This window comes from Streptomyces sp. NPDC006326 (assembly GCF_040612915.1).
Taxonomy (GTDB): domain Bacteria; phylum Actinomycetota; class Actinomycetes; order Streptomycetales; family Streptomycetaceae; genus Streptomyces.
On the sequence record NZ_JBEXRC010000026.1, the window covers coordinates 56,622 to 103,759 of the forward strand.

At 73.3% G+C, this 47,138-nt stretch carries 46 protein-coding genes and 1 other RNA gene (1 of these 47 only partly in view); 25 read left to right on the forward strand and 22 right to left on the reverse strand.

From position 1 onward, the window contains the following. Together ABZ128_RS20895 and ABZ128_RS20900 are read left to right on the forward strand one after the other, a co-directional pair. Positions 1–131, forward strand: partial view of a DUF4352 domain-containing protein gene (locus tag ABZ128_RS20895; protein ID WP_356850174.1) — the end only. 1,267 nt of this gene lie to the left of the window's left edge; the window shows 131 of its 1,398 coding nt (coding positions 1,268–1,398); the start codon falls outside the window, past its left edge; the stop codon is at positions 129–131. A gap of 85 nt (positions 132–216) precedes the next feature. After that, positions 217–1,971, forward strand: a complete 1,755-nt coding sequence (locus tag ABZ128_RS20900; RefSeq protein ID WP_356850176.1) for an NAD+ synthase — start codon at positions 217–219, stop codon at positions 1,969–1,971. Positions 1,972–2,037: 66 nt separating this feature from the next. Here ABZ128_RS20900 and ABZ128_RS20905 read toward each other — a convergent pair whose 3' ends face one another. Continuing rightward, a complete protein-coding gene (locus ABZ128_RS20905) occupies positions 2,038–3,060 on the reverse strand; it encodes an endonuclease/exonuclease/phosphatase family protein (protein WP_356850178.1) in 1,023 nt (340 codons plus the stop codon). 340 nt (positions 3,061–3,400) lie between these two features. Between ABZ128_RS20905 and panB the strand changes: the two genes are divergently transcribed. The 3 genes from panB (at position 3,401) to ABZ128_RS20920 (ending at position 6,334) form a co-directional block, all read left to right on the forward strand. After that, on the forward strand, positions 3,401–4,261 hold the full coding sequence (gene panB, locus ABZ128_RS20910) for a 3-methyl-2-oxobutanoate hydroxymethyltransferase (protein ID WP_356850179.1): 861 nt from the start codon (positions 3,401–3,403) through the stop codon (positions 4,259–4,261). Between the two features lie 208 nt (positions 4,262–4,469). After that, positions 4,470–5,483, forward strand: a complete 1,014-nt coding sequence (locus ABZ128_RS20915; protein ID WP_356850181.1) for an ATP-binding cassette domain-containing protein — start codon at positions 4,470–4,472, stop codon at positions 5,481–5,483. Next, positions 5,480–6,334: an ABC transporter permease gene (locus ABZ128_RS20920; RefSeq protein ID WP_356850183.1), complete on the forward strand. Its 855-nt coding sequence runs from the start codon at positions 5,480–5,482 to the stop codon at positions 6,332–6,334. Before ABZ128_RS20915 ends, ABZ128_RS20920 begins: the two co-directional genes overlap by 4 nt. A gap of 58 nt (positions 6,335–6,392) precedes the next feature. On the opposite strand, the gene ABZ128_RS20925 is transcribed toward ABZ128_RS20920, so the two are convergent. After that, positions 6,393–9,959: a BTAD domain-containing putative transcriptional regulator gene (locus ABZ128_RS20925; RefSeq protein WP_356850184.1), complete on the reverse strand. Its 3,567-nt coding sequence runs from the start codon at positions 9,957–9,959 to the stop codon at positions 6,393–6,395. On the opposite strand from ABZ128_RS20925, the gene ABZ128_RS20930 reads away from it, so the two are divergent. Continuing rightward, positions 9,958–10,758: a site-2 protease family protein gene (locus ABZ128_RS20930; RefSeq protein WP_356850186.1), complete on the forward strand. Its 801-nt coding sequence runs from the start codon at positions 9,958–9,960 to the stop codon at positions 10,756–10,758. The genes ABZ128_RS20925 and ABZ128_RS20930 overlap by 2 nt on opposite strands. 39 nt (positions 10,759–10,797) lie before the next feature. Then, on the forward strand, positions 10,798–11,346 hold the full coding sequence (locus tag ABZ128_RS20935; protein WP_356850188.1) for a YcxB family protein: 549 nt from the start codon (positions 10,798–10,800) through the stop codon (positions 11,344–11,346). Positions 11,347–11,355: 9 nt separating this feature from the next. On the opposite strand, the gene ABZ128_RS20940 is transcribed toward ABZ128_RS20935, so the two are convergent. Continuing rightward, positions 11,356–11,547: a hypothetical protein gene (locus tag ABZ128_RS20940; RefSeq protein ID WP_356850189.1), complete on the reverse strand. Its 192-nt coding sequence runs from the start codon at positions 11,545–11,547 to the stop codon at positions 11,356–11,358. Positions 11,548–11,797: 250 nt separating this feature from the next. Here ABZ128_RS20940 and ABZ128_RS20945 point away from each other — a divergent pair, with 250 nt between their 5' ends. Then, positions 11,798–13,834 (forward strand): TerD family protein, encoded by a 2,037-nt coding sequence (locus ABZ128_RS20945; RefSeq protein ID WP_356850190.1) that lies wholly within the window; start codon positions 11,798–11,800, stop codon positions 13,832–13,834. 52 nt (positions 13,835–13,886) lie between these two features. On the opposite strand, the gene npdG is transcribed toward ABZ128_RS20945, so the two are convergent. Further along, positions 13,887–14,591, reverse strand: coding sequence for an NADPH-dependent F420 reductase (gene npdG, locus ABZ128_RS20950; protein ID WP_356850191.1), 705 nt, complete (start codon positions 14,589–14,591; stop codon positions 13,887–13,889). A 107-nt stretch (positions 14,592–14,698) separates the two neighbouring features. Between npdG and ABZ128_RS20955 the strand changes: the two genes are divergently transcribed. Then, positions 14,699–15,304: a hypothetical protein gene (locus ABZ128_RS20955; RefSeq protein WP_356850193.1), complete on the forward strand. Its 606-nt coding sequence runs from the start codon at positions 14,699–14,701 to the stop codon at positions 15,302–15,304. A 13-nt stretch (positions 15,305–15,317) separates the two neighbouring features. Here the strand turns inward: ABZ128_RS20955 and ABZ128_RS20960 are convergent, their stop codons facing one another. Further along, complete coding sequence (locus tag ABZ128_RS20960; protein WP_356850194.1) at positions 15,318–15,557, reverse strand: hypothetical protein; 240 nt, start codon at positions 15,555–15,557, stop codon at positions 15,318–15,320. A gap of 81 nt (positions 15,558–15,638) precedes the next feature. On the opposite strand from ABZ128_RS20960, the gene map reads away from it, so the two are divergent. Both map and ABZ128_RS20970 read left to right on the forward strand, forming a co-directional pair. After that, the gene (gene map, locus ABZ128_RS20965; protein ID WP_356850195.1) at positions 15,639–16,496 is read left to right on the forward strand and encodes a type I methionyl aminopeptidase; all 858 of its coding nucleotides are present in this window, start codon (positions 15,639–15,641) and stop codon (positions 16,494–16,496) included. 102 nt (positions 16,497–16,598) lie between these two features. After that, entirely contained in the window at positions 16,599–17,246 is a 648-nt protein-coding gene (locus tag ABZ128_RS20970; RefSeq protein ID WP_356850197.1) for a biliverdin-producing heme oxygenase, read from the forward strand. A gap of 85 nt (positions 17,247–17,331) precedes the next feature. Here the strand turns inward: ABZ128_RS20970 and ABZ128_RS20975 are convergent, their stop codons facing one another. Further along, positions 17,332–18,042 (reverse strand): PhzF family phenazine biosynthesis protein, encoded by a 711-nt coding sequence (locus ABZ128_RS20975; RefSeq protein ID WP_356850198.1) that lies wholly within the window; start codon positions 18,040–18,042, stop codon positions 17,332–17,334. A 228-nt stretch (positions 18,043–18,270) separates the two neighbouring features. On the opposite strand from ABZ128_RS20975, the gene efeO reads away from it, so the two are divergent. Genes efeO through efeU form a run of 3 tightly spaced genes read left to right on the forward strand, consistent with a single transcriptional unit; the run spans position 18,271 to position 21,647 of the window. Then, entirely contained in the window at positions 18,271–19,419 is a 1,149-nt protein-coding gene (efeO, locus tag ABZ128_RS20980) for an iron uptake system protein EfeO (RefSeq protein WP_356850200.1), read from the forward strand. Positions 19,420–19,445: 26 nt separating this feature from the next. Beyond that, positions 19,446–20,756 carry an iron uptake transporter deferrochelatase/peroxidase subunit gene (gene efeB, locus ABZ128_RS20985; protein ID WP_356850202.1) on the forward strand — a complete coding sequence of 437 codons (1,311 nt, stop codon included), beginning with the start codon at positions 19,446–19,448 and terminating at the stop codon, positions 20,754–20,756. Between the two features lie 27 nt (positions 20,757–20,783). Beyond that, on the forward strand, positions 20,784–21,647 hold the full coding sequence (gene efeU / locus ABZ128_RS20990; RefSeq protein WP_356850203.1) for an iron uptake transporter permease EfeU: 864 nt from the start codon (positions 20,784–20,786) through the stop codon (positions 21,645–21,647). A gap of 127 nt (positions 21,648–21,774) precedes the next feature. Here efeU and ABZ128_RS20995 read toward each other — a convergent pair whose 3' ends face one another. The 3 genes from ABZ128_RS20995 to ABZ128_RS21005 all read right to left on the reverse strand — a co-directional run bounded on the left by ABZ128_RS20995 (position 21,775) and on the right by ABZ128_RS21005 (position 24,108). Continuing rightward, positions 21,775–22,320, reverse strand: coding sequence for a GNAT family N-acetyltransferase (locus ABZ128_RS20995; protein WP_356850205.1), 546 nt, complete (start codon positions 22,318–22,320; stop codon positions 21,775–21,777). Between the two features lie 29 nt (positions 22,321–22,349). Then, on the reverse strand, positions 22,350–23,237 hold the full coding sequence (locus ABZ128_RS21000; protein WP_356850207.1) for a PhzF family phenazine biosynthesis isomerase: 888 nt from the start codon (positions 23,235–23,237) through the stop codon (positions 22,350–22,352). Positions 23,238–23,346: 109 nt separating this feature from the next. Further along, the gene (locus ABZ128_RS21005; RefSeq protein WP_356850209.1) at positions 23,347–24,108 is read right to left on the reverse strand and encodes an SDR family oxidoreductase; all 762 of its coding nucleotides are present in this window, start codon (positions 24,106–24,108) and stop codon (positions 23,347–23,349) included. Between the two features lie 117 nt (positions 24,109–24,225). On the opposite strand from ABZ128_RS21005, the gene ABZ128_RS21010 reads away from it, so the two are divergent. Both ABZ128_RS21010 and ABZ128_RS21015 read left to right on the forward strand, forming a co-directional pair. Then, positions 24,226–25,575: a multidrug effflux MFS transporter gene (locus ABZ128_RS21010; RefSeq protein ID WP_356850211.1), complete on the forward strand. Its 1,350-nt coding sequence runs from the start codon at positions 24,226–24,228 to the stop codon at positions 25,573–25,575. A gap of 32 nt (positions 25,576–25,607) precedes the next feature. Next, a complete protein-coding gene (locus ABZ128_RS21015) occupies positions 25,608–26,627 on the forward strand; it encodes a small ribosomal subunit Rsm22 family protein (protein WP_356850213.1) in 1,020 nt (339 codons plus the stop codon). A gap of 13 nt (positions 26,628–26,640) precedes the next feature. On the opposite strand, the gene ddaH is transcribed toward ABZ128_RS21015, so the two are convergent. Further along, positions 26,641–27,450: a dimethylargininase gene (ddaH, locus tag ABZ128_RS21020; RefSeq protein ID WP_356850214.1), complete on the reverse strand. Its 810-nt coding sequence runs from the start codon at positions 27,448–27,450 to the stop codon at positions 26,641–26,643. 200 nt (positions 27,451–27,650) lie between these two features. Between ddaH and ABZ128_RS21025 the strand changes: the two genes are divergently transcribed. Continuing rightward, positions 27,651–28,268, forward strand: coding sequence for a TetR/AcrR family transcriptional regulator (locus tag ABZ128_RS21025; RefSeq protein WP_356850216.1), 618 nt, complete (start codon positions 27,651–27,653; stop codon positions 28,266–28,268). Positions 28,269–28,512: 244 nt separating this feature from the next. After that, on the forward strand, positions 28,513–29,262 hold the full coding sequence (locus ABZ128_RS21030; RefSeq protein WP_356850218.1) for a bifunctional DNA primase/polymerase: 750 nt from the start codon (positions 28,513–28,515) through the stop codon (positions 29,260–29,262). Positions 29,263–29,317: 55 nt separating this feature from the next. On the opposite strand, the gene yaaA is transcribed toward ABZ128_RS21030, so the two are convergent. After that, complete coding sequence (gene yaaA, locus ABZ128_RS21035) at positions 29,318–30,118, reverse strand: peroxide stress protein YaaA (protein WP_356850220.1); 801 nt, start codon at positions 30,116–30,118, stop codon at positions 29,318–29,320. A gap of 102 nt (positions 30,119–30,220) precedes the next feature. Here yaaA and ABZ128_RS21040 point away from each other — a divergent pair, with 102 nt between their 5' ends. Then, complete coding sequence (locus ABZ128_RS21040; protein WP_356850222.1) at positions 30,221–31,663, forward strand: RNB domain-containing ribonuclease; 1,443 nt, start codon at positions 30,221–30,223, stop codon at positions 31,661–31,663. A gap of 92 nt (positions 31,664–31,755) precedes the next feature. On the opposite strand, the gene ABZ128_RS21045 is transcribed toward ABZ128_RS21040, so the two are convergent. From ABZ128_RS21045 to ABZ128_RS21065, 5 genes are all read right to left on the reverse strand, one after another. Beyond that, positions 31,756–32,157, reverse strand: a complete 402-nt coding sequence (locus ABZ128_RS21045; RefSeq protein WP_356850223.1) for a hypothetical protein — start codon at positions 32,155–32,157, stop codon at positions 31,756–31,758. Positions 32,158–32,252: 95 nt separating this feature from the next. Then, complete coding sequence (locus ABZ128_RS21050; RefSeq protein WP_356850224.1) at positions 32,253–32,615, reverse strand: hypothetical protein; 363 nt, start codon at positions 32,613–32,615, stop codon at positions 32,253–32,255. 70 nt (positions 32,616–32,685) lie between these two features. Continuing rightward, positions 32,686–33,204 carry a hypothetical protein gene (locus ABZ128_RS21055; RefSeq protein WP_356850226.1) on the reverse strand — a complete coding sequence of 173 codons (519 nt, stop codon included), beginning with the start codon at positions 33,202–33,204 and terminating at the stop codon, positions 32,686–32,688. Between the two features lie 82 nt (positions 33,205–33,286). Continuing rightward, a complete protein-coding gene (locus tag ABZ128_RS21060; protein ID WP_356850227.1) occupies positions 33,287–34,033 on the reverse strand; it encodes a peptidoglycan-binding protein in 747 nt (248 codons plus the stop codon). Continuing rightward, entirely contained in the window at positions 34,033–34,362 is a 330-nt protein-coding gene (locus ABZ128_RS21065; protein ID WP_356850228.1) for a hypothetical protein, read from the reverse strand. Before ABZ128_RS21065 ends, ABZ128_RS21060 begins: the two co-directional genes overlap by 1 nt. A gap of 271 nt (positions 34,363–34,633) precedes the next feature. Here ABZ128_RS21065 and ABZ128_RS21070 point away from each other — a divergent pair, with 271 nt between their 5' ends. The 3 genes from ABZ128_RS21070 (at position 34,634) to rnpB (ending at position 37,313) form a co-directional block, all read left to right on the forward strand. Continuing rightward, positions 34,634–35,527, forward strand: a complete 894-nt coding sequence (locus ABZ128_RS21070; RefSeq protein WP_356850229.1) for a helix-turn-helix transcriptional regulator — start codon at positions 34,634–34,636, stop codon at positions 35,525–35,527. 216 nt (positions 35,528–35,743) lie between these two features. Beyond that, positions 35,744–36,763, forward strand: a complete 1,020-nt coding sequence (locus ABZ128_RS21075; RefSeq protein WP_356850231.1) for a LuxR C-terminal-related transcriptional regulator — start codon at positions 35,744–35,746, stop codon at positions 36,761–36,763. A gap of 140 nt (positions 36,764–36,903) precedes the next feature. Beyond that, positions 36,904–37,313: RNase P RNA component class A (gene rnpB, locus ABZ128_RS21080), an RNA gene on the forward strand. A gap of 105 nt (positions 37,314–37,418) precedes the next feature. On the opposite strand, the gene ABZ128_RS21085 is transcribed toward rnpB, so the two are convergent. The 3 genes from ABZ128_RS21085 to ABZ128_RS21095 are packed head-to-tail and all read right to left on the reverse strand — an operon-like array spanning position 37,419 to position 40,347. Continuing rightward, entirely contained in the window at positions 37,419–38,750 is a 1,332-nt protein-coding gene (locus tag ABZ128_RS21085) for a bifunctional RNase H/acid phosphatase (RefSeq protein ID WP_356850232.1), read from the reverse strand. Further along, the gene (locus tag ABZ128_RS21090) at positions 38,750–39,493 is read right to left on the reverse strand and encodes a C4-type zinc ribbon domain-containing protein (protein WP_356850243.1); all 744 of its coding nucleotides are present in this window, start codon (positions 39,491–39,493) and stop codon (positions 38,750–38,752) included. Before ABZ128_RS21090 ends, ABZ128_RS21085 begins: the two co-directional genes overlap by 1 nt. Beyond that, positions 39,490–40,347 (reverse strand): Nif3-like dinuclear metal center hexameric protein, encoded by an 858-nt coding sequence (locus ABZ128_RS21095; protein WP_356850233.1) that lies wholly within the window; start codon positions 40,345–40,347, stop codon positions 39,490–39,492. Before ABZ128_RS21095 ends, ABZ128_RS21090 begins: the two co-directional genes overlap by 4 nt. A gap of 233 nt (positions 40,348–40,580) precedes the next feature. On the opposite strand from ABZ128_RS21095, the gene ABZ128_RS21100 reads away from it, so the two are divergent. Both ABZ128_RS21100 and ABZ128_RS21105 read left to right on the forward strand, forming a co-directional pair. Then, on the forward strand, positions 40,581–41,663 hold the full coding sequence (locus tag ABZ128_RS21100) for a hypothetical protein (protein WP_356850234.1): 1,083 nt from the start codon (positions 40,581–40,583) through the stop codon (positions 41,661–41,663). Positions 41,664–41,689: 26 nt separating this feature from the next. Continuing rightward, on the forward strand, positions 41,690–42,337 hold the full coding sequence (locus ABZ128_RS21105) for an HAD-IA family hydrolase (RefSeq protein ID WP_356850236.1): 648 nt from the start codon (positions 41,690–41,692) through the stop codon (positions 42,335–42,337). Between the two features lie 55 nt (positions 42,338–42,392). Here the strand turns inward: ABZ128_RS21105 and ABZ128_RS21110 are convergent, their stop codons facing one another. The 3 genes from ABZ128_RS21110 to ABZ128_RS21120 form a co-directional block, all read right to left on the reverse strand. Then, positions 42,393–43,334, reverse strand: a complete 942-nt coding sequence (locus ABZ128_RS21110; protein WP_356850237.1) for a 3-oxoacyl-ACP reductase — start codon at positions 43,332–43,334, stop codon at positions 42,393–42,395. A 70-nt stretch (positions 43,335–43,404) separates the two neighbouring features. After that, positions 43,405–44,481 (reverse strand): Zn-dependent alcohol dehydrogenase, encoded by a 1,077-nt coding sequence (locus ABZ128_RS21115; RefSeq protein WP_356850239.1) that lies wholly within the window; start codon positions 44,479–44,481, stop codon positions 43,405–43,407. A 22-nt stretch (positions 44,482–44,503) separates the two neighbouring features. Continuing rightward, complete coding sequence (locus ABZ128_RS21120) at positions 44,504–45,358, reverse strand: MaoC/PaaZ C-terminal domain-containing protein (protein WP_356850240.1); 855 nt, start codon at positions 45,356–45,358, stop codon at positions 44,504–44,506. 207 nt (positions 45,359–45,565) lie between these two features. Here ABZ128_RS21120 and ABZ128_RS21125 point away from each other — a divergent pair, with 207 nt between their 5' ends. Beyond that, positions 45,566–45,925: a DNA-binding response regulator gene (locus tag ABZ128_RS21125; RefSeq protein WP_356850245.1), complete on the forward strand. Its 360-nt coding sequence runs from the start codon at positions 45,566–45,568 to the stop codon at positions 45,923–45,925. The last annotated feature ends 1,213 nt before the right edge of the window (positions 45,926–47,138 follow it).

Consider the following 47,138-nt stretch of genomic DNA (forward strand, 5'->3'; position numbering starts at 1 on the left):
ACATCCTGCCCGGCGAATCGGCCAGCGGGGTCGTGGCCTTCGAGGTGCCCGAGGGCACCGGCAGGCTGACCGCCGACATCTCCCCCGGAATCCGGCTGCCGAACGCCAAGTTCAGCGGTCCGATCGGCTGATCCGGCCGGCCCTGAGGGAAAGCCGCGCAGCGCCGGAAGGCACGGTCCCAGGACATCGCGTCAGAAAGACGATTAGACTGGGGCCGTGCCTCAACTTCGTCTCGCTCTGAATCAGATCGACTCGCACGTCGGCGACATCGCCGCCAACTCCGACTCGGTCGTGCACTGGACCCGGCACTCCGCCGAGCAGGGCGCCCACCTCGTGGCGTTCCCGGAGATGATGCTGACCGGGTACCCCGTCGAGGACCTCGCCCTGCGCGGCTCCTTCGTCGAAGCCTCCCGCACGGCGCTGCGCCGACTCGCGGAGCGGCTGGCGGCCGAGGGGTTCGGCGAGCTGCCGGTCATCGTCGGCTACCTCGACCGCGCCGAGAAGGCCGCGCCCCGGCTCGGCCGCCCCGCCGGCGCCCCCGAGAACGCGGCCGCCGTCCTGTACGGCGGGCAGGTCGTCCTCCGCTTCGCCAAGCACCACCTGCCCAACTACGGGGTGTTCGACGAGTTCCGGTACTTCGTACAGGGCGACACCCAGCCGGTGATCCGGGTCCGCGGGATCGACGTGGCCCTGGCCATCTGCGAGGACCTCTGGCAGGAGGGCGGCCGCGTCCCGGCCACCCGCTCCGCCGGGGCCGGACTGCTGATCTCCGTGAACGCCTCCCCGTACGAGCGCAACAAGGACGACGTACGCCTCGAACTGGTCCGCAAGCGGGCACAGGAGGCCGGCTGCACCCTGGCGTACCTGGCCATGATCGGCGGCCAGGACGAGCTCGTCTTCGACGGCGACTCCATCGTCGTCGACGCCTCCGGGGAAGTCATCGCGCGCGCCCCGCAGTTCTCCGAGGGCTGCGTCCTGGTCGACTTGGACCTGCCCGCCGCGCGCGAGGACGCCCCCGAGGGGATCGTCGACGACGGTCTGCGGATCGACCGCGTGATCCTCTCGCAGGAGCCGGTGGAGCCGTACGAGCCGGTGGTCCCCGGCGGGTACGCCGAGCGCCTGGACGACGACGAGGAGGTCTACGACGCGCTGGTCGTGGGTCTGCGCGCGTACGTCAGGAAGAACGGGTTCCGCTCCGTCCTGATCGGGCTCTCCGGCGGGATCGACTCCGCGCTCGTCGCCGCCATCGCCTGCGACGCGATCGGCGCGCAGAACGTGTACGGGGTCTCGATGCCCTCCAAGTACTCCTCGGACCACTCCAAGGGGGACGCGGCCGAGCTGGCGGAGCGGACCGGGCTGAACTTCAGGACCGTACCGATCGAGCCGATGTTCGACGCGTACATGGGCTCGCTCGGCCTGACCGGCCTGGCCGAGGAGAACCTCCAGTCCCGGCTGCGCGGCACCATGCTGATGGCCCTGTCCAACCAGGAGGGCCACATCGTGCTGGCCCCGGGCAACAAGTCCGAGCTGGCCGTCGGCTACTCCACCCTCTACGGCGACTCGGTGGGCGCGTACGGCCCGATCAAGGACGTCTACAAGTCGGACGTCTTCCGGCTCGCGCAGTACCGCAACCGGGCCGCGGCCGAACGGGGTGAGACCCCGCCGATCCCGGAGAACTCCATCGTGAAGCCGCCCAGCGCCGAACTGCGCCCCGGCCAGGTGGACACGGACTCGCTGCCGGACTACCCGGTGCTGGACGCGGTCCTCGCGATGTACGTGGACCGCGACCAGGGCATCGAGGAGATCGTGGCGGCCGGTTTCGACCGCGAACTGGTGGCCAGGACGCTGCGCATGGTCGACACGGCGGAGTACAAGCGCCGCCAGTACCCGCCGGGCACGAAGATCTCCGCGAAGGGCTTCGGCAAGGACCGCCGGCTGCCCATCACCAACGGCTGGCGCGAGCACCCCTGAACCGTGCCCCCACCGGCCCCGGCGCGCCGCACCGCGCGCCGGGCCGGGCCGGGCCGGGCTGGGCTGCTACACCGTCAGCCGCGCGGCGACCGGCAGGTGGTCGCTGCCGGTGCGCGGCAGGGTCCACGAGGCCTCCGGCCGGACCCCGCGGACCAGGATCTGGTCGATCCGGGCCATCGGGAACTGGGCGGGCCAGCTGAAGCCGAAGCCGTCGCCCGCCGCGCCCTGGGTGGAGCGGACCTGCGAGGTGATCTCGGACAGGGACCGGTCGTTCATGGTGCCGTTGAGGTCCCCGAGCAGGACGACCTTCTTCAGCGGTTCGGCGGCCAGGGCGGCGCCCAGCGCGTCGGCGCTGTTGTCGCGCTGGTTGGCGGTGAAGCCGGCGTTCAACTTGACCCGGACCGACGGCAGGTGGGCCACGAAGGCGGCGAGGTCGCCGAAGGGGGTGTGCACGGTGACCCGCATCGCCCGGGTCCAGCCCATCTTGATGTCGACGGGCCGGCTGGAGACCAGCGGGTACTTGCTCCACACGCCGACCGTGCCCTCGACCGCGTGGTACGGGTACGTCCCCTCCAGGGCCTTCTCGTAGACGGGGACGGCGCTTCCCTTGAGCTCGGTCAGGGCCAGTACGTCGGCCCCGGACTTCGCGACCGCCGCGGCGGTGCCCCGCGGATCGGGGTTGTCGGCGTCGACGTTGTGCGTGGCGACCGTCAGATTTCCGCCGGAGCCGGACTTGTCGGTGACCAGGCCGCCGAAGAGGTTCACCCAAACGGCGGCCGTCAGCAGTATCGAGATCAGCGCCGTCGCGGACCTGCGGACCACCGCCGCGGCCAGGAGCAGCGGGACGGCCAGGCCCAGCCAGGGCAGGAAGGTCTCGGTGAGGCTGCCGAGGTTGCCGATGTCGTTGGGCAGCTCCGCGTGGAAGATCATGACGAGCGAGAGCAGTGCGGCCAGGGCGGCGGTGACGATGCCGCGCCGCCAGATGCCCGGATCGCGGCGCAGTTCGGCGAGCCGGCGGCGGAGGCGGGATCCGGAGGTCTCGGGCTCCGAGCCGCCGTTCCCCGTCTCCGTCATGTACGCCTGTGCCATGCCACTGCCCTCGCTGCCGTGCTTGCGCTGCGTCCCCGCCTCTTGACCCTAGGCGATCGGCGCAGCCTTCCGTGCCGTTCTTCCGGCCGTACGTCCGGGAGGACGAACGGCCATGCGGCCAGGGTTCCGCTTGTCACGAAACGCGCACATTGGCTCCGGCGCGCGCCGGGGCGGCCGGGCGGGGATCCTGAGTGGGCCAGGAGTGGCGCTGGTGTGGGCCGGGAGTGTGACGTACCGGTCTTCGCGCCACTTTCGCGCAGGGCCGCACAGGTGCAACCATGGTGGGTGAGTCCGGGGACGCCGTGAGGGCGCCTCGAGATGACATCAAGGAGCGTTTGCAATGACGCATGCCGTTTCGCCTGCCCGCGAGGCCGCCTCCCCCACCTTGTACGGAGGCACGGGCACCCGTCGCATCACCGTCCGCGATCTGGGTCTCGCCAAGGAGCGCGGCGAGAAGTGGCCCATGCTCACCGCCTACGACGCGATGACGGCGTCCGTCTTCGACGAGTCGGGCATCCCCGTGATCCTCGTCGGGGACTCGATGGGCAACTGCCACCTCGGCTACGAGAACACCGTCCCCGTGACCATGGACGAGATGACCCTGCTGTCGGCGGCCGTCGTACGGGGCACCCGCCGGGCGCTGGTCGTCGGCGACCTGCCGTTCGGGTCGTACCAGGAAGGCGCCGTACAGGCGCTGCGCAGCGCCACCCGCCTCGTCAAGGAGGCCGGGGTGGGAGCGGTGAAGCTGGAGGGCGGCGAGCGCTCGCTGGCCCAGACGGAGCTGATCGTGCAGTCCGGCATCCCGGTGATGTCGCACCTGGGCCTGACCCCGCAGTCGGTCAACGCCATGGGGTACCGGGTGCAGGGCCGCGGCGACGAGGCGGCGCACCAGCTGCTGCGCGACGCGAAGGCGGCGCAGGACGCGGGCGCGTTCGCGGTGGTGCTCGAACTCGTCCCGGCCGAGCTGGCGGCGGAGGTCACCCGGTCCCTGCACATTCCGACGGTCGGCATCGGCGCGGGCGCCGAGTGCGACGCGCAGGTGCTGGTGTGGACCGACATGATGGGTCTGACGGGCGGGAAGCTGCCGCGGTTCGTCAAGCAGTACGCCAACCTCCGCGCGACGATGGGCGACGCCGCGAAGGCGTTCGCCGAGGACGTGGTCGGCGGAACGTTCCCGCAGGAGGAGCACGCCTTCCACTAGGCGTGTAGGCACGTAGGCACGGCCGAGGGCCCGCCGGCACCGCGCCGGCGGGCCCTCGCGTGCCTGCCGGCCGGTGGTCGGGCGGGGGGTGGGGCCGGCTCCCGGTCGCGGAGGTGGTCGGGTGTCGGTCGACTGTCGGTCGACTGTCGGTCGGCTGTCGGTCCGTTGTCGGTCGACTGTCGGCGCTTTGTCGGTGACGGCTGGTCCCATGGTGGACATGACGCGAAACGACAAGAACCCCCTGAACGGCCCGCACGCCGTCGAGGTGCGGGGGCTGGTCAAGCACTACGGCGAGACCAAGGCCCTGGACGGTGTGGACCTGGACGTCCGCGAGGGCACGGTCCTCGGAGTCCTCGGCCCCAACGGCGCCGGCAAGACCACCCTCGTACGCTGCCTGTCCACCCTGATCGTCCCGGACGCGGGAACCGCCGTGGTCGCCGGGTACGACGTGGTCCGCCAGCCGCGGCAGCTGCGCCGGACCATAGGCCTCACCGGCCAGTACGCCTCGGTCGACGAGAAGCTCTCCGGCTGGGAGAACCTCTACATGATCGGCCGCCTGCTGGACCTGTCCCGCAAGGACGCCCGTTCGCGGGCCGACGAGCTGCTGGAGCGGTTCTCGCTCACCGAGGCCGCCAAGAAGGCCGCCATGCACTACTCCGGCGGTATGCGCCGCCGGCTCGACCTGGCCGCCTCCATGATCGGCCGCCCGGCCGTCCTCTACCTGGACGAGCCGACCACCGGCCTGGACCCCCGTACCCGCAACGAGGTGTGGGACGAGGTGCAGCGGATGGTCGCCGAGGGCGCCACCGTCCTGCTCACCACCCAGTACATGGAGGAGGCCGAGCAGCTCGCGAGCGAGCTGACGGTCATCGACAAGGGCAAGGTCATCGCCAAGGGCAAGGTCGACGAGCTCAAGGCCCGGGTCGGCGGCCGGACGCTGCGGATCCGCCCCGTCGACGCGGCCGACCTGCCGGGGATGGCCCGGGCGCTGGCGGAGGCCGGACTCGACGGCGTGGCCGGCTCGCAGGCCGTCCCGGACGAGGGCGTGCTGCTGGTCCCGATCCTGAGTGACGAGCAGCTGACCGCCGTCATCGGCCTGTTGGCCGCCCTCGGGTACGCGGTCGCCGACCTCGGCACGTACCTGCCCAGCCTGGACGAGGTGTTCCTGTCGATCACCGGCCAGAAGCCCGCCATCGAGACGACCGAGGAGGTCGCGGCATGAGCACCGCAACCACGACGAAGCCGGCCGGTGCCGCGGCCGCCCCGGTGGCCGGTGTGGCCGCCCAGCCCGGCGAGGGCCGGATCGGCCTGCGGGCCAACCTGCGCCACATCGGCGCGCTCGTGCGACGCAACGCCCTGCAGATCAAGCAGGACCCGGAGTCGATGTTCGACGCCGTGCTCATGCCGATCATCTTCACCCTGCTCTTCGTGTTCGTCTTCGGCGGCGCGATCTCCGGCAAGGGCAACCAGGAGGCGTACGTCAACTACGTCATCCCGGGCCTGATGGCCATGATGGGCATGAACATCTCGATGGCGGTCGGCACCGGCGTCAACGACGACTTCAAGAAGGGGGTCATGGACCGCTTCCGGTCCATGCCGATCGCCCGGTCCTCCGTGCTCCTCGCGAAGATCGTCGTCGAGGTCGGCCGGATGCTGGTCGCCATCGCGATCCTGCTCACCGTGGGCTTCGTCCTGGGCCTGTCGATCAAGGGCTCGGTACTGGACCTCTTCTACTCGATCGGCCTGTCCGCCGTCTTCGGCGCCTCGCTGATGTGGATCTTCATCCTTCTCGGTCTCACCATGAAGACCGCCCAGGCCGTCCAGGGCATGGCGATGCTGGTCCTGATGCCGCTGCAGTTCGGCAGTTCGATCTTCGCCCCGCCGACCACCATGCCGGGCTGGCTGCAGTCCTTCACCGACTACAACCCGCTGTCCAACCTCGCCGACGCGGCACGCGCCCTGATCAACGGCACTCCGGTGGGCAACTCGGTGTGGATGACGCTGGGCTGGTCCCTCGCCATCACGGCGGTCACCATGCCCCTCGCGGTGCGCAAGTTCCGCCAGAAGACCTGATCCGGGCGGCGGACCGCCGCGGATCGCGTCCCGGGCGGTCCCCGCACGGGGGACCGGATCAGATGAGGGCGGCGGCCTCCTTCAGGGTGAGGCCGCCGCCTTCGGCGTACGCCGTCTCGCAGGCGGTGTCACCGAGCGCCGCCCGGGTGAGTTCCTCGGCCCGGGCGGCGTCCTCGCGTTCCGTGGACACCGGGAAGTGCCGGGGCGGCAGCAGCGCCCGGTAGGCGCCGAGCAGCCGCGCGGCCTCGTACGCCCGCTGCCGGCCGCCGAGGCGGACGTGGGCGAGGGCCGCCGTCATCAGGTACACGGCGGGCAGTTGCGGGGCGACCATCCCGGTGAGCGGGTCGTCCGCGGTGGCCATCGCCTGCCGCAGCAGGACGAGGGCCTCCTCGTGGTTGCCCGCCCGGTTCTCCAGCCAGGCCATCGTGCCGAGCAGGAACCCGTCGAAGATCGCGTACGAGCCGAAGGCGAACTCCTCGCGCAGGGTCTGCAGTTGGCGCCGGGCCTCGGGGATGCGGCCGGTGCGGCCGTAGCGGATGGCGAGGAACATCCGGGCGGCCGGCATCGCCTCGTTGCCGTGGCGCTGCGGGGTGCTCAGGACGTCGGTGAGGATCCTCTCCGCCTCGGCGCCCTCCCCGTTCTCGGCGAGGACGCCGGCCATCCGCACCCGCAGGACGGTGACCTGGGACGGGGCGCCGAGGCGCTCCGCGTGCTCGATCGCGGACCGGAAGTCCTCGGCGGCGAGGGCGTACTCCCCGCGCCTCTCGCGGGACTCGGCGCGGGCGGACAGGGCTTCGGCACAGCCCCAGTCGTCGCCGAGCGCGGTGAACAGGGCGAGGCTCTCGTCGGCGTCGCGGGCCGCGTCGCCGGCCCAGTCGGCGCGGTTGGCCAGGATGTTCGCCCGCAGCTGCAGGGCTCCGGCGAGCTCCCAGCGGTAGTCCAGCGCGCGGGTGGCGTCGACGGTGGCGTCGACGGCCCGCCGGAGCAGGTCCGGGTCGCCCGCGATCATGACGGCGTAGATCCACAGTCCGCCGGGCGTACTGCAGGTCTGCGGCAGACCGGGCCGGTAGGCGGCGACGATCCCCTCGATGACGGGGCGGATCTCCGCGGAGTTCCACCCTTCGTTGGCGTGGTCGCGGGAGGCGAACTGGATCAGCCGGACTCCGCGCCAGCCCTCGGTGAGCAGCTCCCCGCCGTACGGCGGCGGCGCGTCCACGAGCCGTCCGTGGACCGGCTCGGCGGGGACGACGGGAGCCCGGAAGGGGTCGGGGCCGAGGGCCGCGGCCGCGTTGGACCAGTGCCGGGACTCGGCGCGCAGCTCGTGCATGTGCCAGTACCAGGCCAGGGAGTGGATCAGGCAGAGCACCTCGTCGATCTCGCGGGCGGCGATGGCCCGGCGCAGTGCGGTACGGAGGTTCTCGTGCTCGGTCGCGAAGCGCCGTGCGGCGACCCGCTGGCCGTGGCCGCGCAGCAACGGCTCGGTGGTGCGGGCGAGTTCCCGGTAGTGGACGAGGTGGCGGCGCTCGGTGGCCTCGCGGTCGCCGGGCACCTCGCCGAGGCGCTCTCCCGCGTACTCCGCCACGGTCTCCAGGAGCCGGTAGCGCATGCCGGCGCCGTCCGGGCCGGGGGCGGCCACGACGAGGGACTTGTCGACGAGGGAGCCGAGGACGTCCAGGACGTCGAGGGCGTGGACGGCGTCCCGGGCGTGTGCGGAGTCCGGGGCACGGGCGGGGTCCGGGGCGTCGCCGTCGGCGCAGACGGCCTCGGCGGCCGCCGCGTCGCAGCCGCCGGCGAAGACGGACAGCCGCCGCAGCACGGCCCGTTCGGGCGCGTCCAGCAGCTCCCAGGACCAGTCGACGACCGCACGCAGGGTCTGCTGGCGCGGCAGTACGGTGCGCGCACCGCCGGTCAGCAGCCGGAACCGGTCGTCGAGCCGGTCGGCGATCTGCCGCGGGGTCAGCAGCCTCAGCCGGGCGGCGGCCAGCTCGATGGCGAGCGGCATCCCGTCCAGGCGGCGGCAGATCTCCGCGGCCGCGTCGGGGTCGTCGGCGACCCGGAAGCCCGGCCGGGCGGCGCGGCCGCGGTCGCCGAGCAGCCGCAGCGCGACGGGGTCGGGCAGCGGTTCCACCGGCCGCAGCAACTCCCCGGGGACCCCGAGGGGTTCCCGGCTGGTGGCCAGGATCCGTACGCCGGGGCAGGACGCGAGGAGTTCCTCGGCCAGTTCGGCGGCTGCGCCCACGACGTGCTCGCAGTTGTCCAGGATCAGCAGGAGCCGCAGCCGGGCGCAGTGCTCGGTGAGCCGGTCGAGCGGGCGGTCGCCGGGGCGTTCGGTCAGCGCCCGCAGTTCCTCGGCGGAGGCGCCGCGCAGCTTGGTCTCGCGGGCGCCGAGCGCGGCGAGCGCGGCCTCGGCGACGTCCTCGGGGTCGTCCACCGGAGCCAGCTCGACCATCCACACCCCGTCGGGCCAGGCGGCTCCGGCGCGGGTGTGTGCTTCGGCGGCCTCCTGCGACAGCCGGGTCTTGCCGGCCCCGCCGGGGCCGAGCAGGGTGACGAGCCGCCCCCGGGCGAGGTCGCCGCCGATGACCCGGATGTCCTCTTCCCGCCCGACGAAGGTGGTCAGCCGGGCCCGCAGGTTCCCCTGACCGGGGGCAACGAGCCCGACCCCCTGACCGGGGGCTACGGGGGCCAGGGGCGCCGCCTGACCGGGCGCCGCCAGGGCAGCGGCCACCGAGCCGGGGGCTTCCTCGCCGCCGGCCACCGTGCCGGGAGCCGCCCGGCCCGCGAGAGCCACCGCGCCCGGGGCCACCGGACCGGTCGGCACGGCGGGCCCGGAGTCCGGGGCCGACACGGGGGCCGGGGTCAGCAGCTCGCGGTGGAGGGCTTGCAGGGCCGGGCCCGGGTCGGCGCCCAGGCGGTCGGCGAGTCCGCGGCGTACCGCGTCGTAGGCGGCCAGTGCCTCCGCGGGCCGGCCCGCGTCACGCAGCGCCCGGATGTGCAGGGCCTGGAGCGGCTCGTCCAGCGGCTGCTGCGCGCACAGGGCGGTCAGCTCGGGCAGGGCCCGCTCCGCCTCGCCCAGGTCGAGGGCCGCGGCGAGCCGGCCCCGGCGCGCGTCCAGCCGCAGCGACTCCCACCGCGCGGCCTCCGCGGCCGGATCCGGCAGGTCCGCCAGCGCCGGGCCGCGCCACAGCGCGAGGGCCTCCTCGTACCGCGCGGCCGCCCCGGCCGGGTCCGCGGCCTGCGCGCCGGCCCGTACCAGCCGCTCGAAGCGGTAGACGTCGACGTCGTCACGGGCGGCGACCAGCAGGTACCCACCCTCGGCGGAGCGCACCGCCGCATGCCCGAGGGCCCGCCGCAGCCGGGCCACCAGCGCCTGGAGCGCGGCCGGGGCGTCCGCCGGCGGGTCCGCGTCCCACACCTCGCCGACGAGGAGGTGCACGGGAACGGCCCGACCGGGCCGCAGCGCGAGCGCGGTCAGCAGGGCCCGCAGGCGCGCTCCGCCGACGGCGACGGTGGTCCCGTCGTCGTGGATGGCCTGGGCGGTGCCGAGAATCGCGTAGCGCACGGGCCCATTGTCCCCGGCCCCCCACCTCGTACGGCCCGCGGCCCGGGGTAGGTTTCGCCGCATGGGTCATCAGGGCAATCGCAGCGAACGGCGGATCAGTTCCGTTTTCCTCGGCATCGTCGCCGTCATGGCGGTCACGGGCTGGGCGGTGTGGACGGGGTACGCGACCAGCGTCGGACTGGCCGTCTTCCTCTTCGTGACCTCGGCCTGGATCGTCTCCCTGTGCCTGCACGAGTACGCCCACGCCCGCACCGCCCTGCACTCCGGCGACCTCACGGTCGGCGCCAAGGGCTACCTGACGCTGAATCCGCTCAAGTACACGCACGCGCTGCTGAGCATCGTCCTCCCGGTGATCTTCGTGATCATGGGCGGGCTGGGTCTGCCGGGCGGCGCGGTCTACATCGAACGCGACCGGATCCGGGGCCGCTGGAAGCACAGCCTCATCTCGGCTGCGGGCCCGCTGACCAACGTGGCCTTCGCCCTCGTGTGCACCGCCCCGTTCTGGCTGGACGCCCTCGACGGGGTCCCGCTGCCGTTCCGCTTCGCGCTGGCCTTCCTCGCGCTGCTCCAGGTCTCGGCGGCGATCTTGAACTTCCTCCCCGTCCCCGGCCTCGACGGCTACGGCATCATCGAGCCCTGGCTCTCGTACCGCATCCGCCGCGAGGTGGCGCCCCTGGCACCGTTCGGCCTGATCGCCGTCTTCGCGCTGCTGTGGATCCCCGAGGTGAACGGCTTCTTCTTCGACGTGGTCCGCGGCCTGCTCTCGGCGCTGGGCGTGTCCGACCTGGAGACGTTCTGCGGCCGCGACCTCTACCGCTTCTGGCAGGACACCAACGGCTTCTGCGCCGTCCCGCAGGACTGAGCGCAACACGGCCGGGCCGGTGGTATACGCTCCGCTGCCATGCACAAGGGTGGGGACCACATACAGCAGGACGGCCGGGGCACGGCCACGGCCATCACGTTCGTCTACGAGCCGACACCGCAGGACTACAAGGCGGCGGTCCGGCGCTTCCAGATCGGGACGTGGCCCGGGCGCCGGGGTCTTCTCCTCATGCTGGCCCTGGGCCCGGCACTCGGACTGGCCATCTCGAAGCTCAAGGGCTTCTCGCCCCTCGCGACGGACTTCGTGCTCGTCTCCGTCGCCCTCGCCTCGCTCGTGATCATCCCCCGGACCCTGACCCGCCTCGGCCGGGAGCAGTACGAGGACATGGAGGCGTACGGGACCTGCCGGACGGTGGTCGGCGAGGACGGTCTGACCACCACGGGCGGGGACCTGTCCAGCAGCATCGAGTGGCACGCGTTCCCGTGGTACTTCGAGACGGACGAGCTCTTCGTCCTCACGACCCGGCGCACCCGCATGTACTTCGCACTGCCCAAGCGCGGCGCGCAGGACCCGGCCGACGTGGACCGGGTGCGCGCCGTCCTCGACCGCAACCTGCGAAGGCTGTAGGGGCCGCGGCTAGGACGTGCGCGCGGAGCCGGCCGCCTTGCGGGCCTTCGCCTTGCGGATGTAGTACCAGGCCATGTTGGACGTGACCCCGGCCATCAGCACCCACACGATGCCCAGGAAGCTGCCCTCCACGAAAGCGACGACGGCGGCGGCCACGGACAGGGCACAGGCGACCAGGGCGAACACGGCAAGGCGGGGCATGGGGCAGAGCTCCTCGGCGACACGGAACGGGGTCAAGCCCCTCCAGTGTCTCCCATCCCCCGCAGTACCCCCGTAAAGGCCCTCGGACGCTGTCCGCCGTTCGTTTGGCCTTTTGCCGGATCTTTCGCGGGGTACGCCGTTACGGTTCGGCCGGGGGGCGCACCACTGCCATCGCGCGACAGGACGCCGCAGCGGCGGTCCTGCCTGCTCGTCCGCGCCCGGGCGAGGCCGGGCGACTGGGGGGTAAGACATGCAGGAGATTTCCAAAGGCGCGAACGTCAGCCTGACCGCTCTCAGTGAGGACGCCGGTTCGGTCGTCGTGAGTCTGAGCTGGACCAGCGCATCGGGGGCCGGCGATGCCGATGTCTCCGTCCTCCTCCTCGACGACAACGGCAAGGTGCGCAGCGAGAACGACTTCTACTTCTACAACAACCCCGCCGCCGCCGACGGCAGCGTGCAGTTGTTGGGCAAAGCGCCCACCGACAGCGGTGACGAGGACCGCATCGGCGTGGACCTGACCGCGGTCCCGGAGGGGGTCGCGCGGATCGTGGTGGCGGCCAGCCAGTACGGCGGTGCCACCTTCGGCGACCTCGACGACCTGCGGATGACCGTCGCGGACCGGGCGGGGGAGCCGCTCGTAGGCTTCTCCATCGAGGACGCGGGCGTCGAGACGGCGTTCATCTTCGGTGAGCTGTACCGGCGCGGCGAGGAGTGGAAGTTCCGTGCCGTCGGACAGGGCTACGAGACGGGCCTGGCCGGTCTGGCCACCGACTTCGGCATCGTGGTCCTCGAAGACGAGGAGGCGCCTGGGGCGGCAGGAGTGACCTCGGACGAGGAGGCCGCCGAGGAGCCGCCGGGCACGGAGCCGGCACCGGCCCTGCCGGTCCCGGACGCGGCCGCCGCCGAGCCCGCCGCCCCGGACGGCGCGGAGGAGGCGCGGACCGCCCCCGTCCCGGCGCAGGTCCGCGGCCGGGGGCCGCGTACGACCAGGAAGAAGGTCACGCTGCCCAAGGTGGCCAAGAAGTCGCTCGCCGAGAACGATTCCTGGCAGCCCGCCCGGCTGTTCCCGGTGCCGACCCTCAAGAGCGACCGGGAACGGGAGGTGCGCGCCACTTCGGTGCTGCTGTCGGTCATGGCGCAGGTCCCGGAGTTCGGGCGGCGGCTCACGGCGGCCTTCGGCGCCCCCGCCGGGCGGATGCAGACCTTCACGGAGGTGACCCTCCCCCACGGCGAGTCCCCCCGCCGCCCGGACGGCGTCATCCGTGTCGAGCGCGCCGGCAAGCTGTGGACGGCGCTGGTGGAGACCAAGACGAACGGCAACCCGCTCAGGGCCGAGCAGGTGCAGCAGTACATGGACATCGCCGCCCGGCGCGGCTACGAGGCGGTGGTCACCCTCTCCAACGACGTGGCCCTCGAAGGCACCGCCATGGTCGACGTCAAGATCGACGGGCGCCGCAAGCACAAGGTCAGTCTGTGGCACTTGTCCTGGGCCGAGGTGACCCACCAGGCGCAGATGCTGATCCGCCACGAGGGCGTCGGCAACGCGGCGCACGCCTGGCTCCTCCAGGAGCTCCTGGAGTACCTCCAGCACGAGCAGTCGGGTTGTCACGGGTTCCAGAACATGGGCCCCGCGTGGGTCCCCGTCCGCAAGGGGATCGAGGACGAAACCCTCGGCCCCGGCGACGCACGGGCCGTTGAGGTCGTGGAGAGCTGGGAGCGGCTCATCCGGCAGGTCTGCCTGCGGCTGGGCGGGGAGCTCGGGCAGCGGGCGCTCCCGGTGCAGCGCGCCCGGCGCGGCAGCGATCCGGCCGGGCGCCGGGCGGCCGCCGCGGAGAAGCTGTGCCTGGACGGGCGGCTCTCCGCGGAGCTGCGGGTGGAGGGCGCACAGAGCGTCATCGGGGTGACGGCCGACCTGCGGACGGGCCGGATCCGTACCTCGGTCGACGTGCCCGCCCCGGAGGGCTCGTACCCGCTGGCCACGGTGAAGCGGCTCGTCCGGCTGCTGGCGGAGGCCCCTGCGGACCTCCACGTGGAGAGCCTGGTAGAGGGGGAGAACGGGCCGCGCGGCACCCTGGAGCGGCTGCGTCCCGAACCGGGTGACCTGGTGCCCAAGGGCGGCGCGCCCCTCACCGGGTTCCGGCTGACCCTGGTCAAGGGCATGGGCAACACCCGGGGCAACGCGGAGTCCGGTTTCATCCGCAGCGTGGACGAGGCCGTGGACCGCTTCTACCAGGGCGTGGTGGCGCGGCTGGGCGCGGTGGAGGCGCGCCCGGGCCGGCGGGGCTGAGCAGTCGGCGCCCCGCCCGGGGCCTTCGGGGGTCGGGCGGGGCCGTGGTGGGTCAGACGTCGGTGATGCGCAGGCCCGAGTGGGCCTTGTAGCGGCGGTTGGTGGAGATCAGGTTGGCCACAAGGGCTTCCACCTGGTGGGCGTTGCGGAGGCGGCCCGCGAAGACGCCTCGCATGCCCGGGATACGGGCCGCCAGGGCCTGGACGACGTCCGTGTCGGCGCGGGATTCGCCGAGGACCATGACGTCGGTGTCGATCTCCTCCACCGACTCGTCCTGGAGGAGGACCGCCGAGAGGTGGTGGAAGGCCGCCGTCACGCGGGAGTCCGGGAGCAGGGCCGCGGCCTGCTGGGCGGCGCTGCCCTCCTCGACCTGGAGGGCGTACGCGCCCTGCTTGTCGAAGCCGAGCGGGTTGACGCAGTCCACCACGAGCTTGCCGGCGAGGTCCTCGCGGAGGGCTTCGAGGGTCTTGGCGTGGCCCTCCCACGGAACCGCGATGATCACGATGTCGCTGCGCCGCGCGCACTCGGCGTTGTCCGCGCCCTCCACGCCGAGGCCCAGTTCGTCGGCGGCGGTGCGGGCGCGCTCGGCGGCGCGGGAGCCGATGATCACCTTCTGGCCGGCCCGGGCGAGCCGGTAGGCCAGGCCCCGTCCCTGGTCACCGGTGCCGCCGAGGACGCCGACGACGAGCCCGGAGACGTCCGGCAGGTCCCAGGGGTCCTTGGCGGCGGGCTTCTGAGTGCTGTCTGTGGAGGTCATGGGGGCGAGGGTAATGCCGGTACGCCCCAACCGGGACGCCGCGAGCCCCACAGCCGAAGAGGAGGGAACCGCTCCTGTATGCCCGGTGCATGGGGCAGGATGCCGGTATGGATGCCGTGAGGGTCGCGCTGCTGCGCGAGGTGCTCGCCGGTACGCAGTGGCCGGGAGCCGCGCGGCGGTTCGCCGGGGCGTTGCGGCGCTCCGTCGTGCCGGCCGGCGGGAAACTGCTGCTGGTGGGGACCGAGCAGTACGAGCCGTGGCACCTGGCGGCGCACCTGGTGGACGAGGCCGCCTGGTGCGGGCTGCCGGAGCTGGCGCCCACGCTCGTACGCCATCGCGTGCGGCCCGGGGAGCCGCCGCACCTGTCGGTGGGGCTGAGCCGGCTGGAGGCGGCCCGCCGCGGGCACACGCTGCTGGTGGTGGCTCCGCAGGAGCCGGGGGCCGGGCTGCTGGAGCGGGTGCACGACGCCCGGCGCGCGGGGGCGACCGTACTGTCCCTGGACGGCGGGGACCCGGATCTGGCCGCGCTGGCGCATGAGGGGCTGTCGGTGCCGGCCGGCGCCGCGGAGCTGGACCTGGACACGGTGCAGCACCTGGTCAGTGCGGCGGCCGGGGAGAACGGCCTGCCGGTGCAGCGCGGGCCGCGGAGGCTGCGGGACCGGCTGGCGCGGCTGGCGGACCAGCTGACCGCGCCGCCGCCCAGCCGCTGGTGACCGCAGGGGCGGCCTACGAAGCCGCCGTGCCCTCGTCCTCCTCGCGGGACTTGTCGTTCCACTTGGGGTCGTTCTGCCATTCGAGGTTGCGCTCCTGCGCGGTCTCCATGGCGTGGGCGGCCTCCGCGGGGGTGGAGTAGGGGCCGAAACGGTCCTTCGCCGGGCACTCGGGGCCTTCTTCGACCTTCTGGTGCACCAGGCAGTAGTACCACTCGCCCGGCTTGCCGGTCTGACGCTTCTTGAACAGGGCCATCGCCGTCAGGCTCCTCTCAGGGCCGCTCGCTGCGCTCTCTGCCGCCAGCCTGCCCCATCGGCGCTGGATACACTCGCTTGCATGTCTGGCCAGTCGCTGCTCGTACCAGGCGAGCTCTCTCCCGCCCGTTCCGTCCCCGGAAACATCCGCCGGCCCGAGTACGTGGGCAAGCCCGCGCCCACTCCGTACACCGGACCGGAGGTGCAGTCGGCCGAGACGATCGAGGCCATGCGCATCGCCGGCCGCATCGCCGCGCAGGCGATGGAGGAGGCCGCAAAGCTGATCGCCCCCGGCGTGACCACCGACGAGCTGGACCGGGTCGCGCACGAGTACATGTGCGACCACGGCGCCTACCCGTCGACGCTGGGGTACCGGGGCTTCCCCAAGTCGCTGTGCTCCTCGGTGAACGAGGTCATCTGCCACGGCATCCCCGACTCCACCGTCCTGCGCGACGGTGACATCGTGAACCTCGACGTCACCGCGTACATCGGCGGCGTGCACGGCGACAACAACGCCACCTACCTGTGCGGGGACGTCGACGAGGAGTCGCGCCTGCTGGTGGAGCGCACGCGCGAGGCCCTGAACCGGGCCGTCAAGGCCGTCAAGCCGGGCCGCCAGATCAACGTCATCGGCCGGGTCATCGAGTCGTACGCCAAGCGCTTCGGCTACGGGGTGGTCCGGGACTTCACCGGGCACGGGATCAACTCGTCCTTCCACTCCGGCCTGATCATCCCGCACTACGACAGCCCGCACGCGACGACGGTGATCGAGCCGGGGATGACCTTCACGATCGAGCCGATGCTGACGCTGGGGACGCACGAGTACGACATGTGGGCGGACGGCTGGACGGTCGTCACCAAGGACCGCAAGCGCACCGCGCAGTTCGAGCACACCCTGGTGGTCACCGACACGGGCGCCGAGATCCTCACCCTGCCGTAGCGCCACCCGGCGGCGAGAAGTCGCGCCGCAGGCGTTTTGCCGACAGCCTGTCGGGAACACATGGGCTGAGGGCCCCTGCCCATGTGCTCCCGGAGGTTCGCCTTGGACGCTTTCTCCACGGCCATTCGTGTCGCCTCGCACGAGCAGCACACCGAGGCCGAGACCTCGACGTTCATGAGCGACCTGCTCGGCGGCCGGCTCGGGGTGGATGCGTACGCGCGCTACACCGAGCAGCTCTGGTTCGTGTACCGGGCCCTGGAGGACGGGGCCGGCTCCCTGCGCGACGATCCGGTCGCGGGCCCGTTCATACGGCCCGAGCTGATGCGCCTCGCCGAGATCGAGCGGGACCTCGCGCACCTGCGCGGGCCCGGCTGGCGCGAGGGCCTGCGGGCGCTGCCCGCGACCGAGGCGTACGCGGCGCGGGTCGCGCAGTGCGCGGCCACCTGGCCGGGCGGGTACGTGGCGCACCACTACACCCGCTACCTGGGCGACCTCTCCGGCGGCCAGATCATCCGGGACAAGGCGGAGCGGACCTGGGGCTTCGCGCGCAAGGGCGACGGCGTCCGGTTCTACGTCTTCGCGGACATCGCGAACCCGGCGGCCTTCAAGCGGTCCTACCGGGAGCTGCTGGACGCCATCGCCGCCGACGACCTGGAGAAGCAGCGCATCATCGAGGAGTGCAAGCGGGCCTTCGAGTACAACGGCGCCGTCTTCCGGGAGCTGGGCCGCGAGTTCCCGCTCAGCGCCTGAGAGCCCCCCGGCGGCCGACGTACGGGGTCAACCGCGTACGGGGTCAACCGCATGCGGGATCGCGCGGGGCCGGCCGCGTACCCCGTCACCTCCGGGCAGAGCCCTCCCCGGCCCGTGTCCGCAGGTCCGCCCGCGCCGCCTGCGGCAGGGTCGCGAAGCGCACCCGCCCGCCGATCTCGACCGTGCCGTCCGGGCCGGGGGCGGTGAGGATCTGGGAGCCGGCGCCCTGGGTGATGTTCAGGGCGCGGTTCAGCTGGGCCGTCAGCAGGATGGCCGCCGAGCCGGTGGCCTCGTCCTCGGCGACGATCCCGTCGGGGCGGCGCGGGAAGCCCCGGGCGCGGATCCGGCCCGCGGCCTCGTCCTCCCAGGCCCAGGCGTACAGCCAGCCCTCGCCGGGCGGCGGCGCCGGCAGCGCGTCGACCTCGGCGGGGCTCGCGTACTGCTCGGTGCGCTTGCCCTCGACCCATTCGGCGCGGGCGGTGATCCAGGTGAACTCGCCGTCGTCGCGGGCCCACACGGAGCCGGCGGGCGGCTGGAGTTCCTCGATGTCGAGCAGCCAGGCGAGCCCGACCAGGGGGTGGCCCGCGAAGGACATGCGCGTACCGGGGGTGCGGATGTCGACGATCCCGCGTTCGGGATCGTCCACGAACACCGTCTCGCTGTAGCCGAGCTCCGCGGCGAGGGCCTGCCGGTCCTCGCCGCCGGGGCAGGTCCGGCCGTCGCGCACGACGCCGAGCAGGTTGCCGTGGCTGCCGTCGCCCGCGCAGAAGACCTTGAGCACATCGAGATCGTTCACCCGGGCATTCAAGCACGGCCCTCGAACTTGACCATCGCTTTACCTTCCCATGGGATGGGCCTGGAGGGGTCGTGACGGGGCCGTGTCCGGCGGTCGCAGGTGTGTGCTGAATCACTGGACGCGCGGGCATGGGTCAGGTAAGCCTCGGTTAAGTTAGGTCCGCCTCACCGGCCGCCCCTCCTGATCGGGGCGGTCGTCTGCCGAACGCCAGACCCGCCAGGAGCCCGCATGCGCCCCGCCCGTCTCACCGTCCTCACCGCGGCCGCCGCGGTGGCCGCGCTCACCGCCGTCACCGGATGCGCCGAGAAGAGCGGAACGGGCGCCGACGCCGTCAAGGTCGCCGCCTCGGACAGCGCGTGCGAGGTCTCCAAGACGGAGTTCCCCGCGGGCAAGGTCACCATCGACGTCGAGAACAAGGGCGCGAAGGTCACCGAGGTCTACGTCCTCTTCCCGGACGACCGCATCGTCGCCGAGCGCGAGAACATCGGCCCCGGCACCAAGGCCTCCATCACCGCCGAGATCAAGGCGGGCGAGTACGAGATCGCCTGCAAGCCGGGCATGAAGGGCGACGGCATCCGCCAGAAGGTCAAGGCGACCGGCAACGGCGGCACCGAGAAGCGCAGCCCCGAGCTGGACGCGGCCGTCGCCGAGTACCGCAAGTACGTGCAGACCCAGGCCGACGAGTCCCTGCCCGTGACCAAGGCGTTCGTCGACGCGGTCAAGGCCGGTGACGTCGAGGCCGCGAAGAAGGCCTACGCCCCCTCGCGCATCGGCTGGGAGCGCACCGAGCCGGTCGCCGAGTCCTTCGGCGACATCGACCCCAAGATCGACGTCCGCGAGGACGGCCTGGAGGCCGGCCAGGACCCGGCGAAGGACTGGACCGGCTGGCACCGCCTGGAGAAGGCCCTGTGGGCCGACAACAAGATCGGCGACGCGGAGAAGAAGCTCGCCGACCAGCTGATGACCGACGTCACCGAGTGGCAGAAGAAGATCGGTACGGCGGAGATCACCCCGACCTCCATGGCGAACGGCGCCAAGGAGCTCCTGGACGAGGTCGCCAGCGGCAAGGTGACCGGCGAGGAAGAGCGCTACAGCCACACCGACCTCGTCGACTTCAAGGCCAACGTCGAGGGCGCGCAGAAGGCGTACGAGCTGCTCAAGCCCATCACCGCCAAGAACGACCCGGCGCTGGCCACCGAGCTCGACAAGCAGTTCGCCGCGATGAACACGCTGCTCGACAAGTACCGCGCCGACAAGAACACCTACGAGTTCGCGTCGTACGAGACCGTCGGCCAGGACCAGCGCAAGGAGCTGTCCGACGCCGTCAGCGCCCTCGGTGAGCCGCTGTCGAAGCTCGCCGCCGCCGTCGCCAAGTAACGCATCGCGTAGCAGGGGTACCCGCCATGTCCGAAGACACCAGCACGACCACCGAGGCCACCGGGCCCGCCGACGCCGCCACCGCCGGTGACACGGCGCCCGCAGCCGGGCCCTCCCGCCGGTCCCTGCTCGGCTGGGGCGGCGCCGGGCTCGCGCTCGGCGCCGCCGCGGCGGGCGGCACGGTCGCCGCGCTCACCTCCGCCACGGACCCGGTGCCGGCCGCGCTCAGCGGCTCCGCGGTCCCCTTCCACGGGGCACACCAGGCCGGCATCGCCACGGCCGTCCAGGACCGGCTGCACTTCGCCGCGTTCGACGTGAAGACCAAGGACCGGGCGGAGCTCGTCCAGCTCCTCAAGGACTGGACCCGGGCCGCCGAGCGGATGACCGCGGGCCTGCCGGTCGGCGAGGGCGCCGTCGGCGGCCTCCCCGAGGCGCCGCCGGACGACACCGGTGAGGCGCTCGGCCTCAAGGCGTCCCGGCTGACCCTGACGATCGGCTTCGGCCCCTCGCTCTTCGCCAAGGACCGGTTCGGCCTGGAGGACCGGCGCCCGGAGGCCCTGGTCGACCTGGAGCTGTTCCCCGGCGACAACCTGGACCCGGCGCGCAGCGGCGGCGACATCTGCGTGCAGGCCTGCGCGGACGACCCGCAGGTCGCGGTGCACGCGATCCGCCAGCTCGCCCGCATCGGCTTCGGCAAGACGGCGGTGCGCTGGTCGCAGCTCGGCTTCGGCAAGACCTCCTCGACCACCCCGGACGAGCAGACCCCGCGCAACATGATGGGGTTCAAGGACGGCACCCGGAACATCTCCGGCACCGACACCGCCGCGCTCGACAAGCACGTGTGGGTGTCGGACGAGGCCAAGGGCGGCTCGGCGTGGATGGCCGGCGGCTCCTACCTGGTCGCCCGCCGGATCCGGATGAACATCGAGATCTGGGACCGCACTCCGCTCCAGGAGCAGGAGGACATCTTCGGCCGTGACAAGGCCGAGGGCGCGCCGGTCGGCAAGTCCAAGGAGCGCGACGAGCCGTTCCTGAAGGCGATGAAGCCGGAGGCGCACGTCCGCCTGGCGCACCCGGACAGCAACAACGGCGCGACGATCCTGCGCCGCGGCTACTCCTTCACCGACGGCTCGGACGGACTGGGCAGGCTCGACGCGGGCCTGTTCTTCCTGGCCTACCAGCGGGACGTCCGCAAGGGCTTCATCCCGATCCAGCGCCAGCTCGCCAAGAGCGACGTGCTCAACGAGTACATCCAGCACGTGGGTTCGGCCGTCTTCGCCGTCCCGCCGGGCGTCCGTGACAAGGACGACTGGTGGGGCCGGGCGCTGTTCGCGTAGTTCCGCAGGACGAAGGAAGGAACCGACGTGTTCAGCAACTATCTGATCGGCCTGCGCGAGGGGCTGGAGGCCAGTCTGGTCGTCTGCATCCTCATCGCGTACCTGGTGAAGACGGGCAACAAGGACAAGCTGGCGCCGCTGTGGCTCGGCGTGGGCCTCGCGGCCGCGCTGAGCCTCGCCTTCGGCGCGGCGCTCGAATTCGGCACCTCGGAGCTGACGTTCCAGGCCCAGGAGGCGATCGGCGGCAGCCTGTCGATCGTGTCGGTCGGCCTGGTGACGTGGATGGTCTTCTGGATGAAGCGCACCGCGCGCCACCTGAAGAGCGAGTTGCACGGCAAGCTGGACGCGGCGCTCGCCATGGGCACGGGCGCCCTGGTGACCACGGCGTTCCTGGCCGTCGGCCGGGAGGGGCTGGAGACCTCGCTGTTCGTGTGGCGGTCGGTGCACGCCGCCGGTGACGGGGCGGGGCCGCTGGTGGGCGTGCTGCTGGGCATCGGGTCGTCGATCCTGCTGGGCTGGCTGTTCTACCGCGGAGCCCTGAAGATCAACCTGTCCAGGTTCTTCACCTGGACGGGCGGCATGCTGATCGTGGTCGCCGCGGGCGTGCTCGCGTACGGGGTCCACGACCTCCAGGAGGCCGAGTTCCTGCCCGGCCTCATGAACAGGGCCTTCGACGTCAGCGCGGCGATCCCGCCGGACAGCTGGTACGGGACCCTGCTGAAGGGCACGTTCAACTTCCAGCCGGACCCGACCTGGCTCCAGGTCGCGGTGTGGGCCCTCTACCTCGTCCCGACGGTGCTGCTCTTCCTGGGCGTACAGCGGTTCGCCGGCCGGGCCTCCGCGCCGGCCGCGGCGGCGGGCGTACCGGCCGAGGCCGAGCCCAAGGCCTGAGCACCACCCGCGCCGCTCCACGCCACGGGGCCCGGACCGATCACCTCGGTCCGGGCCCCGTCGTCGTTCCGCCCCGTCGTCGTTCCGGGCCCGTCGCCTCCCGGCCGTCATCCCGGACGGCCGGCCGTCACCACAGGCGGTCGACCGGGCCGGGGTACAGCGCGATCCGGGTCCCCGCGAAGGCGGACGCCCCGCAGCCCCGCAGATCGGCCATGACCTGCTTGTCGAAGCCGGGGGCGTCGGTGGCCAGCGGTTCCTCGGGCGTGCCGCCCACCAGCACGGCCCCCGGCAGCGCGACGAACCCGGCCGCCTCGTAGAAGCGGACCAGCGGCCGGTCGCAGCTGAACAGCACCAGGTCCACGGCCGGATCCGCGGCCAGCGCCGCCCGGGCGGCGGCCACCAGGGCGCCCCCGTACCCCCGGCCGCGCGCGTCGTCCCGGGTCACCACCGCGCTGAGCCCGGCCGCCCGGTGGCTGCGCCCCGCGTGCCGGATCTCCTTGAACAGCAGCGCCAGCGAGGCCGCCACCGCCCCGGCCCCGTCCAGCAGCACCATCGCCCGCGGGGCGAGCGCCGGGTCGTGCCCCGGGGTGGCTCCGGGCCAGGCCTGCGCCTCCAGGGCGGCGATCTGCGCGGCCAGCGGCGCCGGCAGCGCGGCCTCCTCGTACGTGAGCACCGCGGTCCCCGGCGGCGGCCCGCCGCGGCTCATCCGATGCGGACGGCCCGGCCGCCCACCCGCACCCGCGGGTCACCGGCGCGCAGTTCCACGGTGAGCACCCCGGGCCGGCCCATGTCCTCGCCCTGGTGCAGGGTGAGCACCGCGTCCTCGGGCACCAGGCCCAGCTCCCGGGCGTACGCCCCGAACGCGGCGGCGGCAGCGCCCGTGGCGGGGTCCTCCACGACCCCGCCGACCGGGAAGGGGTCGCGTACGTCGAACAGGGCCGGGCCCGCCCGGTGCACGAGCTGGACGGTGGTCAGGTCCAGGCGCCGCATCAGCGCCTCCAGCCGGGCGAAGTCGTACGTGAGGTCGGCGAGCCGGGCCCGGCTGCCCGCGCCGAGCACCAGGTGCCGGGCCCCGGCGTAGGCGATCCGGGGCGGGAACCTCGGGTCCAGGTCGGCCTCCGGCCAGTCGAGGGCGGCCAGCGCCTCGGCCAGGTCCGCCGGGCCGATGTCCTCGGTGTGCGGCTCGACGCTGGTCAGCACGGCCCGCAGGCCCTCCCCGGACGCGGTCACCGAGACGGGAACCGTGCCCGCGGGGGTGGCGAAGACGAACTCCCCCGGCCCGAGCCGCTCCGCCAGTGCCACGGCGGTGGCCACAGTGGCGTGCCCGCAGAAGGACACCTCGGCCTTGGGGCTGAAGAAACGCAGCGTGAAGGCCCGGCCCGGCGCGCCCCCCTCATCGGTCTCCGGCGGGGCGGTCAGGAACGCCGTCTCGCTGTAGCCGAGCTCGGCGGCGATCTCCAGCATCCGGGTGTCGTCCAGCCCGCTCGCGTCGAGCACGACCCCGGCGGGGTTGCCGCCCGAGGGGTCGCCGGAGAACGCGGTGTAGCGCAGTACCTCGGCCGTCAGTCCGGCCGTCGCCTCAGTCGTCATGATCGGCTCAACTGCGCCCTCCCGCGCGCCATTCCCGCCACCGCTCCCGGCCTGCGACGGCCCGGCCAGCGGCGCCCCGGCCTGCGGCGTCCGGTCAGCCGCGCGCCCGTCAGCCGCGCCCGATGTACGGCATGGCCGTGGCCATCACGGTGGCGAACTGCACGTTCGCCTCCAGCGGCAGCTCCGCCATGTGCAGCACCGTCCGCGCCACGTCGGCCGCGTCCATCACCGGTTCCACCGCAAGCTGACCGTTGGCCTGGAGGATCCCGGTCTGCATCCGCTCGGTCATCTCGGTGGCCGCGTTGCCGATGTCGATCTGGCCGCACGCGATCCGGTACGGCCGGCCGTCCAGCGACAGCGATTTCGTCAGGCCCGTCACGGCGTGCTTGGTGGCCGTGTAGGCGATCGAGTTCGGCCGCGGCACGTGTGCGGAGATCGAGCCGTTGTTGATGATCCGGCCGCCCTGCGGGTCCTGCTCCTTCATCTGCCGGAAGGCCGCCTGTGCGCACAGGAACGCCCCGGTCAGGTTGACGTCGACCACCGAGCGCCAGGCCTCGTAGCCGATGTCCTCCAGCGGGACGCCGGCCGGGCCGAAGGTGCCGGCGTTGTTGAAGAGCAGGTCGAGACGGCCGTGGCGTTCGCGGACCGTGGCGAAGAGGGCGTCCACGTCGTCGGGATCGCTCACGTCCGCCCGTACGCAGAGGACGTCCGCGTCGGGGCCGGCCGCCCGGGCGGTGTCCTCCAGCGGTTCGATGCGGCGGCCGGCCACCGCCACCGACCAGCCGGCCCCGGCGAGGGCGAGGGCCACGGAGCGGCCGATCCCCGATCCGGCCCCGGTCACGACGGCGGTCTTCTTCCCTGGTGCGTTCATGGGGCCGCAGAGTACGTCACATACGACATTCGTCCACGGACGTTCCGATAGCTGAGAGCATGGGTCGGCCGGGGTACGAAAAGACGACGAAATACCTGACGAACAGACAGGAGTCCCATGTCGGAGAGAGGCCCTTCGACGGCCCCCTCGCACGAGCCGTCCCCCGAGACACCTCCCGAGACCCCCTCCCGCGGACCCTCTGCTCCGGACACCGCCTCGGCCCCCGCGACCTCGGCGCGCCGCACCGGACTGCTCGTCACCTTCATACTCGGCGGACTCAGCGCCCTGCCCCCTCTGTCGATGGACATGTACCTGCCGGCCCTGCCGCAGGTCACCAGCGCGCTGCACAGCCCGGCCGCCACCATCCAGCTCACCCTCACCGCCTGCCTCGCCGGCATGGCGGTGGGCCAGCTCGTCATCGGCCCGATGAGCGACAAGTGGGGGCGGCGCAGGCCGCTCCTGACCGGCATGGCCGTCTACGTGCTCGCCACCGCCATCTGCGCCCTCGCGCCGACCGCCGAGCTGCTGATCGGTTTCCGGCTGCTCCAGGGCCTGGCCGGGTCGGCTGCCATCGTCATCGCCCGGGCCGTCGTGCGCGACCTGTACGACGGGGTCGAGATGGCCCGCTTCTTCTCCACCCTGATGCTGATCTCCGGCGCCGCCCCGATCATCGCCCCGCTCATCGGCGGCCAGGTCCTGCGGTTCGCCGACTGGCGCGGGGTGTTCGTGGTCCTCAGTGCCGTCGGGCTCGTCCTGACCCTCCTGGTGTGGCGCAGCCTCGGCGAGACCCTGCCGCCCGGGCGCCGGCACACCGGAGGCGTGGGCTCCGCGCTGCGGACCATGCGGGGGCTGCTCGCCGACCGGGTCTTCGCCGGGTACACGCTGACCGGCGGCTTCGCCTTCGCCGCGCTGTTCTCGTACATCTCCGCCTCGCCGTTCGTGGTGCAGGAGATCTACGGCGCCTCGCCGCAGGCCTTCGCCCTGCTGTTCGGCCTGAACTCCGTCGGCCTGATCGCGGCCGGCCAGGTCAACGGCAAGCTGCTGGCCGGCCGGGTCAGCCTCGACAAGGTGCTGGCCGCCGGGCTCGCGGTGATCACGGCCGCCTCCGCGGGCCTGCTGCTGATGGCGTCCGGGGTGTTCGGGAAGGTCGGGCTGGTCCCGATCGCGACCGGGCTGTTCGTGCTGATGTCGGCGATGGGCGTGGTCCTGCCGAACACCAACGCGCTGGCCCTGACGCGCACCCCGCACGCGGCGGGCTCGGCCTCGGCCCTGCTGGGCACCTCCTCCTTCCTGATCGGGGCCGTGGCCTCGCCGCTGGTCGGGATCGCGGGCGAGGGGACGGCCGTGCCGATGGCGGTGGTGCAGCTGGTGTGCTCGCTGCTCGCGGCGGGCTGCTTCGCCGGGATGTGCCGCCCCTGGCGGGAGCCCGGGGCCGCCGCCGCGGCGGGCGGCCCGGCGCAGGCGTGAACCGGGCGTCCCCGGCGCCGTAAACTTCGGTGGTGAACGCCTCCGCCCCGGCCCCCGGCCCCACCACCGCCGACACCCTCCGCTCCGCGCTGGACGGGCTGCTCGACGGGCTCCCGCCGAAGCAGGCCGCGGCCGCCGTCGAGCGGCTGATCGCCAGCTACCGCGGCCGGACCCCGACCGACGCCCCCGTGCTGCGGGACCGCTCGGACGTGGCGGCCTACGCGGCGTACCGGATGCCCGCCACCTTCGAGGCCGTACGGGCCGCCCTGGACGGGCTCGCCGAGGCCGCTCCGGGCTGGGCACCGGACTCCCACCTCGACGTGGGCGGCGGTACGGGCGCGGCGACCTGGGCGGTGGACGCCACCTGGGACGGCCCGCGGACCACCACGGTGCTGGACTGGGCCGAACCCGCGCTCGCGCTGGGCCGGGAGCTCGCCGCCTCCTCGCCCTCGGCGGTGCTGCGCGGCGCCGAGTGGCGCCGGGCCGTCATCGGAGCCGGCCTGGCGCTCCCCGAGGCGGACCTCGTCACCGTCTCGTACGTGCTGGGCGAGCTGACCCCCGAGGCCCGCCGGGCGGTGGTCGCCGAGGCGGCCCGCGCCGGGCAGGCGGTGGTGCTCGTCGAGCCGGGCACGCCCGAGGGGTACCTGCGCATACGGGAGGCCCGCGAGCAGCTGATCGGGGCCGGGCTGCGGATCGCGGCGCCCTGCCCGCACGACGGCACCTGCCCGATCGAGGTCGGGCAGGACTGGTGCCATTTCTCGGCGCGGGTCAGCCGGTCCTCCCTGCACCGCAAGGTCAAGGGCGGCTCCCTCCCGTACGAGGACGAGAAGTTCAGCTACGTGGCGGCGACCCGCTTCCCGGTGGAGCCGGCTCCCTTCCGGATCACGCGGAGGCCGCAGATCCGGAAGGGGCTCGTCCTGCTGGACCTGTGCGGTCCCTCGGAAGGTCCCTCCTCGGGGCTGACCCGGGCCACCGTGACCAAGCGCCACGGTGACCTCTACAAGGCGGCGCGGGACGCCGACTGGGGCCAGGAGTGGCCGCCGGGCAGCTGACCCGGCCTCCGCGTCACATCCGCAGCTCCTGGGTGCAGCACTTGACGCTGCCGCCGCCCTTGAGCAACTCGCCCAGGTCCATCGGGACCGGCTCGAATCCGCGCTCGCGCAGCGGGGCGAACAGTCCCACCGCCGCCTGCGGCAGCAGGACGTTCCTGCCGTCGGAGACGGCGTTCAGGCCGAGGGCCGCCGCGCTCTCCCCGTCCGCGATCAGCGCGTCCGGGAACAGCCGCTTGAGCACGGCCCGGCTGCCGGGCGAGAAGGCCGGCGGGTAGTACATGACCTCGTCGCCGTCGAGGACGCACAGCGCCGTGTCCAGGTGGTAGTAGCGCGGGTCCACCAGGTCGAGGCCGATGACCGGACGGCCGAAGAACTCCTGGGCCTCGTCGTGCGAGAGCGGGCTGGAGCGGAAGCCCCGGCCGGCCAGGATGTAGGTCGCGGTGACGGCGAAGTCGCCCTCGCCCTCGTTGACATGGGACGGCTCGTGGACGTCCTCGAAGCCGTGGGAACGGAACCAGTCGAGGTGGATCTCCGCCTCGGCGGCGCGTTCCGGGTAGGCGAACCGGGCACCGAGCACCCGGCCGTCCACGACGAGGGCGCCGTTCGCCGCGAAGACCATGTCGGGCAGAGCGGGATCCGGTACGAGCGTCTCGACGGTGTGGCCGAGGGCGCGGTAGCGGTCCCTGAGGTCTTCCCACTGGGCCTGGGCCAGGGGCAGGTCCACCGGTTTGGCGGGGTCCATCCACGGGTTGATGGAGTACGTGACCTTGAAGTGTGCGGGTGGGCACATCAGGTAGCGCCGGGGTGTGGCGTCTCTGCGCAAAGAAGGCTCCTCACGACTCACGGAGATGTGAAGAGAATCGTCTCTCCTTACCGGCAACCGCGCAGTGCACCGACGGGGTGGTTTACGGAAAGGACACCGAACGACTCCGCACCCCCGCCCCGAGGACCGGCCCCCGCAGCGCGCCGGAGGGGACCGGGAACGGCCCGGGACGAGAGGTCCCGGTTGGTAGGTTGGCCGCCATGAGCAGCCGGCCCCCCGCCCCGAAGACGCCCGACGCGAGCCGCCGCAGCGACCGCTCCCGGCGGGCCATCCTCGACGCCGCCCTCGCACTGGTCGGAGAGGTCGGCTACAACAGGCTCACCATCGAGGCCATCGCCGCCCGGGCGGGCGTCGGCAAGCAGACGATCTACCGGTGGTGGCCCTCGAAGGCCGCCGTACTGCTGGACGCCTCCCTGGCACTCGCGGGGGACGCCGAGTCCGACGGCGGCGGGACCGGCTTCCCGGACACCGGGGACCTCGCGGCCGACCTGAAGGCGGTGCTGCGCGCGACCGTGGACGAGTTCGGCGACGAGAAGTACGAGGCGCCCGCGCGGGCCCTGACCGCCGCCGGGGCGACCGACCCTGAGCTGGGCGCCCGCTTCACCGAGCAGTTGCTGGAGCCGCAGCTCGCCCTGTACGAGGCCCGGTTGCGGGCGGCGCGGGACGCCGGGCAGCTGCCGCCGGACGTGGACCTGCGCCTCACGGTCGAAATGCTGGTCGGACCGGTCACCTACCGCTGGCTGATGCGGACGGCGCCGCTGACGCACGCGTTCACGGACGCGCTGGTCGACCGGGTCCTGGACGGCGTCCGGGGCTGACGGGGCGTCGGCAAGGTGGCGAAGGTCACCGGCCGGTGGCGGGCGGGTGAGCGGCCGGGAACAAGAGGCGGAATTTTAGGGGGATGTGGGGGATTTCCCGCCACCGGACCGATTCATTCCGGCCGCTGTACGGGCGCCTTCACCGCCTGCGCCCCGCCCCCGGTCGGGCAGTGCGGTCACACGGGCCGCCGGATGGTGGGACCATGGGACGGTCTGCCAGGGCAACCGTGAGGTGAGGGGATAGATGGGGTCCGAGTCCGGCCGCGTCAAACGCGGCGAGCAGAGCAGGATTTCCCAGTGGCTGCGCCGCCGCCAGAAGCCCTCCCCCGAGGATCCCGGCCGCGCACGCGAGGCCCTTCTGCTGTCCGTCGCCGCAGCGGGCCTGCCGCTCGCCCCGGCCGCCCATCCGGCCGGATACCGGTGTTCGTGCGACCGCATCGGCTGTCCCACCCCCGCGCGGCACCCGCTCTCCTTCGCCTGGCAGACGCAGTCGACCACCGACCGGGCGCAGATCGAACGCTGGGCGCGCAACGAGCCGCAGGCCAATTTCGTCACCGCGACCGGCATGGTCCACGACGTGCTGGACGTCCCCCTGGAGGCCGGGGCCGTGGCGCTCGCCCGGCTCCTGGAGGCCGGCGTGGAGGTCGGCCCGGTCGCGGAGTCGGGCGGCACCGGCGACCAGGCCCGGATGCTCTTCTTCACGGCCACCCGCGGCACCCCCGAGGACGAGGACGAGTGGTGGCCCTGCGAGCTGGACTGCCACCCCGAGACGATGGACGAGCACCCGGGCCTGCGCTGGCACTGCCGTGGCAGCTACGTGCTGGTGCCGCCGGCCGCGCTGCCCGGTGACCTGGCGGTCAGCTGGATCCGGGGCATGGAGCACCCGCTCCCCGACCCGCTCACCCTGCTCGAAACCCTGACGGACGCCTGCGCGGCCTACGCGGGCGCGGCCGGCCAGACGCCCGCCACGGTGGCCTGGCCCCTCGGCCGCTGACCCCGGCCGGCCCGGGCGGCCCGCTCCCGCCGGCCGGGCCGGTGCCGCCCGGCCGTCAGTGGATGCGGGTGACCACCACGTCCAGGGACCAGGCCTTGGCCGGCTTCGCGGGGGCTTCGGCCTCGACCACGTAACCGAGGTCCCGCAGCGCCGTGACCAGCTCGGCCGGCGAGTCCGGTGCCGCGCCCGCCAGCAGCAGGTCCCGGACCAGCCGCCCCTTGGTGGCCTTGTTGAAGTGGCTCACCACGGACCGCTTCTCCACCCCGTCCACCGTCTGCGCGTGCAGCACCCGTACCGTCGCCGTGCGCCCCGCGACCTCGCCCTTCGGCTTCCAGGCAGCGGCGTACGCGGCGGACCGCAGGTCCAGCACCAGCCCCTGCCCCGCCGCCTCGGGGAGCACCTCGGCCATGGGCCCGCGCCAGTACGCGCCGAGCGCCCCCAGCCCGGGCAGTTTCACGCCCATCGAGCAGCGGTAGGACGGGATCCGGTCCGAGATCCGCACCGCGCCCCACAGGCCGGAGAAGACCAGCAGCGACCGCTCCGCCCGGGCCCGCGCCCCGTCCGGGAGCTCCGCCAGGCCCAGCGCGTCGTACAGCACGCCGGTGTAGACCTCGCCCGCCGGCCGGGCCGGCGCCGAGCGCAGGCCGGCGTTCTTCGCGACCTCGCCGCGCAGCCCCTCGCTCAGGCCGAGCACCTCGCGCGCCTTCAGCTCGTCGCCCGCACACAGCTCGACCAGCTCCTCCAGCACCGCCGCCCGCGCCGGAGCCAGCCCCGGCAGCGACAGCGTCTGAGGCTCCAGGGGTGCGCCGGAGCCGTCGGCGGCCTTTCCTTCGGACGGCGGCAGCAGCACGAGCACGGTGGATCTCCTTCGGTACGACACGGCGCAGGGGGTGCGGCCCCCGAGCCAGGGTAGACGGCTCGCCGTGCCCCGACCGCCCGTCCGGCCTACGCTCGATCCATGCCACGCCGTCACATGCACATGGCCGGCGCAGACGGGGCTGCCCTGCGGGCCGCGCTGCGGGAACTGCGGACGGAGCTGGACGTGCCCGGGGAATTCCCGCCCGCGGTGCTCGCCGAGGCCGAGGAGGCGGTCCGGGCTCCGCGGCTGCCCGACGCCGACGCCACCGACCTCCCCCTGTTCACCATCGATCCGCCCGCCTCCCGCGACCTCGACCAGGCCATGCACCTGGAGAAGCGGCCCGGCGGCGGCTACCGCGTGCACTACGCCATCGCCGACGTCGCCGCCTTCGTCGCCCCCGGCGGCGCTCTCGACGCCGAGGCCCACCGCAGGGTGAGCACCCTGTACTTCCCCGACGGCAGGGTGCCGCTGCATCCACCGGTGCTCTCGGAGGGTGCGGCCAGCCTGCTGCCCGGGCAGACCTGCCCGGCGCTGCTGTGGAGCCTCGACCTGGACGCCACCGGGCGCGTGGAGACCACCGACGTCCGCCGGGCCCTCGTCCGCAGCCGGGCCAGGCTCGACTACGACGGCGTCCAGCACGCCATCGACTCCGGCACCGGCGGCGAGGCGCTCGCCCTGCTCGCGGAGATCGGGCGGCTGCGCGAGGCCCTCGAACAGCAGCGCGGCGGCATCTCGCTCAACGTGCCCGAGCAGGAGATCGTCGCCCGGGACGGCTCGTACACCCTGGCCTACCGGGCCCCGCTCCCCGCCGACGGCTGGAACGCCCAGATCTCCCTGATGACCGGCATGGCCGCCGCCGAGCTGATGCTCGCCGCCGGGACGGGCATCCTGCGCACCCTGCCGACCGCCCCCGACGGTGCGGTCGGGCGGCTGCGGCGGGCGGCGAAGGCCCTGCGGATCGACTGGCCGCACCACGTGCCGTACGCCGAGCTCGTCCGCTCCCTCGATCCGCACGACCCGGCCCACGCCGCGTTCCTCCAGGAATGCACCACCCTGCTGCGCGGCGCCGGGTACACCGTCTTCACCGGCGGGCACGTCCCCGACCCGGTGCTGCACGCGGCGGTGGCGGCCCCGTACGCGCACTGCACCGCCCCGCTGCGGCGGCTGGTGGACCGCTACACCGGCGAGCTGTGCGTGGCGGCGGTGGCCGGGGCCGAGCCGCCCGCCTGGGCGGTGGCGGGGCTGGCCGCGCTCCCGCAGCGGATGGCGGACGGGATGCGGCTGGCCAACACGGCCGAACGGGAGTGCGTGGACCTGGTGGAGGCGGCCCTGCTCCAGGGCCGGATCGGCGAGACCTTCGACGCCACCGTGATCGACATCAAGGAGCACGAGCCGCTGGTGGGCACGGTCCACCTGGAGGAACCGGCGGTGGTCGGCCGGGTCGAGTCCACGTCGGCGCGGCTGCCGCTCGGGGACCGCATCCGGGTCCGGCTCACGCAGGCGGACCCGGGCCGGGCGAAGGTGCTGTTCGCCCCGGCGTGAAGCGCCGGTCACGCCGGCGGGTGCCCCGGCGGGGGAACGCGCGCGGGCCGGAACCCCGCCGACGGGGTTCCGGCCGCACGCCACCGGGGTGGTCAGGAGGTGACGTTCCAGTCGAGCGTGCCGCTCCAGGCGATCTTGATCTCGCTGACGTCCGCCGCCACGGCCAGGCAGAAGACCGTGCCGGACTTGAAGTTCGACCCGAGCAGGTGGCGGCGGCCGTCGCCGAGCTCCACTCCCGCGCCGTGCACGGAGGGGCTGCCGCACTTGTACCACATGGCCTTGATCGCGGTACCCGGGTTGTTGATCTTGAGGTACACGTTCGAACCGTTGGCCGTGACGGTCCGCCCGGTCGGGTAGTACGTGTAGCTCCCGCCGGCCTTGCCGGACACGTTGGAGGAGGACGCGTACGCCGGCCCGGTGGCCAGGACGAGCGCACCGGCCAGGGCGGCGCCCGTGACCAGGGCCTTGCGCGGGGTGCCGTGGAGGATTCGCATGGTCGCGAGGGCTTCCTGTGAGAGGGGCTGGGGAGTCAGGGCAGGGCCCTCGTACCGGGCGCGGCCGCGATGCGGCGCTTCATGACCGCGCTCGTTCAGCAGTTGGCGGACGTGGTGATGCGGATCTTGTCCACGGTGCCGACGCTCTTGAGGTCCTCGCGCAGCTGGCCCGCCTTGAGGCAGATGGTCTTGCCGTTGGTGAAGTGGAGCAGCGTGCCACCGCTCCTGCGGGTGCTCCACGCCTTGTCGGCGCCCTTGCTGGCGACGAGCGTCTGGTAGCCGGAGGTGACGTCGTGGTACTCGCCGGTCCGGGTGGAGTAGCCCTTGAAGAAGCAGACGGCGTTGACGCCGCAGCCCAGCTCGTCGGCCTGGGCGGCCGGGGCGGCGATCAGGCCGGCACCGGCGATGGCCAGCGCGCCGAGGGCGACGGACAGCTTCTTGTGCAGGGAGAGCTTCATGGCATGGGTCCTCTCGGGAACGGAAGGCTGAGCGGGACGCGGCCGCGCGCGGCCGCAGGGCGGTGCGGAGTCAGGAGCCGGCCGCGTTCGTGCAGGCCTGGGAGCCGCCGCAGTAGGTGATGTCGAAGTGGTTGCTCTCGCGGGCGTAGACGTTGCCCGCCGAGGAGCGCCAGCGCTGCGCCCCGTCGCTGCGCGGGGCGATCTTCGTGAAGCTGGAGTGGATGTAGTTGGTGATGCAGGTGTTCGGGTTGATGTCGGCCTTGTAGCCGTTGTAGTGGCTGTAGGTGCCCGAGGCGTGGCCGACCTCCGTGCCGCCGGTGACGTTGATCGCGCAGCCGCTGGCGCTCTTCAGCGTCTTCAGCCCGTCCACCGTGGCCTGGTTGATCTGCTCGAAGGAGGTGCACGTGCTGTTCGAGCGGGTGGTGCAGTTGCCGCTGGAGGACCAGGTGACCCCGGCGCCCCGGAGGGCGGAGGCCGCCGCGGACTGGGACAGCTTCGAGACGGCGAAGGCGTTGCCGGGCAGGGCGATCACCGCCGCCGCGGCGAGGGATCCGGCGGCGAGGGTGGTACGGCGCAGCGTGGCGCGCATGAGGTGTCCTTCCTTGTATGGACAAAAGGGGTGAGGGTGGAGCGAGGAGTGGCCAGGGGTGACATGAGGAGCAGGACGCGGGCTAGTACCAGTGCGGTGAGCGGGACTTCCACATCTCGTACGCCTTGCAGGGCGTGCCGTACCGGTCGTCGATGTATCCCAGGCCCCACTTGATCTGGGTGACCGGGTTGTTGGCCCAGTCGGGGCCCGCGGCGGCCATCTTGCTGCCGGGCAGGGACTGCGGGATCCCGTACGCGCCGCTGCTCGGGTTGGTCGCGTACACCTTCCAGTTGCTCTCGCCGGTCCACAGGCTCTTGAGGCAGCCGAACTGTGCGGACACCGTCCAGCCGTGCGCCCCGAACTGGCTCTGCGCCACCTGGTACACGGTGCGCGGGACGCCCATGGCCGACATGGTGGCCGGGCCGGCGATCCCGTCGGCGCCCTGCCCGTGACCGCCCTGCCAGCGTGTGACCGCGGCCCTGGTGCCGTCCCCGTAGAGACCGTCCGCCGCGACCCCGGCCTTGCGCTGCACCGCCTCCACCTGCCGGTGCAGGGCGAGTTCGCTGCGGTCCCCGTAGGCGCCGTCCTCGGCGAGGCCGTTGTCCTGCTGGAACTCCTTGAGCGCCGCCCGGGTGGCGGGGCCCTGGACACCGTCGATCCCGCTCGCGGGGAGGTAGCCGAGACCGGCCAGGTTCGTCTGCTCCCAGCGCACCGAATCGACGGCGTACGCCTGCGACGTACTCAGCGCCGGTACGAGCAGTGCGGCCGTGAGCAGGCCGGCGGCCGCGGCCGGCAGACGCAGGCTCCGGCGGGTGGCGGATGTGCCCATCACTCTGGTTTCTCCAAGTCGGGTGTGCCGAAGGGGTCGAGGTGGTCGAGACGGATCTCCCGCGCCGTCCACCCGGACAGCAGCGGCGAGGTGGCCAGGGCGCGCCGGGCGCTGCGCAGCGCCGCCGACCGGGCCGCCGCCGCCGAGTCGGCGAGGGCGTAGAGCACGAGGTCGGCCCGTCCCGGTGAGGTCCGCACGCTCACGTGCTGCGGCTGGTCGGCCGGTTCGGTGCACGCCCACAGGACGTCGACCAGGACGTGCCGGTCGAGATGCCGGTGCGGGGCGAGCGGACCTGCCGTCAGTTCCACCGCCGCCATCGCGAGGTGCATGGTCGCGGTCAGTCCCAGATGAGGCCGAGGAAACCGAAGAACACGAGGCGGCCCTCCCTGTCGGTATGAGTCGGTTTCAGCCGCTGTTCTCCGGCTGCAGCAGAAGCATCGCGGGCGGTCGGCCTGCCCCGGAAGGACTTCGGGGTGAGAGCAAGTGGTCCTGAATGCTTGGTGTCACGGCGGGCGGACCTGGCCACCGCGGCGGCGGGCCTGTCATCATCTGCGCACCGCGGCACGACCGGCCGCGCAACAGCAGGGGGAGGGCCCGGAGATGGGGTCCGTCGATGTTCACGCACAGGCTGCGCCGGCGGTGGGACCCCGCTCGGCGCGCCGCCGTCCGGCCGCGGCGCTGCGGCCCTTCATCATCAACTACACGGGGTTCCACACGGAGTTCAGTACGCCACGGCGCCGCCTGGAACTGCCCACCGGTTACGTGACGGTGGTCTTCGTCTTCACGGAGGGCCTGTGGGTGACCCGCACGGAGGTGCTGGCACCGACCCGGCTGCGGGCCGCCTCCCGGGCCATGATCAGCGGCCCGCGCACCGTCCCGACGGTCGGGATGCACTCGGGGTCGGTGAGCGGGCTGGAGGTGAACATGAGCCCGCTCGGGGCCTACCGGCTGTTCGGCATCCCCATGGCCCACTTCGAGGACGCCCACGTGGACCTGACGGAGGTGATCGGTCCGGCGGGCCGGCACCTGACCGACCGGTTGCAGGCGCTCGGCTCCTGGGAGGATCGTTTCTCCCTCCTCGACGAGGTGTTCTGCGCCCGCCTGGACGGGGGCCCCGCCGCGGCGCCCGAGGTCCGCGGGGCGCTGTCCCGGCTGTGGGCGGGCGGCGGGTCACTGGCCCGGGTCGCGGAGGAGACCGGGTGGAGCGCCCGCACGCTGCGCGCCCGGTTCCGCGACCAGGTGGGCCTGTCACCCAAGGCCGTGGCCCGGGTGTTCCGGCTCCAGCACGCCCTGCGGCTGCTGTCCTCGGGGCTGGCCCCGGCCCGGGTGGCGGCCGCCTGCGGGTACCACGACCAGGCGCATCTGAGCCGTGAGGTGAAGGCGATGACCGGACTGCCGCCCTCACGGTTCGTGAAACTGCGCGGCGGACTGCCGCCCGGATCGGCCCTGGACCGGATGCCGGGCCGGATCACGAGCGTGGTGCTGTCGGGCTAGGCCGGCCTTGCGCCTTCCGGCTTCGGCTTCCGGCTTCGGCTTCCGGCTGTGCCGGCCCGCGGCCCTTCCGGGCTTGCGGCGCTCGCGGCTTCCGGATGCCGCCGGCACGCACCGCCGGTGCCCGCCCGGCCCGGGGGCGTGCCGTTTTTGACAAGACAGGGGTGCGTGGGCTTGCCACGCTTCTGCGCACCACTCGTCACCCACGGAGGATCCGCCTTGTTCCCGACCCTCGGGCTCGATCCGGCCACCGAGGCCGTCTACCGGCTCATGGCCACCCGGCCGGAAGGCTGGGGCGTAGAGCAGATCGCCACCCATCTCGGCTGCGGGGAATCCCGCGTACGGGAGGCCCTGGACCGGCTCGCGCAGGCCTCGCTGCTGCGCCGGTCGCGGGCCGTTCCCGGCACCTGGCGGGCGGTCAGCCCGGAGCTGGGCGTGCAGCTCGCGCTCCGCCGCCACCAGGAGGAACTCGACCGGCGCCAGCGGGAGATCACCGAAAGCCACGAGGCCGTCTCCCGGATGATCTCCGAGCTCCGCCTCGGGCCGTCCCCCGGCTCCGGGACCGGCCCGGACACCGCCGGCGGGCTCGCGGCCGACGGTGAACGGCTCCTCGGCATCGACGCCGTCCAGGCCCGTCTCGAACTCATCGCCGAGCAGGCCGAAGGGGAGATCTGCACCTTCATGCCGGGCGGCGGCCAGTCACAGGCCGCCCTCGACGCGGCCCGGGAGAACGACGCCCGGCTGCTGGCCCGCGGAGTCGGCGTGCGCACGGTCTGCCTCGACAGCGTCCGCGGCAGCCGGCCGACCCTCGGCTACGCCCGCTGGCTCACCGACAACGGCGGCGGCGTACGGACCGTGCCCACCCTCCCGCTGCGCATGATCCTGGTGGACCGGGCCCACGCCCTGGTCCCGCTCGACCCCGCCGACACCCGCGCCGGGGCCGTCGTCCTGCGGCTCGCCGGAGCGGTGGCCGCCCTGACCGCCCTCTTCGAGCAGGTGTGGGAGGCCGCTCTGCCGCTCGGCTGCGACCGGCCGCGCGACGCGGGCACCGGCCTGACCCCGCCCGAGCGGGAGCTGCTGCGGCTGCTCAGCCAGGGCCTGACCGACGAGGCCGCGGGCCACCAGCTGGGCGTCTCGCTCAGCACGGTCCGCCGGTCCATGGCCGCCCTGATGGAACGGCTCGGTGCGCGCAGCCGCTTCGAGGCCGGCCTGCGCGCGGCCCAGCGCGGGTGGCTCTGACGCCCGCCCCCGGCCGCCGCGCTGCGGCAGCCCGTCACGGGGGGCGGGCCGCCGCAGCGCGGCATCCCTGCGGGGAAGGCCTGCCGCCGCGCCCCGGTCAAGTGCGGCATCGGGCGCGGGTAGCATGGTCCCTTGCAGAACAACCGGAGCGGACGGCCGCGTCGGGATCCCCGGATCCCGCCGAGGAACGTCCGGGCTCCAGAGGGCAGGGTGGTGGGTAACGCCCACCCGGGGTGACCCGCGGGACAGTGCCACAGAAAACAGACCGCCGGGGGCTTCGGTCCCCGGTAAGGGTGAAACGGTGGTGTAAGAGACCACCAGCGCCTGAGGTGACTCAGGCGGCTAGGTAAACCCCACCCGGAGCAAGGTCAAGAGGGGCCGGCCGTTTTCGGACGGCGGGCCCTGCGCGGACGATCGAGGGCTGCCCGCCCGAGTCCGCGGGTAGACCGCACGAGGCCGGTGGCAACACCGGTCCTAGATGGATGGCCGTCTCCCCGGCGACCGCGAGGTCACCGGGCGACAGAACCCGGCGTACAGCTCCGGTTGTTCTGCACTCGACGAGCGGAAGGGCCCGCACCCCCGGGGTGCGGGCCCTTCGCCGTACGGATCCGCCGTACCGGTCCGCCGACCGCGGCCGGCGGTCATGGGCCGGCGGTCAGCGCAGGTGCGAGGTGTCGTTCAGCAGCCGCACCGACGCGTTGCCGTCCGCGTAGTACGCCACCGCGGACAGCGAGGCCGCCGACAGCTCCATGCGGAACAGCGACTCCGGCGGGGCGCCGAGCGCCAGGCGGACCATGATCTTGACCGGCGTCACGTGCGTGACCAGCAGCACCGTACGGCCCGCGTGCGCGGCGAGCAGCCGGTCTCGGGTGGCCGAGATCCGGCGGGTCGCCGCCGCGAAGCTCTCGCCGCCGCCCGTGGGGGCCGCCTTCGGGGAGCCCAGCCAGGCCTGGAGGTCGTCGGGGAAGCGTTCCTGCACCTCGGCGAAGGTCAGGCCCTCCCACGCGCCGAAGTCCACCTCGCGCAGCCCCTGCTCGACGGTGACCGGCAGCCCGAGGCGGTCGGCGACGGCCTGCGCGGTCTCCCGGCAGCGCCGCAGCGGGGAGCTGACGACCGTCTGGACCGTGCCGCGCGCGGCCAGGGCCTCGGCCACCGCCGCGGCCTGGCGACGGCCGGCCGGGGACAGCTCCGGGTCGCTGCCGCCGCTGCCGGAGAAGCGCTTCTGCGGGGTCAGGGCCGTCTCGCCGTGACGCAGCAGCACGAAGGTCGCCGGCGCCCCCATGTCGGGGCCCCAGCCCGGCGTGGCGTGCGGGGCCCGCCCGGCGGCGGGTGCCGGGGACGGGATGCGTCCGGGCCCGCCGGGGCCCGCCTCCGCGGGCGGGGGGCCGGCCGCCGGCCGGCCCGCCGGTGCGGGGGCCGACGTACCGGAAGCGGAGGCGAGGGCCGCGCGGACGGCCGCAGCACCCGCCGCGGCGTCTCCGGGCGGGCCCGCCGGGGGCGGGGTGGCCAGGGCGCGCGCCGCCGAGGCGTCCAGGGCCGCCGTCGAGGCCGAGGGCTCCCACTGCCTGCCGAGCCGTCCCGCGTCCATGGCCTCGTTGGCCAGCCGGTCAGCGTGCTTGTTCTGCTCGCGCGGGATCCACTGGTACGTCACGTGCGCGGGCGGCAGGATCGCCGCGGCCTGCGCCGCGAGGGGCTTCATGTCCGGGTGCTTGATCTTCCAGCGGCCCGACATCTGCTCGACGACGAGCTTCGAGTCCATCCGGACCTCGACCCGCGCGTCCGGGTCCAGTTCACGCGCCGCCGTCAGGCCCGCGATCAGACCCTTGTACTCCGCCACATTGTTCGTCGCGACACCGATGTACTCGGCGCGCTCGGCCAGCGTCTCGCCGGTGGCCGGGTCGAGGACGACCGCGCCGTAGCCGGCGGGCCCCGGGTTGCCCCGGGAACCGCCGTCGGCCTCCACGACCAGCCCGGCAAGCCGCTGCATCAGATGCCCGAGTCGGCCGTACGGACCAGGATGCGGCCGCAGTTGTCGTGGCGGACGACCTGGTTCGGGGCCGCCGCCTTGATCTCGTTGACCTCGGCCATGTCCAGCTCCAGGCGGCAGCCCTCGCAGCGGCGCTGGTACAGGCGCGCGGCGCCCACACCACCCTGCTTGACGCGGATCTTCTCGTACAGGGCCATCAGGTCGGCCGGCATGGAGGCGACGATGACCTCGCGGTCCTTGGCGACCTTGGCCGCCTCGGCGTCGAGCTCCGCGGTGGCCGCGTCGCGGCGCGCGGTGGCGTCGGTCAGCTTGGCTTCGAGGGCGGAGACCCGCCCGGTGAGCTCGGTGACCCGCTCCTGTGCGGCCTCCAGGCGCTCCATGACCTCCAGGACGACGTCCTCCAGGTCGCTCTGGCGCTTGGCGAGGGAGACGACCTCGCTCTGCAGGTTCGCCAGGTCCCGGGCCGAGATGCCCGCGCCGGAGTCCAGCCGCTGCTGGTCGCGCGCCGCGCGCTGGCGGACCTGGTCGACGTCCTGCTCCGCCTTGGTCTGCTCACGCGCGGCGTCGCTCGCCTGCGTCTGGGCCGCCACGAGCAGGTCGCGCTGCTGCGTCAGGTCCTTGGTCAGGGAGTCGACCTCGGCGTGCTCGGGCAGCGACTTGCGCTTGTGGGCGAGCTGCGACAGCCGGACGTCCAGGGCCTGGACGTCGAGGAGTCGGATCTGGTCGGCGGGCTCGGCGTTCAGTTGGGGGCTCCATCGGTAGAAGGGGACGGTTCGGAGGGCGCGTGCGCCGTCCAGGGGTCGGTGACCGTGCGCGACACGTGGGTCCGCAGACCCCAGCCGTGGCGCTCGGATACGGCGTCGAGCTCGGCCGCGGCCTGCTCGCACCAGGGCCACTCGGTGGCCCAGTGGGCGGCGTCGACGAGGGCGAGCGGGCTCTGCTCGCGGGCTTCGGACGCCGGGTGGTGGCGCAGGTCGGCGGTCAGGAAGGCGTCCACGCCCGCGGCCCTGACCTGCGCGAAGAGGCTGTCACCGGAGCCGCCGCTGACGGCGACGCGGCGGATGACGGCATCGGGGTCGCCGGCGGCGCGGATGCCCTGCGCGGTGCGCGGCAGCCGGGCGGCGGCGCGGGCGGCGAACTCCCGCAGCGTCTCCGGGTGGTCGAGCTCGCAGATCCGGCCGAGGCCGCGGCGGCCCTCGGGGTCGGTGGGGTCGGGTACGAGCGGGCCGGTGACGCGCAGGTCCAGGGCGCCGGCGAGGGCGTCGGAAACGCCGGGGTCGGCGGTGTCGGCGTTGGTGTGGGCGACGTGCAGCGCGATGTCGTTCCTGATCAGCGTGTGCACGACACGGCCCTTGAAGGTGCCGGCCTCGACTGTGGTGGTGCCGCGCAGATAGAGCGGGTGGTGGGTGACGACCAGGTCGGCGCCCAGCTTCACCGCCTCGTCGACGATCTCCTGCACGGGGTCGACGGCGAACAGGACGCGGGAGACCTCGGCGTCGGGGTCGCCGCAGACCGTTCCGACCGCGTCCCACTCCTCGGCCCGCGAGGGGGGCCAGAGAGCGTCCAGCGCGGCGATGACTTCAGAGAGACGGGGCACAGGCCAAGGCTACCGTCCGTACGGGAGCACGAGGGTCCCCGCCGGATCCGCCCGGCCCCGGCCCGCACCGGGCCCCTGCGCCCACCTCCCGCCGCGCGGGCACCGCCCAGCACAACCGCCCCCGCCGGCACCGGCGAACCGCACGGCGGCCACCCGTACGTGTGAAGCGCAGGTGGTCGTGTTGTTCGGGTGGAAGTGCGAAAACTAGCTTCCTCACCGGAGGTGACGCACGGATGACTGTCTGTGCCATCGAGATCACGACGACGGCCCGGTTCGCCATCGCCGCGGACGGGTCCTACGCGGCCCGGCTGGCCGGGGACGGCGAGGCGCGCTACCCGGAGCGCTGGACCCTGGCCGGGCCCGAGCCGTATGCGGTGCCGCTCCCGCTGGCGCAGCCGGAGGAGGCTGACAGCGAGGTGCTGGCGCTGGCCGACGGGCGGGTGCTGATCCACCGCCGGGTCGCCGAGCGGCACGCGTTCGCCCTGCTCTACCCGACGGGCGGTCCGGGCGCGGGGCCGCGGACCGGGGAGCTGGTGCTGGGCGCGGTGCGGCCCCCGTCGGGGACGGACGGTGCGGAGGGCGTACGGGTGTCCCTGCTGCCGCCCTCCCCCGACGGGCACGGAGCCTTCGCCCTGGCCGTGTCCGACACCGAGAGCACGGTCTGGCAGGTGGCCGGGGGCGCCTTCGGCCCGGTCGCCCGGGTGCCCGGCCGGTGCTCGGGCGGCGTCTGGCTGGACCGCACCGGCCGGATGCTGGCCCTGGACCGCACCCTGGACGGCACCACCAAGGCCGTGGCGGTGGACCTGGGGCGCGGCGGTGAGGTCTCCCCGCTGCTCCAGATCGCGGAGGGCAGCGAGGACCGGCTGCTGCTGGCCGACCCCGACAGCGGGCTGCTGCTGATCCGCTCGGACGCTCCGGCCGCGGGCGAACCGCGGCTGGGCTGGGGCGTGTTGGGGAGCTCGCGGCCGGTCCGGTTCCCCGAGTGCCTGCGGGGGGAGGCGGGGACGCCGTTCGCGGTCCAGCCCGGGCAGGCCCTGATGCCGGAGACCTGCGGGGTCGCGCTCCGGCTGGAGGGCGGCGGGATCGGGCTGTGGCGCCCCGCCGACCGGCACCTGTTCCGCCTCGGCGCGCCCGCCGGCTGGCTCGGCACCGGCCTGTGGAGCCCGCAGGGCCGCCTGCACCTCCCGTACGCCACCGCCGAGGTGCCCTGCGGGATCACCGGGCTGACGCTGCCGGTGGCCCCGCCGCCGCCGGTACGCCTGGACCCCCCGCCGGCCGCCCCCCGACCGGTACCGCTGCAGCAGGCACCGCTGTAGGGCACTCCCCGTGCTATCCAAGGGCGGTGACGACCTCCGCCCGTACGGGCACCCGCCGCAGCTTCGACGCCGTGCTGTGCGACCTCGACAACGTGATCCGCTTCTACGACACGACGGGGCCCTCCGTGCTGGAACGCGCGGCAGGGCTGCCCGAAGGCACCACCGCCAGGCTGGCGTTCGCCCCGGAGCGGGACGGGCCGCTCCTGCTGGGCCGGATCACCCGCGGACAGTGGACGGAGTCCATCGCGGCGGGGCTCCACGCCGAGGCGGGGCTGCCGGCGCAGCGGGCGCGGGAGTTGGCGACGGCGTTCGCCGAGGCCCCGTTCTCGGCGGACGAGGAGGTGGTCTCCCTGCTGCGCCGGGTCCGGGCGGCGGGGGTCACCCTGGTCCTGGTGACGAACGCGACGCTCGACCTGGAGGACGACCTGGCCGCGCTCGGGCTCGCGGACCTGGCGGACCACGTCGTCAGCAGCGCCCGGGTCGGGGTGGCCAAACCGGACCGGAAGATCTACCAGATCGCGGCGGCGCGCGCGGGCGCAGTGGCGGAGCGGTGCCTGTTCGTGGACGACCGGGCGGAGAACGTCGGGGCCGCCGTCGCGCTCGGGATGACCGGGGTGCACTACCGCGGCCCCGCCGATCTGCACGGGCCGCTCGGCTCCCTGGTGGACGGCTGAGCCGCGGGCCCGGTGCCGTACCCGGTGCGGGGCCCGCGGTTCTCGCGCAGGAGGGTCAGTCGTGCTTGAGGCCGAGGACCTCGGCCGCCGCGAAGGTCTCGTTCGCCGGGCGGGCGGCGTAGTGCGGGGTGAGGAGCTCGTCCAGCTCCTCGAAGGAGAACGCTTCCTTCGAGGTGTCGAACTTCGCCGCCACCCTCGGGCGTTCCATCACGACCACGATCCCGCCGTGCACGACGAACAGCTGCCCGTTGGCCCTCGCCGACGCCGGCGAGGCCAGGTAGCCGACCAGCGGGGCGACGTGCTCGGGGGCCAGCGGGTCGAGCTTGCCCTCCTCCGGGACCTGGAAGCCGGCGAAGACGTCCTCCGTCATCCGGGTCCGCGCCCGCGGGCAGATGGCATTGGCCGTCACCCCGTACTTGGCCAGGGCCAGCGCCGTCGAGGTCGTCAGCCCCACGATGCCCCCCTTGGCGGCGGCGTAGTTCGGCTGGCCGGCCGAGCCGCCGAGGAAGGCCTCGGAGGAGGTGTTGACGATCCGGCCGTAAACCGGCCCGCCCGCCGCCTTCGACCGTTCGCGCCAGTGCGCGGAGGCGAAGCGGGTGGTGTTGAAGTGGCCCTTGAGGTGGACCCGTATCACCGAGTCCCATTCCGCCTCCGACATCGAGAAGACCATCCGGTCCCGCAGGATGCCCGCGTTGTTGACCAGGACGTCGAGCTTCCCGAAGCTGCTCACCGCCAGCTCGACCAGCTCGCGCGCCTGCTCGAAGTCGGCGACGTCCCCGAGGTGCGCCACCGCCTGCCCGCCCGCGGCGCGGATCTCCGCGGCCACCTCCTCCGCCGGGGCGGCCGACGCCTCGCCGGAGCCGTCGCGGCCGCTCTGGCCGAAGTCGTTGACGACGACGCTCGCGCCGAGCCGCGCGAGCTCGATCGCCTCGGCCCGGCCGAGCCCGCGGCCCGCACCCGTGACGACGGCGCTGAGCCCCTCAAGTGGCAGTGACATCTACCGGATTCCTCTCAGAGTGCGATGCTCGGGGTTCGATGCTCGGACTGCGATGCTCGGACTGCGATGCTCAGAGTTCGATGCAGGTCCGCAGGGCCACACCCGTGCGCATCTGGTCGAGGGCGTCGTTGATCTCGGCGAGCTGCACGCGGTGGGTGATCAGGCCCGCCAGGTCGACCCGGCCGGCCCGCCACAGCGCGATGGTGCGCTCGTACGAGCGCAGCACGTCCCCGCCCCCGTACATCGACGGCAGGATCTTCTTCTCGTCGAAGAACAGCGAGAACATGTTGACCGAGTAGTTGTCGTCGAGCGCTCCCGCGCCGACCACGACGACCGACCCGCCGCGCCGGGTCATCTCGTACGCGGTCCGCGTCGTCGCGGACTTGCCGACGACCTCGAAGACGTAGTCGAAGCCCTCCCCGGCCGTGATCCGGTTCTTGGCGTCGGCGAAGGCCTCGGGGGCCACCGCCTCGGTGGCCCCGAACCGCAGCGCCGCCTCGCGCCGCGAGGCCACCGGGTCCACGGCGATGATCTGCGCCGCGCCCTGTACCTTCGCGCCCTGGATGACGGAGATCCCGACGCCCCCGCAGCCGATGACCGCCACCGAGGACCCGGCCTCCACCCTGGCGGTGTTGATCGCCGCACCCAGGCCGGTGGTCACCCCGCAGCCGATCAGCGCGGCGATGTCGTACGGCAGGTCGTCGGGGATGGGGACGGCGCACGCCGCGGGCACCACCATCTCCTCGGAGAACGTGCCGGTGCCCGCGAAGCCGAAGATGTCCCCGCCCGCGCGCCGGAAGTTGGGCGTGGCCACGTTCCCGAAGGACTCCAGGCACAGGTGCCCCTGTCCGCGCTTGCAGGCCGGACAGTGCCCGCAGGGCGGCAGCCAGCAGACGAGGACCCGGTCGCCGATCGCGTGCGAGGTGACCCCGTCGCCGACGTCGGTGATCTCGCCGGCCCCCTCGTGGCCGGGGATGAACGGGGCGGGCTGCGGCAGCACCCCGTTCATCGCGGACAGGTCGGAGTGGCACAGGCCCGTCGCCCTGATGCGGATCCGGACCTTGCCGGGGCCGAAGCCCGCGGTCTCCATGTCGTCGACGACTTCCAGTTTGTCCTGGCCGATCTCGCTCTGCAGTGCTGCGCGCACGGTGCGGCTCCTTGAGGTCGTGTTACGCGTGTTCGACGACGGTGTCGGCGAGGACCGGCGCCTCGTCGCGTTCGACGGCGGTCACCGAGACCTGCACGCGGCCGGGCTCCTGCCACATCCGGATCCGCAGGGTCTCCCCGGGGAAGACGATCCCGGCGAAGCGCGTGCGGTAGGCGCGGACCCGGGAGACGTCACCGTCCAGGACGGTGTCGACGACGGCCTTGAGCGTCATCCCGTACGAGCACAGCCCGTGCAGGATGGGCCGGTCGAAGCCGGCCGTCTTGGCGAAATCGGGGTCGGCGTGCAGCGGGTTCCAGTCCCCCGAGAGCCGGTACAGCAGCGCCTGCTCCTCCCGGATCGGCCGGTCCTCGGTCCGGTCGGGGGCCCGTTCGGGGAGCTGCTCCGTCACGGAGGGGCCGCGCTCGCCGCCGAACCCGCCTTCTCCCCGTACGAAGATCTGCGCGTCGCTGGTCCACAGCGGCCCGTCGGCGTCCTCGACCTCGGTGCGCAGCACGATCACGGCCGCCTTGCCCTTGTCGTAGAGGGCGGCGACCCGCGCGCTGGAGGAGGCCTGCCCCTTGACGGGGATGGGCCGGTGGAGCTCGATGGACTGGCCGCCGTGCAGGACGTTGGCCAGGTTGACGTCGATCCCGGGCGCGGCGAGGCCGCCCATCATGGCCATGCCGGCCCCGGCGACGGTCGCGAAGCTGGGGAGCACGTGGAGCTTGGACTCCAGGGTGTAGCGCAGCTCGTCGGGGTCGGTGGCGGGACGGCCTGCGCCGAGGCCGAGGTGGTAGAGCTGGATGTCCTTGTGGCCCCAGGCGATCTCCCCCTTGCGGGGGTCGGCGGCGAGGGCCCTGGCGGCATCGATCGGCATGAAGACGCTGCTCCCTGTCTTTGGAAGACCTCGGCGCGGCCGTCCGCACCGTCGGCCGCACCGAGGTCGTACACGGGCCGGTTCTAGAACGCGTTCTAGAACCGGTGAGGCCATGTATAACGCACCCCCCGGTACTTGGGAAGACTCCTGACTGCGCGTCAGAGTGCCACCTCGACGCGCCGGGCCTAGGCTGGCGGAGTGGACGAAATGCCCGTGTACCACCGCCCCGCCAGGTCCCTGCGGGTGCTGCTGTTCCCGCCGAACCCGGCGCTGGCGCTCCGGCTGGGCCTCCAGCCGGACATCGAGGTGGTCCCCTCGGCGCTGGCCCGCCCGGCGGTGGCGTTGGTGGAGGACGCCGCGTCGGTGCCGGGGCTGCTGGCGGAGGATCCGGAGTGCAGGGTGCTGGTGCTGACGGGTTCGGCGCACCCGGGGCTGCGGGAGGCGGTGCTCGCGGCCGGCGCGGCGGGGCTGGTGCTGCGGGACGGCCCGCTGGAAGACCTGGCGGACGCCATCCGCCGAGCCTCGCGGGGTGAAACGGTCATCGACCCGTCCCTCACGGGGCCGTGATCTGGCGGGCTGCGGCCCGCGGCTTGGGCCGAGGTCCCGCTGCCGGTGGGGGGGGGCGGGCCCCGCGTCCGGGGTCGGGGGGTTCGGGGGCGTCCCGTCAGTTCATTGTCCTTCCGTGTCGTGCCGGGCCGTCAAGGGCGCTCCTTCGTCGCGTCGCTTCGCGATGGCCTTCGGCCACCCTTGACTGCCCGGCCCGCCCCGGAAAGACAAAGACTGCCGGGAAGCCCCCGAGGAATGGCCGGGGGGACAGATGGACATATGGGCCCATCAGCGATGCAGGCGCCGTCTCCCGTCGCCCGTTCCCCATTCGGGGCCGATAGGCCCCTCTTCCGGGCCCCGGCCGGGTCAAGCCGCAGCCGACGCCAATGAGATGACCATCTGGGACCGACCGCGGCCACCAGCGCCCCAGATCGCTACGCGCTCCTCCCGGCATAGCGTCCCCGGCCCGTCTGTGGCCGCTCATATACGCGACAGATCGCTACACAGCCGGTCCCGGCTTGGCGTCCGCGGCCCGTCCGGGGTTGATCGGACGAGACGACAGGCCCTTCAGCAGGGCAGGCAGGGAAGCGAGGGACTTGCGGACCGCCCGCGAGCAGCCCACTGACCGCACTCTGGACCGATCCAGGCAACATTCGGGCCCTTCGGGCCCCATCGGGGTCCTCAACGATCTCTTAGTGCGCATCTGGGGGCGTACAGAGGCCCAAAAGGAACCAGATGCCAGACTTTTCGTCATCACGCTCAGTCAAAGGCCCACTCGCCGCCCAACCGACCGCCAAACCGGGATAAACCATCCGCTGGCGCATGACTGGCGTCATGACCGCCATCCATGGCGGCCATCCCAGCCCCAGACGGGCCGCGGACGCCAAGCCGGGACCGGCTGTGTAGCGATCTGTCGCGCCTATGAGCGGCCCCGGACGGCGGTCGGACGCCATGCCGGGAGAAGCGCGTAGCGATCTGAGGCGATGGTGGCCTCTCCCGGCGCCGGATGGTCATCTCATTGGTCTCGGCTGCGGCTTGACCCGGCCGAGGCCCGGAAGAGGGGCCTATCGGCCCCGAACGAGGAACGGGCAACGGGAAATGGCCCGGGCATCGCTGATGGGCCCGTCCCGGAACGTGAACCCCCGGCCATCCTTCGGGGGCTTCCCGGCAGTCTGTTGTCTTTCCGGGGCGGGCCGGGCAGTCAAGGGTGGCCGAAGGCCATCGCGAAGCGACG

Coding starts and splice junctions, on each gene's coding strand:
- ABZ128_RS20905 (WP_356850178.1), bottom strand. CDS start 3,060: ATGGCACAGGCGTACATGACGGAGACGGGGAACGGCGGCTCGGAGCCC.
- panB (WP_356850179.1), top strand. CDS start 3,401: ATGACGCATGCCGTTTCGCCTGCCCGCGAGGCCGCCTCCCCCACCTTG.
- ABZ128_RS20915 (WP_356850181.1), top strand. CDS start 4,470: ATGGTGGACATGACGCGAAACGACAAGAACCCCCTGAACGGCCCGCAC.
- ABZ128_RS20920 (WP_356850183.1), top strand. CDS start 5,480: ATGAGCACCGCAACCACGACGAAGCCGGCCGGTGCCGCGGCCGCCCCG.
- ABZ128_RS20930 (WP_356850186.1), top strand. CDS start 9,958: ATGGGTCATCAGGGCAATCGCAGCGAACGGCGGATCAGTTCCGTTTTC.
- ABZ128_RS20925 (WP_356850184.1), bottom strand. CDS start 9,959: ATGCGGCGAAACCTACCCCGGGCCGCGGGCCGTACGAGGTGGGGGGCC.
- ABZ128_RS20935 (WP_356850188.1), top strand. CDS start 10,798: ATGCACAAGGGTGGGGACCACATACAGCAGGACGGCCGGGGCACGGCC.
- ABZ128_RS20940 (WP_356850189.1), bottom strand. CDS start 11,547: ATGCCCCGCCTTGCCGTGTTCGCCCTGGTCGCCTGTGCCCTGTCCGTG.
- ABZ128_RS20945 (WP_356850190.1), top strand. CDS start 11,798: ATGCAGGAGATTTCCAAAGGCGCGAACGTCAGCCTGACCGCTCTCAGT.
- npdG (WP_356850191.1), bottom strand. CDS start 14,591: ATGACCTCCACAGACAGCACTCAGAAGCCCGCCGCCAAGGACCCCTGG.
- ABZ128_RS20955 (WP_356850193.1), top strand. CDS start 14,699: ATGGATGCCGTGAGGGTCGCGCTGCTGCGCGAGGTGCTCGCCGGTACG.
- ABZ128_RS20960 (WP_356850194.1), bottom strand. CDS start 15,557: ATGGCCCTGTTCAAGAAGCGTCAGACCGGCAAGCCGGGCGAGTGGTAC.
- map (WP_356850195.1), top strand. CDS start 15,639: ATGTCTGGCCAGTCGCTGCTCGTACCAGGCGAGCTCTCTCCCGCCCGT.
- efeO (WP_356850200.1), top strand. CDS start 18,271: ATGCGCCCCGCCCGTCTCACCGTCCTCACCGCGGCCGCCGCGGTGGCC.
- efeB (WP_356850202.1), top strand. CDS start 19,446: ATGTCCGAAGACACCAGCACGACCACCGAGGCCACCGGGCCCGCCGAC.
- ABZ128_RS21000 (WP_356850207.1), bottom strand. CDS start 23,237: ATGACGACTGAGGCGACGGCCGGACTGACGGCCGAGGTACTGCGCTAC.
- ABZ128_RS21005 (WP_356850209.1), bottom strand. CDS start 24,108: ATGAACGCACCAGGGAAGAAGACCGCCGTCGTGACCGGGGCCGGATCG.
- ABZ128_RS21010 (WP_356850211.1), top strand. CDS start 24,226: ATGTCGGAGAGAGGCCCTTCGACGGCCCCCTCGCACGAGCCGTCCCCC.
- ABZ128_RS21025 (WP_356850216.1), top strand. CDS start 27,651: ATGAGCAGCCGGCCCCCCGCCCCGAAGACGCCCGACGCGAGCCGCCGC.
- ABZ128_RS21030 (WP_356850218.1), top strand. CDS start 28,513: ATGGGGTCCGAGTCCGGCCGCGTCAAACGCGGCGAGCAGAGCAGGATT.
- ABZ128_RS21040 (WP_356850222.1), top strand. CDS start 30,221: ATGCCACGCCGTCACATGCACATGGCCGGCGCAGACGGGGCTGCCCTG.
- ABZ128_RS21045 (WP_356850223.1), bottom strand. CDS start 32,157: ATGCGAATCCTCCACGGCACCCCGCGCAAGGCCCTGGTCACGGGCGCC.
- ABZ128_RS21050 (WP_356850224.1), bottom strand. CDS start 32,615: ATGAAGCTCTCCCTGCACAAGAAGCTGTCCGTCGCCCTCGGCGCGCTG.
- ABZ128_RS21055 (WP_356850226.1), bottom strand. CDS start 33,204: ATGCGCGCCACGCTGCGCCGTACCACCCTCGCCGCCGGATCCCTCGCC.
- ABZ128_RS21060 (WP_356850227.1), bottom strand. CDS start 34,033: ATGGGCACATCCGCCACCCGCCGGAGCCTGCGTCTGCCGGCCGCGGCC.
- ABZ128_RS21065 (WP_356850228.1), bottom strand. CDS start 34,362: ATGCACCTCGCGATGGCGGCGGTGGAACTGACGGCAGGTCCGCTCGCC.
- ABZ128_RS21070 (WP_356850229.1), top strand. CDS start 34,634: ATGGGGTCCGTCGATGTTCACGCACAGGCTGCGCCGGCGGTGGGACCC.
- ABZ128_RS21085 (WP_356850232.1), bottom strand. CDS start 38,750: ATGCAGCGGCTTGCCGGGCTGGTCGTGGAGGCCGACGGCGGTTCCCGG.
- ABZ128_RS21100 (WP_356850234.1), top strand. CDS start 40,581: ATGACTGTCTGTGCCATCGAGATCACGACGACGGCCCGGTTCGCCATC.
- ABZ128_RS21110 (WP_356850237.1), bottom strand. CDS start 43,334: ATGTCACTGCCACTTGAGGGGCTCAGCGCCGTCGTCACGGGTGCGGGC.
- ABZ128_RS21120 (WP_356850240.1), bottom strand. CDS start 45,358: ATGCCGATCGATGCCGCCAGGGCCCTCGCCGCCGACCCCCGCAAGGGG.
- ABZ128_RS21125 (WP_356850245.1), top strand. CDS start 45,566: ATGCCCGTGTACCACCGCCCCGCCAGGTCCCTGCGGGTGCTGCTGTTC.